The organism is Mycolicibacterium pyrenivorans, from assembly GCF_025821625.1.
Taxonomy (GTDB): Bacteria; Actinomycetota; Actinomycetes; order Mycobacteriales; family Mycobacteriaceae; genus Mycobacterium; species Mycobacterium pyrenivorans.
Window position 1 is genome coordinate 1 of the sequence record NZ_JACKSH010000277.1, and the last position, 54,872, is coordinate 54,872.

General features: G+C 69.3%; 45 protein-coding genes and 2 pseudogenes. 9 read left to right on the top strand and 38 right to left on the bottom strand.

Translation table 11 applies throughout. From position 1 onward, the window contains the following. Positions 1-131: 131 nt before the first annotated feature. Entirely contained in the window at positions 132-302 is a 171-nt protein-coding gene (locus H7I57_RS30225) for a hypothetical protein (protein ID WP_264028224.1), read from the top strand. Positions 303-306: 4 nt separating this feature from the next. Here H7I57_RS30225 and whiA read toward each other — a convergent pair whose 3' ends face one another. Genes whiA through uvrC form a run of 4 tightly spaced genes read right to left on the bottom strand, consistent with a single transcriptional unit; the run spans position 307 to position 5,426 of the window. Continuing rightward, positions 307-1,284 carry a DNA-binding protein WhiA gene (gene whiA / locus H7I57_RS30230; RefSeq protein ID WP_264028332.1) on the bottom strand — a complete coding sequence of 326 codons (978 nt, stop codon included), beginning with the start codon at positions 1,282-1,284 and terminating at the stop codon, positions 307-309. Then, complete coding sequence (locus H7I57_RS30235) at positions 1,281-2,315, bottom strand: gluconeogenesis factor YvcK family protein (RefSeq protein WP_264028225.1); 1,035 nt, start codon at positions 2,313-2,315, stop codon at positions 1,281-1,283. The genes whiA and H7I57_RS30235 overlap by 4 nt, the downstream gene beginning before the upstream one ends. Positions 2,316-2,340: 25 nt before the next feature. Then, positions 2,341-3,261: an RNase adapter RapZ gene (rapZ, locus tag H7I57_RS30240; protein WP_264028333.1), complete on the bottom strand. Its 921-nt coding sequence runs from the start codon at positions 3,259-3,261 to the stop codon at positions 2,341-2,343. Positions 3,262-3,272: 11 nt separating this feature from the next. Beyond that, complete coding sequence (gene uvrC / locus H7I57_RS30245) at positions 3,273-5,426, bottom strand: excinuclease ABC subunit UvrC (protein WP_264028226.1); 2,154 nt, start codon at positions 5,424-5,426, stop codon at positions 3,273-3,275. A gap of 52 nt (positions 5,427-5,478) precedes the next feature. Between uvrC and H7I57_RS30250 the strand changes: the two genes are divergently transcribed. Continuing rightward, positions 5,479-7,416, top strand: a complete 1,938-nt coding sequence (locus H7I57_RS30250) for a gamma-glutamyltransferase family protein (RefSeq protein WP_264028227.1) — start codon at positions 5,479-5,481, stop codon at positions 7,414-7,416. Here H7I57_RS30250 and H7I57_RS30255 read toward each other — a convergent pair. From H7I57_RS30255 to H7I57_RS30270, 4 genes are all read right to left on the bottom strand, one after another. Next, complete coding sequence (locus H7I57_RS30255) at positions 7,397-7,870, bottom strand: PH domain-containing protein (protein ID WP_264028229.1); 474 nt, start codon at positions 7,868-7,870, stop codon at positions 7,397-7,399. The genes H7I57_RS30250 and H7I57_RS30255 overlap by 20 nt on opposite strands. Continuing rightward, on the bottom strand, positions 7,867-8,343 hold the full coding sequence (gene ribH, locus H7I57_RS30260) for a 6,7-dimethyl-8-ribityllumazine synthase (protein WP_264028230.1): 477 nt from the start codon (positions 8,341-8,343) through the stop codon (positions 7,867-7,869). The genes H7I57_RS30255 and ribH overlap by 4 nt, the downstream gene beginning before the upstream one ends. After that, entirely contained in the window at positions 8,340-9,611 is a 1,272-nt protein-coding gene (locus tag H7I57_RS30265) for a bifunctional 3,4-dihydroxy-2-butanone-4-phosphate synthase/GTP cyclohydrolase II (RefSeq protein WP_264028231.1), read from the bottom strand. Before H7I57_RS30265 ends, ribH begins: the two co-directional genes overlap by 4 nt. 158 nt (positions 9,612-9,769) lie before the next feature. Further along, complete coding sequence (locus H7I57_RS30270; protein ID WP_264028232.1) at positions 9,770-10,381, bottom strand: riboflavin synthase; 612 nt, start codon at positions 10,379-10,381, stop codon at positions 9,770-9,772. 153 nt (positions 10,382-10,534) lie between these two features. Between H7I57_RS30270 and H7I57_RS30275 the strand changes: the two genes are divergently transcribed. After that, on the top strand, positions 10,535-11,239 hold the full coding sequence (locus H7I57_RS30275) for an LppX_LprAFG lipoprotein (RefSeq protein WP_264028234.1): 705 nt from the start codon (positions 10,535-10,537) through the stop codon (positions 11,237-11,239). Then, positions 11,239-12,819, top strand: coding sequence for an MFS transporter (locus H7I57_RS30280; protein ID WP_264028235.1), 1,581 nt, complete (start codon positions 11,239-11,241; stop codon positions 12,817-12,819). The genes H7I57_RS30275 and H7I57_RS30280 overlap by 1 nt, the downstream gene beginning before the upstream one ends. Here the strand turns inward: H7I57_RS30280 and H7I57_RS30285 are convergent. The 9 genes from H7I57_RS30285 to H7I57_RS30325 all read right to left on the bottom strand — a co-directional run bounded on the left by H7I57_RS30285 (position 12,786) and on the right by H7I57_RS30325 (position 22,424). Further along, complete coding sequence (locus H7I57_RS30285; RefSeq protein WP_264028236.1) at positions 12,786-12,938, bottom strand: hypothetical protein; 153 nt, start codon at positions 12,936-12,938, stop codon at positions 12,786-12,788. The two genes, H7I57_RS30280 and H7I57_RS30285, sit on opposite strands and share 34 nt — an antisense overlap. A gap of 235 nt (positions 12,939-13,173) precedes the next feature. Beyond that, the gene (gene ribD / locus H7I57_RS30290; RefSeq protein WP_264028237.1) at positions 13,174-14,175 is read right to left on the bottom strand and encodes a bifunctional diaminohydroxyphosphoribosylaminopyrimidine deaminase/5-amino-6-(5-phosphoribosylamino)uracil reductase RibD; all 1,002 of its coding nucleotides are present in this window, start codon (positions 14,173-14,175) and stop codon (positions 13,174-13,176) included. Further along, positions 14,172-14,870 carry a ribulose-phosphate 3-epimerase gene (gene rpe, locus H7I57_RS30295; RefSeq protein ID WP_264028238.1) on the bottom strand — a complete coding sequence of 233 codons (699 nt, stop codon included), beginning with the start codon at positions 14,868-14,870 and terminating at the stop codon, positions 14,172-14,174. The genes ribD and rpe overlap by 4 nt, the downstream gene beginning before the upstream one ends. A gap of 5 nt (positions 14,871-14,875) precedes the next feature. Next, positions 14,876-16,261, bottom strand: a complete 1,386-nt coding sequence (locus tag H7I57_RS30300; RefSeq protein ID WP_264028239.1) for an RsmB/NOP family class I SAM-dependent RNA methyltransferase — start codon at positions 16,259-16,261, stop codon at positions 14,876-14,878. Continuing rightward, entirely contained in the window at positions 16,258-17,190 is a 933-nt protein-coding gene (fmt, locus tag H7I57_RS30305; RefSeq protein ID WP_264028240.1) for a methionyl-tRNA formyltransferase, read from the bottom strand. Before fmt ends, H7I57_RS30300 begins: the two co-directional genes overlap by 4 nt. 29 nt (positions 17,191-17,219) lie before the next feature. Then, entirely contained in the window at positions 17,220-17,756 is a 537-nt protein-coding gene (locus H7I57_RS30310; protein ID WP_264028241.1) for a LemA family protein, read from the bottom strand. Then, the gene (locus H7I57_RS30315) at positions 17,750-19,633 is read right to left on the bottom strand and encodes a DUF2207 domain-containing protein (RefSeq protein ID WP_264028242.1); all 1,884 of its coding nucleotides are present in this window, start codon (positions 19,631-19,633) and stop codon (positions 17,750-17,752) included. The genes H7I57_RS30310 and H7I57_RS30315 overlap by 7 nt, the downstream gene beginning before the upstream one ends. Before the next feature lie 26 nt (positions 19,634-19,659). Continuing rightward, a complete protein-coding gene (locus tag H7I57_RS30320) occupies positions 19,660-21,615 on the bottom strand; it encodes a primosomal protein N' (protein WP_264028334.1) in 1,956 nt (651 codons plus the stop codon). A 50-nt stretch (positions 21,616-21,665) separates the two neighbouring features. Continuing rightward, complete coding sequence (locus H7I57_RS30325) at positions 21,666-22,424, bottom strand: lysoplasmalogenase (RefSeq protein WP_264028243.1); 759 nt, start codon at positions 22,422-22,424, stop codon at positions 21,666-21,668. Between the two features lie 108 nt (positions 22,425-22,532). On the opposite strand from H7I57_RS30325, the gene H7I57_RS30330 reads away from it, so the two are divergent. Continuing rightward, positions 22,533-23,795: a hypothetical protein gene (locus tag H7I57_RS30330; RefSeq protein ID WP_264028244.1), complete on the top strand. Its 1,263-nt coding sequence runs from the start codon at positions 22,533-22,535 to the stop codon at positions 23,793-23,795. Positions 23,796-23,810: 15 nt separating this feature from the next. Here the strand turns inward: H7I57_RS30330 and H7I57_RS30335 are convergent, their stop codons facing one another. The 6 genes and pseudogenes from H7I57_RS30335 to H7I57_RS30360 all read right to left on the bottom strand — a co-directional run bounded on the left by H7I57_RS30335 (position 23,811) and on the right by H7I57_RS30360 (position 30,295). Beyond that, positions 23,811-26,006, bottom strand: a complete 2,196-nt coding sequence (locus tag H7I57_RS30335; RefSeq protein ID WP_264028245.1) for a hypothetical protein — start codon at positions 26,004-26,006, stop codon at positions 23,811-23,813. Next, the gene (locus tag H7I57_RS30340) at positions 26,003-27,241 is read right to left on the bottom strand and encodes a glycosyltransferase family 2 protein (protein ID WP_264028335.1); all 1,239 of its coding nucleotides are present in this window, start codon (positions 27,239-27,241) and stop codon (positions 26,003-26,005) included. Before H7I57_RS30340 ends, H7I57_RS30335 begins: the two co-directional genes overlap by 4 nt. A 29-nt stretch (positions 27,242-27,270) precedes the next feature. Next, positions 27,271-28,092 (bottom strand): glycoside hydrolase family 16 protein, encoded by an 822-nt coding sequence (locus tag H7I57_RS30345; protein WP_372510493.1) that lies wholly within the window; start codon positions 28,090-28,092, stop codon positions 27,271-27,273. Next, positions 28,089-28,751: an RlpA-like double-psi beta-barrel domain-containing protein gene (locus H7I57_RS30350; RefSeq protein ID WP_264028246.1), complete on the bottom strand. Its 663-nt coding sequence runs from the start codon at positions 28,749-28,751 to the stop codon at positions 28,089-28,091. The genes H7I57_RS30345 and H7I57_RS30350 overlap by 4 nt, the downstream gene beginning before the upstream one ends. Continuing rightward, complete coding sequence (locus H7I57_RS30355) at positions 28,748-29,713, bottom strand: glycosyltransferase family 2 protein (RefSeq protein ID WP_264028247.1); 966 nt, start codon at positions 29,711-29,713, stop codon at positions 28,748-28,750. The genes H7I57_RS30350 and H7I57_RS30355 overlap by 4 nt, the downstream gene beginning before the upstream one ends. Continuing rightward, positions 29,710-30,295 (bottom strand): annotated as a pseudogene (locus H7I57_RS30360) (glycosyltransferase family 2 protein). The gene H7I57_RS30355 and the pseudogene H7I57_RS30360 overlap by 4 nt, the downstream one beginning before the upstream one ends. Before the next feature lie 273 nt (positions 30,296-30,568). On the opposite strand from H7I57_RS30360, the gene H7I57_RS30365 reads away from it, so the two are divergent. After that, entirely contained in the window at positions 30,569-34,471 is a 3,903-nt protein-coding gene (locus tag H7I57_RS30365; RefSeq protein WP_264028248.1) for an alpha/beta fold hydrolase, read from the top strand. Here H7I57_RS30365 and H7I57_RS30370 read toward each other — a convergent pair. Then, entirely contained in the window at positions 34,423-35,442 is a 1,020-nt protein-coding gene (locus H7I57_RS30370) for an endonuclease/exonuclease/phosphatase family protein (protein ID WP_264028249.1), read from the bottom strand. The two genes, H7I57_RS30365 and H7I57_RS30370, sit on opposite strands and share 49 nt — an antisense overlap. A gap of 31 nt (positions 35,443-35,473) precedes the next feature. Beyond that, positions 35,474-36,346, bottom strand: a complete 873-nt coding sequence (locus H7I57_RS30375) for a sugar phosphate isomerase/epimerase family protein (protein WP_264028250.1) — start codon at positions 36,344-36,346, stop codon at positions 35,474-35,476. Positions 36,347-36,462: 116 nt separating this feature from the next. On the opposite strand from H7I57_RS30375, the gene H7I57_RS30380 reads away from it, so the two are divergent. Continuing rightward, positions 36,463-37,377: an alpha/beta hydrolase gene (locus H7I57_RS30380; protein WP_264028251.1), complete on the top strand. Its 915-nt coding sequence runs from the start codon at positions 36,463-36,465 to the stop codon at positions 37,375-37,377. 2 nt (positions 37,378-37,379) lie between these two features. Here the strand turns inward: H7I57_RS30380 and H7I57_RS30385 are convergent, their stop codons facing one another. From H7I57_RS30385 to pyrR, 13 genes are all read right to left on the bottom strand, one after another. Further along, positions 37,380-38,957 carry a threonine/serine exporter family protein gene (locus H7I57_RS30385; protein ID WP_264028252.1) on the bottom strand — a complete coding sequence of 526 codons (1,578 nt, stop codon included), beginning with the start codon at positions 38,955-38,957 and terminating at the stop codon, positions 37,380-37,382. Positions 38,958-39,011: 54 nt separating this feature from the next. Beyond that, a complete protein-coding gene (gene metK, locus H7I57_RS30390) occupies positions 39,012-40,220 on the bottom strand; it encodes a methionine adenosyltransferase (RefSeq protein WP_264028253.1) in 1,209 nt (402 codons plus the stop codon). A gap of 177 nt (positions 40,221-40,397) precedes the next feature. After that, complete coding sequence (coaBC, locus tag H7I57_RS30395; RefSeq protein ID WP_264028254.1) at positions 40,398-41,645, bottom strand: bifunctional phosphopantothenoylcysteine decarboxylase/phosphopantothenate--cysteine ligase CoaBC; 1,248 nt, start codon at positions 41,643-41,645, stop codon at positions 40,398-40,400. Between the two features lie 12 nt (positions 41,646-41,657). Beyond that, a complete protein-coding gene (gene rpoZ / locus H7I57_RS30400; protein WP_264028256.1) occupies positions 41,658-41,975 on the bottom strand; it encodes a DNA-directed RNA polymerase subunit omega in 318 nt (105 codons plus the stop codon). 68 nt (positions 41,976-42,043) lie between these two features. Beyond that, on the bottom strand, positions 42,044-42,652 hold the full coding sequence (gmk, locus tag H7I57_RS30405) for a guanylate kinase (RefSeq protein WP_264028257.1): 609 nt from the start codon (positions 42,650-42,652) through the stop codon (positions 42,044-42,046). Positions 42,653-42,660: 8 nt separating this feature from the next. Beyond that, a complete protein-coding gene (mihF, locus tag H7I57_RS30410; RefSeq protein ID WP_048631544.1) occupies positions 42,661-42,981 on the bottom strand; it encodes an integration host factor, actinobacterial type in 321 nt (106 codons plus the stop codon). A gap of 397 nt (positions 42,982-43,378) precedes the next feature. Beyond that, complete coding sequence (gene pyrF / locus H7I57_RS30415; RefSeq protein WP_264028258.1) at positions 43,379-44,215, bottom strand: orotidine-5'-phosphate decarboxylase; 837 nt, start codon at positions 44,213-44,215, stop codon at positions 43,379-43,381. A gap of 2 nt (positions 44,216-44,217) precedes the next feature. After that, on the bottom strand, positions 44,218-47,583 hold the full coding sequence (carB, locus tag H7I57_RS30420) for a carbamoyl-phosphate synthase large subunit (protein WP_264028259.1): 3,366 nt from the start codon (positions 47,581-47,583) through the stop codon (positions 44,218-44,220). 92 nt (positions 47,584-47,675) lie between these two features. After that, a complete protein-coding gene (carA, locus tag H7I57_RS30425) occupies positions 47,676-48,800 on the bottom strand; it encodes a glutamine-hydrolyzing carbamoyl-phosphate synthase small subunit (protein WP_264028260.1) in 1,125 nt (374 codons plus the stop codon). Further along, positions 48,797-49,300: a PH-like domain-containing protein gene (locus H7I57_RS30430; protein ID WP_264028261.1), complete on the bottom strand. Its 504-nt coding sequence runs from the start codon at positions 49,298-49,300 to the stop codon at positions 48,797-48,799. The genes carA and H7I57_RS30430 overlap by 4 nt, the downstream gene beginning before the upstream one ends. After that, positions 49,297-50,589: a dihydroorotase gene (locus H7I57_RS30435; protein WP_264028262.1), complete on the bottom strand. Its 1,293-nt coding sequence runs from the start codon at positions 50,587-50,589 to the stop codon at positions 49,297-49,299. Before H7I57_RS30435 ends, H7I57_RS30430 begins: the two co-directional genes overlap by 4 nt. Further along, entirely contained in the window at positions 50,586-51,557 is a 972-nt protein-coding gene (locus H7I57_RS30440; protein WP_264028263.1) for an aspartate carbamoyltransferase catalytic subunit, read from the bottom strand. Before H7I57_RS30440 ends, H7I57_RS30435 begins: the two co-directional genes overlap by 4 nt. Then, complete coding sequence (gene pyrR / locus H7I57_RS30445) at positions 51,554-52,150, bottom strand: bifunctional pyr operon transcriptional regulator/uracil phosphoribosyltransferase PyrR (RefSeq protein WP_264028265.1); 597 nt, start codon at positions 52,148-52,150, stop codon at positions 51,554-51,556. The genes H7I57_RS30440 and pyrR overlap by 4 nt, the downstream gene beginning before the upstream one ends. 149 nt (positions 52,151-52,299) lie before the next feature. Here pyrR and H7I57_RS30450 point away from each other — a divergent pair, with 149 nt between their 5' ends. Next, positions 52,300-53,505 (top strand): serine hydrolase domain-containing protein, encoded by a 1,206-nt coding sequence (locus H7I57_RS30450; RefSeq protein ID WP_264028266.1) that lies wholly within the window; start codon positions 52,300-52,302, stop codon positions 53,503-53,505. A gap of 36 nt (positions 53,506-53,541) precedes the next feature. Next, positions 53,542-54,872, top strand: a pseudogene (locus H7I57_RS33920) (13E12 repeat family protein); the annotation flags it as partial.

Below are 54,872 nucleotides of genomic sequence, written 5' to 3' on the forward strand. Positions count from 1 at the left end.
TGGCTGAATGTGATCCTAGAGAAATCTCATTCTTTCACCACGACAGGGCATTTCGCTGTTACAACCCGCCTCCCATCCCTACCTCATCGGTGAATCCAGGCTAAGGCCTCCTCCCGTACACGCGGCATTTCATGCAGGGCCCGAACGTCACGACCATCGTCCTGCAGGCCCGCTACCCCAGACTGCTCGTGGGCCACCTCAACATCGTCACGAGCCCACACACCTGGACCACCGTGCTCGACGCGCAGGCGGGCAACCCCGCCGCGAATCCGGCCCGGATCCTGACCGGTGCCGCCGCCTGAGGACCTAGGCGTCTTCGAGCAGGTCCGGCGTGACAGCCGACTCGGTGTCGGGGATGCCGTCCTGCTTGGCCTTGCGGTCGGCCATCGACAGCAGTCGTCGAATCCGTCCTGCCACAGCATCTTTGGTCATCGGCGGTTCGGCAAGCCGACCGAGCTCCTCCAGCGAGGCCTGCCGGTGGGCCACCCGCAGGCTGCCCGCCGCCGCGAGATGGTCCGGCACCGTGTCGCCGAGGATCTCCAGCGCCCGTTCCACCCGCGCGGCTGCGGCCACGGCCGCGCGCGCCGACCTCCGCAGATTGGCGTCGTCGAAGTTGGCGAGCCGGTTCGCCGTGGCGCGGACCTCGCGACGCATGCGCCGCTCCTCCCACGTCAGCCGGGTGTCCTGCGCACCCATCCGGGTGAGCAGCGCCCCGATCGCCTCGCCGTCTCGAACCACGACCCGGTCGCTGCCGCGCACCTCGCGGGCCTTCGCACCGACTCCCAACCGCCGGGCGGCACCCACGAGCGCCAGCGCGGCCTCGGGACCGGGGCAGCTGACCTCCAGCGCCGACGACCGTCCCGGCTCGGTGAGCGACCCGTGCGCCAGAAACGCTCCGCGCCATGCGGCTTCGGCGTCGGCGACACTGCCACCGACGACCTGCGCCGGCAGGCCGCGCACCGGCCGGCCCCGAAGGTCGAGCAGGCCTGTCTGGCGCGCCAGCGCCTCACCGTCCTTGGCCACCCGGACCACGTACCGCGTGCTCTTGCGGATGCCACTGGCCGACAGCACGTGCACGACCGCGTTGTAGCCGTACAGGTCATAGATGTCCTTGCGCAGCCGGCGCGCGATGATGCCCAGATCGACCTCGGCCTCGACGACCACCCGCCCGGCCACGATGTGCAGCCCGCCGGCGAAACGCAGCAACGACGCCACCTCGGCACGGCGTGCGCTCACCGAGTTGACCGTCAACCGGCTGAGCTCATCCTTGACCTCGGCTGTCATCGCCACGGGTCGTCACCTCTCGGTCCGTTCACTGTCGGTGTGGGCACAGTCGGCTCCTGAATCGCCTGGGCTGTGCCGGTTGACGCCATGCCGCGCTTGCAAACCCCCTCCAGCGCCGCGGCCAATCTCGCCGGGTCATGTAAAGGTGTACCAGGTCTGGAAACGTCGGCAAACTCAACGTGGGCGTCGAGGATTCGGGCGGTGCGGCGCAGCTGGTCCCGCTCCCGGTCGCTCGGCACCCTGCTCGAATCGACGATGATGTCGTGCACCGTGAAGTCCGGCGCATGCTGGGCCAGCACGTGGATGTGACGCTCCACGGAGAAGCCCGCCGTCTCCCCCGGCTCGGCCACCAGGTTGAGCACCAGCGCGCGGCGGGCGGTGGTCGCCTGCAGCGCCACCGCCAGCTGCGGGACCAGGACGTGCGGGATCACGCTGGTGAACCAGGAGCCCGGCCCGAGCACGACGAGGTCGGCGTTCATGATCGCGTCAACCGCCTGGTGGGTCGCCGGCGGGTCGCCGGGCAGCAGTCGCACCCGGCGGACCTTGCCGACGGTGGTGGCGATCGCGACCTGGCCGCGGATCGCGCGGCTGACCCGTGGGTCGGACTCCAGGCCGACGACGTCGGCCTCGATCCCGAGACCGACCGGACACATCGGCAGCACCCGGCCCTTGACGCCGAGGACGCGACCCAGCTCGTCGAGCGCGGCCACCGGGTCGGCGAGCACCTCGTTCAACCCGGCGAGGATGAGGTTGCCGATCGGATGACCCGCCAGGGCTCCGCTGCCGCCGAACCGGTGCTGGATGATCGTCGCCCACAATCGCCCTTGCGGGCTGTCGGAAGCCAACGCCGCCAACGCCATTCGGAGGTCACCGGGGGGCACCACATCCAGCTCGCTGCGCAGCCGGCCCGACGACCCGCCGTCGTCGGCGACGGTGACCACGGCGGTGACGTGCGGGGTGAGGCGGCGCGCCGCCGACAGCGTCGCGTACAGCCCGTGACCTCCGCCGAGCGCGACGATGCGAGGACTCATCTGTCCTCCTCGCGTGCGGGGAAACTCATTCGCGACCCAGATCCCGGTGCAGCACCCGCACCGTCAACGTGGAACCGTCCTGCAGCCGAGCCGCCAGCGCCTCGGCCATCGCCACGCTGCGGTGTTTGCCGCCGGTACAGCCGATGGCAACGGTCATGTAGCGCTTCCCCTCCCGCCGGTATCCGTCGATCACGACGTCCAACAGCTGATGGTAGGAGTCGAGGAACTCGGTGGCGCCCGGTTGGCCGAGGACGTAATCCCGGACCCCGGGGTGCTGGCCGCTGTGGGGGCGCAGATCGTCGACCCAGTGGGGATTGGGCAGGAACCGGACATCCATCACCGTGTCGGCGTCCATCGGCAGCCCGTACTTGTACCCGAAGGACTCGACGGTGACGCTGGTATCCGCGATCGCCTCGCCACCGAAGGCGCGTTCGATGCTCTCCCGCAGCGCGGGCACCGACAGGGCCGAGGTGTCGATCACCAGGTCGGCATTGGCGCGGACCGGCGCCAGGATCGCGCGTTCGGCGGCGATGCCTTCGGCGAGAGTCTGGTTGCCCTGCAACGGATGACTGCGGCGGTTCTGCTCGTAGCGGCGCACCAGGATGTCGTCGGACGCCTCCAGGAAGAGCACCTGCGGCGCGATGCCCCTGGTCGCCAGATCGGTGCGCACCCACTCCAGGTCACCGGTGAAGCCCCGGGACCGCACGTCCATCACCACCGCGAGCTGGGTGATCCGTGAACCCGCGGCAAGTCCCAGTTCGACCATCCGGGCGATCAGTTCAGGCGGCAGGTTGTCGGCGACGTACCAGCCGAGATCCTCGAGCACCTTGGCCGCGGTGCCCCTACCTGCGCCGGACAGCCCCGTGACGAGCACGACGTCGATGCCGGATTCGAGGTGTCCCTCATCGCCGGCGCCGCCGGCACCCCCACCAAGTTCCTCGCGCATTCCCTGCTCTGTCATCCCGTTTCTCTGCTCTGATCATTGCCGATAACCGGGGCGGGCGCTTCCGAATCGACTTCGGAGTCGCCGACCACTGCGCCCAGGGCCTCCAGGACGGCGCGTGCGGTCGCGGTCCCGATGCCGGGCACCGCGGTGATCTCCTCGACGCTGGCCTGTTTCAGCCTGGCCACCGACCCGAAGTGGGTGACCAGGGCCTTGCGGCGATGCTCACCCAGTCCCCGCACCGAATCCAGCGCGGAGGCGGTCATCCGCTTGGACCGCTTGCTGCGGTGGTAGGTGATCGCGAACCGGTGGGCTTCGTCACGGACCCGCTGCAGCAGGTAGAGCCCGTCGCTGTTGCGCGCCATGATCACGGGATCCGGGTCGGACGGCACCCACACCTCCTCGAGCCTCTTGGCCAGCCCGATCACCGCGACATCGGAGATACCCAACTCGTCGAGGACCGCGGCCGCGGCGTTGACCTGGGGAGCGCCGCCGTCGACGACGAAGAGGTTGGGCGGGTACGCGAACCTGGCCGGACGAGCGCTTGCGCGAGGACCATGTTCCGGACGAGCGCTTGCGCGAGGACCATGTTCCGGACGAGCGCTTGTGCGAGGACCATGTTCCGGACGAGCGCTTGCGCGAGGACCATGTTCGGGCCGCCCCGCATCCGATTGATCGGCCGCGTCCGGTTCGGGCGCATCGACGGGGGGCTCGGTGTCGCGCAGGTGGCGGTGGAACCTCCTGCGGGTCACCTCCGCGATCGAGGCGACGTCGTCGGACCGGCCCTCTCCTGCGGCGTCCCTGATCGCGTAATGCCGATAGTCGGACTTTCGGGGCAGCCCGTCCTCGAACACCACAAGCGACGCCACCACGTCGGTGCCCTGCACGTGGCTGATGTCCACACACTCGATGCGCAGCGGCGCGTTCCCGAGGCCCAACGCATCCTGAATACTCTGCAGCGCAGCGCTTCTCGCGGTGAAGTCGCCGGCTCGTTTCAGCTTGTGCTGAGCCAGGGCATCCTGGGCGTTGCGCCTGACCGTCTCAGCGAGCGCGCGCTTGTCCCCGCGCTGCGGCACCCGCAGCGCCACCCGCGAGCCCCGCAGCCCGCACAGCCAGGTCTCGAGTTGGTCGGCGTTGTCGGGAAGCACCGGGACCAGCACCTGGCGCGGCACCGGATTGGTCGCCTCATCTATTCCGGCGGCGCCCGCACCGCTCAGCTCGGCCTGATCCCCGTAGAACTGCGTCACGAACTGCTCGACCAGGTATTCCTGTGTGGATTCGCCTGGCTCGCCGGACTTTTCGATGACCCACCCCCGCTGACCGCGAACGCGCCCGCCTCGGACGTGGAACACCTGCACGGCGGCTTCCAGGTCGTCGTCGGCGAAGGCGACGACGTCGGCGTCGGTTCCGTCACCGAACACCACGGTCTGCTTCTCCAGGGCACGCTTGAGTGCACCGATGTCGTCGCGGAGCCTCGCGGCCCGCTCGAAGTCCAGGTCGGCGGCCGCTGCGTTCATCTGGCGTTCCATGTCGCGGACCAGTCGATCAGTCTTGCCCGCGAGGAAATCACAGAAGTCGAGCACGATGCGCCGGTGCTCCTCGGCACTGACCCGACCGATACACGGCGCCGCACACTTGTCGATGTAGCCGAGCAGGCACGGGCGATCGATCTGCTTGTGCCGCTTGAACACTCCGCCCGAGCAGGTGCGTGCCGGGAACACCCGGGTCAACAGATCCAGGGTTTCGCGGATCGCCCAGGCGTGCGAGTACGGCCCGAAGTAACGGACCCCTTTGCGGCGCGGGCCGCGGTAGACCATCAGCCGCGGGTACTCCTCGTTGAGCGTGACGGCCAAAACCGGATAGGACTTGTCGTCCCGGTAGCGGATGTTGAACCGCGGATCGAACTCCTTGATCCAGTTGTACTCGAGCTGGAGCGCCTCGACTTCGGTGTTGACGACCGTCCACTCGACTCCGGCGGCCGTCCGCACCATCTGCCGTGTCCGTGGCGCCAGGCCGGCGAGGTCGGCGAAGTAGGAGTTGAGCCTGCTGCGCAGGCTCTTGGCCTTGCCGACGTAGATGACCCTGCCGTGGGGATCCCGAAACCGGTACACACCAGGTTCGACGGGAATCGACCCCGGAGCGGGTCGGTACGTCGCTGGATCGGGCACGGACCCAGGTTACTGCGGTGTCCTGACGGGCCGGATCGACTACCGTCGGGTGATGCGGTTCCTGTCTCGGCGATGGGTGCTGTCCCCGCTGATGGGGATGGTTCTGGTGCTCGCCGGTTGCGGTGGCGACCAGAATGGCGCGCCCGCCGCGGCAGGCCCGTGCGAGATCGTCACCAACGGAACGCCCGCACCCGAGCCGGGGATGACGTCGGAGTCCAGAGACATCTCGGCGGCGCCCGAGAGCGCAACCGGCTACCGCACCGACATGACGGCCGTGCGCACGACGCGGTTCGCGGTGGCCACCGCCAACCCGCTCGCGACCCAGGCCGCGTGCGAGGTGCTGCGTGACGGCGGGACGGCAGCGGACGCACTGGTCACCGCACAAGCGGTCCTCGGCCTGGTCGAGCCGCAATCCTCGGGACTCGGCGGTGGCGGGTTCCTGCTCTACCACGACGCCGCCTCCGGGTCGGTGCAGGCCTACGACGGCCGGGAGGTCGCCCCCGCTGCGGCGACCGAGAACTATCTGCGCTGGATTTCCGCGTCCGACAGGACCGCGCCGAAGCCCGACGCCCGCGCCTCGGGCCGCTCCATCGGGGTGCCCGGCATCGTGCGGATGCTCTCCGACGTCCACACCGAGCACGGCAAGGCGTCGTGGCGGGACCTGCTGGCCCCCGCCGTCGACCTCGCCGACGGCGGGTTCGACATCAGCCCGCGGCTTGCCGCGGCCATCGGCGATGCCGCACCGCAGCTGCGGCTCGACGAGAACGCCGCCGCGTACTTCCTGGAACCGGACGGCTCCCCGAAGACCGCGCGCACCGTGCTCACCAACCCGGCGTATGCGAAGACGTTGGGCGCCATCGCATCCGACCCCGATTCGTTCTACGAGGGCGACACGGCCCGCAACATCGTCGCCGCAGCGGCCGACCCCTCTGGCGGCCGCACCCCGAGCCTGATGACCGTGGAGGATCTGGCGAGCTACACGGTGTCGGCGCGCGATCCGCTGTGCACGGATTACCGCGGCAAGGAGATATGTGGCATGCCGCCGCCGTCGTCGGGCGGTCTCGCGGTGGCCGCCACGCTCGGCATGCTCGAGCACTTCCCGATGGACGAGCACAAGCCCGCCGACATCGACCTCAACGGCGGGCGCCCCTCGGTGATGGGTGTGCACCTCATCTCCGAAGCCGAGCGGCTCGCCTACGCCGACCGCGACCGCTACGTCGCTGACACCGACTTCGTGCCACTGCCCGGCGGCTCCCCCGACACGCTGCTGGGCAGCGACTACCTGGCGGGCCGCGCGGCGTTGATCTCACCGGACCGCACGATGGGCACCGCGAAACCGGGCGAGTTCGGGCCGCCCGCCGCGCCGGTGCCGCTACCGCCGGAGCACGGCACGAGCCACGTGAGCGTGGTCGACGAGCAGGGCAACGCGGCGTCGCTGACGACGACGATCGAGTCGGCGTTCGGTTCGTTCCACATGGTCGACGGCTTCCTGCTGAACAATCAGCTGACCGATTTCGCGGCCGACCCCGTCGGCCCGGACGGGGTGCCGGTCACCAACCGGGTGGCGCCCGGCAAGCGCCCGCGCAGCACGATGGCGCCGACGCTGATCTTCGACGTCGGCGCGCCCGGATCCCGCGGGCCGCTGTACGCCGTCACCGGCTCACCCGGCGGATCGACGATCATCCAGTTCGTCGTCAAAACCGTTGTGGGGATGCTCGACTGGGGACTGGATCCCCAGCAAGCGGTGTCCATGGTCGACTTCGGCGCTGCCAACTCCCCCAAGACGAACGTGGGCGGTGAACATCCGGTGATCGACAGCACCGACGACGGTGACCATGACCCGCTGGTGCAGGGGTTACGCCGCCTCGGGCACCAGGTCGACATCGCCGATCAGTCCAGTGGGCTGTCCGCCATCGTGCGGGCCGAACCCGGCTGGGTGGGTGGTGCCGATCCCCGCCGCGAAGGTGCGGTCACGGGTGACGTGAGTTGATGCCGGGCTGGTAGCGCTTCATCGCGGCACGCACCCGGTCCATCGACTCGACCGCACGGCCCTTGTCGACGGCCTGGATCGCCATCACCGGGACGTACTCGTCGTCGGGCAGATCGAGCCGCGCCCAGCGCGCACCCTGGTGAAACGACACACCCACGACGTCGGACCAGGGAAACAGTCGGTAGCCGAACAGGTTTCGCACCGCGACCCCAGACGGCCCGACCCGCAGCCGCGGCCGCGCGAACAGACACACGAACCCCGCGAAGACCGCTCCCAGCATCGCGATGGCCACCTGGTCGGCGGTGCGGAAGATCACGCCCGTCGAGGACACCTTGAGCAGCGCGCCCACCACGACGTGCGCAGCCAGGATCAGCGCCGCCGCGCCGTAGGCGAAGAACGGCGTCAGGAACGGCTTGACCTGAACGTCCCAGCTGTCCCGGTCATTTCCGCTCATGATCTCAGCTGACGCAGGGTGAGCGCGGTCGACAGCGCCGCAGCGGCCGCCTGAGCGCCCTTGTCCTCGGCCGACGTGGGCAGCCCGGCCCGGTCCAGGGCCTGATGTTCGGTGTTGGTGGTGAGCACGCCGTTCGCGACGGGTGTGGACGCGTCCAGCGACACCCGGGTCAACCCCTGGGTGACGGCCTCGCACACGTAGTCGAAATGCGGTGTCTCACCGCGAATCACCACCCCGAGCGCCACGACGGCGTCGTGGGTCGCCGCCAGCGCCTGCGCCACCACCGGGATCTCGATGGCGCCGAGTACCCGCACGACGGTGGGGTCCGCGACTCCTGCGTCTGCCGCAGTTTTTCTCGCACCTTCCAGCAGTGCATCACAGATCGTCTCGTGCCAGGTGCTGGCCACGATGCCCAGTCTGATGTCCGAGGCATCGATCGCGGGCAACTCGGGCACGCCCGCCGCGGGACTCATACCGCGCCGCCGAACTCGCCCGGGAGCGCCTCGTCGTAATCCTCGAGTCCGACGAGGTCGTGGCCCATGCGGTCGCGTTTGGTCATCAGGTACCGGATGTTCTCGGCGTTGGCGCGCACCGGCAGCGGTACGCGCTCGATGATGTGCAGGCCGTACCCGTCGAGGCCGACCCTCTTGGCCGGGTTGTTGGTCAGCAGCCGCATCGACCGCACGCCCAGATCGACGAGGATCTGCGCCCCGATGCCGTAGTCGCGGGCGTCGGCGGGCAGGCCCAGCTTGAGGTTGGCGTCGACGGTGTCGTCACCGGCGTCCTGGAGTTGATAGGCCTGCAGCTTGTGCATCAACCCGATACCCCGCCCCTCGTGGCCGCGCATGTAGAGCACCACGCCGCGGCCCTCCCTGGCCACCATCGCCAGCGCGGCGTCGAGTTGCGGGCCGCAGTCACACCGGCGGGAACCGAACACGTCGCCGGTCAGGCATTCGGAGTGGACCCGCACCAGTACGTCATGGCCGTCGCCGTGCGGGCCCGCGATGTCGCCGCGGACCAACGCGACATGCTCGACCTCGTCATAGATGCTGGTGTAGCCGACGGCCCGGAACTCGCCGTGACGGGTCGGGATGCGGGCCTCCGCGATGCGCTCGATGTGCTTTTCGTGCTTGCGCCGCCACTCGATCAGGTCGGCGATCGAGATCAGCGCCAGATTGTGATCGTCGGCGAACACCCGCAGCTCGTCGGTCTGCGCCATCGCGCCTTCGTCCTTCTGGCTGACGATCTCGCAGATCGTCCCCGCGGGCCGCAGCCCGGCCAGCCGGGCAAGGTCGACGGCAGCTTCGGTGTGCCCTGGACGACGCAGCACGCCACCGTCCTTGGCGCGCAGCGGCACCACGTGCCCCGGTTTGGTGAAATCGTTGACGGTGCTGGACGGATCGGCGAGCAACCGCATCGTGGTGGCGCGGTCGGACGCTGAAATACCGGTCCCCACACCGACTTTCGCATCGACGGTGACGGTGTAGGCGGTTCCGTGCTTGTCCTGGTTCACCGCGTACATCGGCAGCAGGCCCAGCCGGTCGCAGATGTCCCCGTCGAGTGGCACGCACAGGTAGCCCGACGTGTAGCGGACCATGAACGCGACCAGTTCGGGAGTGGCCTTCTCGGCGGCGAAGATCAGGTCACCTTCGTTCTCGCGATCCTCATCGTCGATGACGACGACGGCCTTGCCTGCGGCGATGTCAGCCACCGCGCGCTCGACCGAATCCAGCCTCGTCATCTTCACCACCCTTGCCGGTTCCGGCTCGCCGGAACCCAGGAACACCTACAGGCCGTCCCTGCTGGGACTGCCTCTCAGTATGAACCACGCAGGGACATGAGTTATTGCCCGCCGGTTCCGCGGGCACAACCATGAGGTGGTCGGGACCACGATGACCGCTACCCGCTGGTGGGACCGTCTTTCTGGGCCAGCAGCCGCTCAACATACTTGGCGATGACGTCGACCTCGAGGTTCACGTGGGCGCCGACCTCGGCGCGGCCCAGCGTGGTCAGGTCCAGGGTGGTCGGAATCAAGGACACCTCGAACCAGTCGTGTCCCAGGCCGGAGACGGTCAGCGACACCCCGTCGACGGTGATGGACCCCTTGTGCACGACGTATCGGGACAACGCCGCGGGGAGCGCGATGCGCACCACGGTCCAGTGTTCCGAGGGGGTCCGGGAGATGACGTGGCCGGTGCCGTCCACGTGGCCCTGGACGATGTGGCCGCCGAGACGGCTCTGCAGCGCCGCGGCGCGCTCCAGGTTCACCCAGGCTCCGACGTCGACACCCCGCAGGCTCGACCGGTTCAGTGTCTCGTCCATCACATCGGCGGAGAACGAGCCGTCGGCGAGGACGTCGACGACGGTCAGGCACACACCGTTGACCGCGATGGAGTCACCGTGTCCGGCGTCCGAGGTGACGATCGGCCCACGGATGAGCAGACGGGCGGCGTCGCCGAGGTCCTCCCTGCCGACGACTTCGCCCAGCTCTTCGACGATTCCGGTGAACACGCTGCCCAGCCTAGAGCGTCTGGTGCCCGAAGTTCGCGGCCGCGGGCAGCCCTGTTCGAGACGGACTGAAATCGCAGATCAGCAGCGATGTTGTCACTTCGGCGCAGGCACCGGGCAGCACGTCCACACCGCTGTACCCACTACGATGCAGGCATGCAGACCCGCCTTCTGGCGATCTTCGCCGCCCTTTTCGCCGTCATCGCCCTCGTTGCAGGGTGCTCCGGTTCGTCGTCCGAGGATTCCGCCAAGGAACTCCCCGACCCCGCCACCCTGTTGAAAGAGTCGAGCGGGACCACCAAGGCCCAGACCAGCGCGCACCTCAAGCTCTCGGTGCAGGGCCAGATCGCCGAACTGCCCGTCGAATCCCTCGAGGGTGAGCTGACCCAGACGCCCGCGGTCGCCGCCAAGGGCACCGCCGACATCGTCTTCCTCGGTCAGCGCCTCCAGGGTGTCGACTTCGTGGTCTCCGACGGAGACCTCTACGCCGCGATCACGGCGGGGGGCAGCCTGTCGAATTTCGGGCCCGCGTCCGACATCTACGACGTGGCGGCCATCCTGAACCCCGATGTCGGGCTCGCCAACGTGCTGGCCGACTTCTCCGACGCCAAGGCCGACGGCCGCGAGACCGTCGAGGGCGTGGACACCGTGCGGATCACGGGCAACGTCACCGCCGACGCCGTCAACAAGATCTCCCCGCAGATCGCGGCGACCGGACCGGTCCCCGGCACCGCCTGGATCGCCGAGGACGGCGACCACGAACTGATGCAGGCCCGGTTGGAGCCCAGCCCCGGTAACAGCGTGACGATGACGCTGTCGAATTGGGGCGAGCCGGTCAGCGTCGACAAACCAGCGGTGTGATGCACGGCTCACCCGTGGCCACCACCTCGACGTCTTCGTCGACGAACCGCCGCATCGCGATCAGCGCGGGCAGCCTCGCGGTGGTGCTCGGCGCGCTCGACACCTACGTCGTCGTCACGATCATGACCGACATCATGCGTGACGTCGGCATCGGCGTGAATCAGATCCAGCGGGTCACCCCGATCATCACCGGATATCTGCTGGGCTACATCGCGGCGATGCCGCTGTTGGGGCGGGCGTCGGACCGATTCGGCAGAAAGACGCTGATCCAGGTCAGCCTGGCCGGCTTCGCGCTCGGTTCGGTGATCACAGCGATGTCGACCGACCTCACCGTGCTGGTCATCGGCCGCGTCGTCCAGGGCACGGCCAGCGGGGCGCTGCTGCCGGTGACCCTGGCCCTGGCGGCCGACCTGTGGGCGGCGCGCAACCGCGCGGCGGTGCTCGGCGGTGTCGGTGCCGCTCAGGAACTCGGCAGCGTGCTCGGCCCGATCTACGGCATCGCGCTGGTGTGGCTGTTCGGCCACTGGCAGGCCGTGTTCTGGGTCAACGTGCCGCTGGCGGTGATCGCGATGGCGATGATCCACTTCAGCCTGCCCGGCCGGGAGAAGACCGATGATCCGCAGAAGGTCGACGTCGTCGGTGGCCTGCTGCTGGCCGTCGCCCTCGGCCTCGCCGTGATCGGGCTGTACAACCCGAAGCCCGACGGCAAGGAGGTGTTGCCCAGCTGGGGTGCGCCGGTGCTGATCGCCGCGGGCGTGGCGACCATCGCGTTCTTCGTCTGGGAGAAGTTCGCGCGCACCCGGCTGCTGGAGCCGGCGGGGGTGCACTTCAGGCCGTTCCTTGCCGCGTTGGGCGCGTCGTTGGCCGCAGGCGCGGCGCTGATGGTGACGCTGGTCAACGTGGAGCTGTTCGGGCAGGGCGTCCTCGGCCAGGACCAGAACGAGGCCGCTTTCCTGCTGTTGCGCTTCCTGGTGGCGCTGCCGGTCGGGGCCCTGCTCGGCGGGTGGCTGGCCACCCGGATCGGCGACCGGATCGTCGCGTTCGCCGGCCTGCTGATCGCCGCCGCGGGCTATCTGCTGATCTCGAAATGGCCCGTCGACCTCCTTGCGGCGCGCCACGACCTCGGCCTGTTCAGCCTGCCGACACTGGACACCGACCTGGCGATCGCGGGCCTCGGCCTCGGCCTGGTGATCGGTCCGCTGACCTCGGCGACGCTGCGGGTGGTGCCGGCCGCCCAGCACGGCATCGCGTCGGCGGCCGTCGTGGTGGCGCGGATGATCGGCATGCTCATCGGCATCGCGGCGCTCAGCGCCTGGGGCCTGTACCGGTTCAACCAGCACCTGGCCAGCCTGCCCGCCAACACGGGCGGAAACACGCTCGCCGAGCGATTGACGGCCGAAGCAGGGAGGGTCCGCGAAGCCTACGTCCTGCAGTACGGCGAGATCTTTTCGATCACCGCGATCGTGTGTGTCGTGGGCGCGGTGCTCGGCCTACTGATCAGTGCGCGCGACGAGCACGCCGAGGAACCCGACGCGGTCGGCGACCCTCAGCAGCGCTCGAGTCCGCGGCCCATCAGCTGAGGCTTGTCGACCGGTCCGGAATCGCTGGAGGTCAGTCCCCGCCAGGCGTCCCGGATGACGGCCTTGATGCTGCGCGGGTCGACCGGACTGATGCTGAGCCAGTCCTGCAGTGCAGTCATGCTCGTTGTCCTTTGTTCGTGCTCACCATGCGCAACTCGTCGGTGAAAGCGCGATATTCCCGCCGGAGTCAGAATCCGGCACTGCACCGAGTGTACCGAGAGGGGGGCCCGCGACCGCTCCTCCGCGCGCCGAACGCGACGTGTGAAGCCGGACACAGGGATCCGAGAGTGAACAGCACGGGCTCGATTGGGAAACGATTGGATAACAAGCGAAGAACGCTCGCGCCTCGGCGGGTCAGGCGGGCTTGAGGCTGAGCAGCACGTCCGGTCCGAGGGCGTCGGTTCCGTCGAAGCGCCATCGCTGGGCGTGCGCGATGCTCAGCACCCCCACGTCATCGACGGCGGTGATGGGCCCACCCAGCAGAATCGGCGCGACGTAGGCGAGGATCCGGTCGATCGCACCGGCACGAAGGAATGCGCCCGCCAGTGTCGGACCACCCTCCAGCAGGACGTCGGTGCGGTCCGACAACGCCTTGATGACCTCATGGGGATCACGGGTGCGGATCACCATGGTCCGCGAATCGTCGTTGAGAACTCGTGCGTCCGGTGAGATCTCGCGCTGACCTACGACCACCCGCAACGGCTGGTTCTCCGCGAGGCTGCCGTCGGGCAGGCGGGCGGTCAGCGCCGGGTCGTCGACGAAGATGGTGCCCGTGCCGACCACGATCGCGTCCGCCGCCGCACGTCGGCGATGCACGTCGGCACGGGCGGCCTCGCTCGTGATCCACTGGCTCGTTCCGTCCGCGGCTGCGCTGCGACCGTCGACGCTGGTGGCGAATTTCCAAGTCACGTGCGGTAATCCGGTCCGTTGCTTGTGCAGCCACTCGCGCAGCGGCCCGCTGCCGACAGCGTCGGCCAACACGCCGGCGGTAACATCGACGCCCGCCTCGGCCAGGCGCGTCGCGCCACCGGCCGCCGCCGGGTTGGGATCGGAAACGGCGTAGACGACCGAAGAAACCTGGGCTGCGACAAGCGCATCCACGCACGGCGGGGTGCGGCCGAAGTGGTTGCACGGTTCCAGTGTGACGACCGCGGTGCCGCCGACCGCCCGCCCGCCTGCCCGGCGCAGTGCCAGTACCTCGGCATGGGGACCGCCGGCCGGCGAGGTGGCGCCGACTCCGGCCACCTCCCCGTCTCGATCCAGGATGACCGCGCCCACAGGCGGATTCGGGTACGTTCGCCCCTTGACCCGGTCGGCCTGCTCGATGGCCGCCCGCATCGCGGCGTCGGGATTCATAGCGTCAGATGTTTGGAAGCGTCCGCGGCCCGCCGTCGCAGCGCCGCCACGGCCGCAGCGGGGTCCTCGGCGCTGTAGACGGCCGAACCGGCAACGAAGCAGTCGACGCCCGCCACGGCCGCCTGTTCGATCGTGTCGTCGTTGATGCCGCCGTCGATCTCGACGACGATCGTCAGCTCACCCGAATCGACGAGGCGGCGCAGGGTTCCGACCTTCGGCAGCACCTCCGGGATGAACTTCTGACCGCCGAAACCCGGTTCCACGGACATGATCAACACGGTGTCGAAGTCCCGCAGGATCTCCAGATAGGGCTCCACCGGCGTACCCGGCTTGATCGCCAGGCCCGCCTTGGCTCCGGCGGCGCGGATGTCGCGGGCCACCTCCACGGGACGGTCCGTGGCCTCCGCGTGGAACGTCACGTTGTAGGCGCCCGCCTCCGCGTACGGCGGTGCCCAACGCTCCGGAGCGTCGATCATCAGATGACAGTCCATCGGAATGTCGGTGACCTTCAGCAGCGCTTCCACGACCGGAAGACCCATCGTCAGGTTGGGCACGAAATGGTTGTCCATGACGTCGACGTGCAACCAGTCGGCGCCGCGTACCGCTTCGGCCTCGTCACCCAGCCGGGCGAAATCCGCGGCCAGAATCGACGGGGCTATCAGCGGGGTCGGACCATGTCCCGGCGCGTCACGCATGGGCGTCAGCCTACTTGCAGAGCCGCCGCGAACATCGCGTCGGTGCCGTGCCGGTGCGGCCACAGCTGGACGTAGGGCCCCGGACCGAGCCCTTCGGCCGGGGCGAACAGCGGCCGGGCGTCGAGAGCCTCCACCGGGTGCCTGCGCAGGGCGTCGGCAACCACCCCGACCGTCTCCACCAGGTGGGGCGAGCACGTCGCGTACAACACCACACCCCCGGGCCTGGTGAGCCGGATCGCGGATGCCAGCAGCTCGCGCTGCAGCTTCGCCAGCTGTGGCACGTCACCGGGCTGGCGGCGCCACCGCGCCTCCGGGCGACGGCGCAGGGCGCCGAGGCCCGTGCACGGTGCGTCGACGAGCACCCGGTCGAAGCCCGGCTCCAGCCCCGACTCACGGCCGTCGACGCGCACCACCTCGACCGGGAGACCCCTGGTGTTCTCCTCGACGAGATCGGCTCGCCGGGGCGCGGGCTCCACCGCGGTGACGGTGAGACCGTCGACGCCGGCGGCCTGGCCGATCGCGGCCAGCAGCGCGGTCTTACCCCCGGGTCCCGCGCACAGATCCAGCCATCGTCCACCGTCGTCCCCGCGCAGCGGCGCCAGCGTCACCGCCCGCGCCACGAGCTGGCTGCCCTCGTCCTGCACCAGCGCCACGCCGTCGCGCACCGATGCGAGCAATCCGGGATCGCCGCCGGCCAGATACACCGCGTACGGCGACAACCTGCCCACCGTGCCGTGCACCTGCTCGGCCAGCTCAGCGGCGGACAATGCGGTCGGCCTGGCGGCGAGGTGGACATCGGGACGGGCATCGTCGCTGGCCAGCAGCGCGGACAGCTCCCCCGCATCCGCCCCGAGCGCGTCCGCGAAGGCCTGCGCGATCCATCGCGGATGCGCGTGCACGAACGCCTGATGCCCGACCGGGTCGGTCGACGCGGGCGGGGCGAGTTCCTCGAGCCAGTCCGCTTCGTCGCGGCCGGCGATCTTGCGGAGCACACCGTTGACGAAACCGGCTCGTGCAGTGTCGAATTCGAGGCCGGCCTGCTCCACCGTCGTCGAAACCGCCGCGTGCTGGCCCACCCGGGTACGCAGCAGCTGGTAGGTGCCGAGCCGGAGTAGATCCAGCAACACCGGGTCGATCTTGTCGATGGTACGGCCCGCGGCATCGGCGATGACGGCGTCGAGCAGCCCCCGCGTGCGGCAGGTGCCGTAGGTCAGCTCCGTCGCGAAAGCCGCGTCGCGGCCGTGGATCCCGCGCTCGCGCAGGATCGCCGGCAGCGCCAGGTTGGCGTACGCGTCACGCTCGGAGACCGCCCGCAGGACGTCGAACGCCGCCCGCCGGGCGGGGTCGAGTTCCTTGCGTCTGGGTGGACGTCGTTTGCCGGGCCGGGTCATCGCGCGAGGTCGCTCTCGGCCAGCCGAGCGCCACGCGCCCAGTCGGCGGCCACCATCGGTTTCTTGCCCGGCGGCTGGATCCGGTCGAGCAGCACCGGATGTGATCCGGTGCCCACGCGGACACCGTCGCGGGTGATACGGATCTCACCCGGCTCCAGGGCTTCCGGCGACTCGGCATCGACGGTGACCGGGCCGAGTTTGCACCGCAGATCGCCGATGACCGTCCACGCCCCCGGCGCAGGAGTGACGGCGCGGATCCGTCGCTCGACCACATGCGCGGGCAGATCCCACCGGATCCTGGCCTCGTCGACGGTGATCTTCGGCGCGACGGTGACGCCGTCGGCCGGTTGCGGCACCGCGGTCAGGATGCCGTCGGCGATGCCGTCGAGAGTCGATTCCAGCAGTGCCGCACCCGACACCGAGAGCCGCCCCAGCAGGTCACCCGCGGTGTCGGCCGGGCGGATCGTCTCGGTGACCACCCCGTACACCGGTCCCGAATCCAGGCTGCGTTCGATCAGAAACGTCGTCGCGCCGGTCACCGAATCGCCCGCCGCGATGGCCGCCTGCACCGGAGCCGCGCCCCGCCACGCCGGCAGCAGGGAGAAGTGCAGGTTCACCCAGCCGTGGGCGGGCACCGCGAGCAACCCGTCCCCCAGCAGCGCCCCGTACGCGACGACCGCGCAGCAGTCCGGCGCCAACTCCGCCAACTCGGCGACGAACTCGGCGGAGTTCGGGCGGGAGGGTCGCAGCACCGGTACGCCGTTGTCCAGCGCGAGCTGTGCCACCGGTGACGGTGCGGGACGCCCGCGGCGACCCGCGGCGGCGTCCGGCCGGGTGAGCACCGCGATCACCTCGTGCCTGCTCGAGTCGAGGAGCCGACGCAACGACGGCAGTGCCGGCTCGGGGGTGCCGGCGAAGACAATGCGCACCGAGCCAGTGTAGGGACGCGGTCACCGTGTCATCGAGGTGTCTGGTAGTACTCCCGCTCGGACACCCCGGCCAGCGGGGCGACGTACATCCACGGGATCGTGCTGAGCGACCGATTCAACGTCGCCACCGCGTCGTTGTAGTACTGCCTGGCGAAGGCCAGTTTGTTCTCGGTGTCGGCCAGGTTCTCCTGAAGGTTCAGGAAGTTGGTCGAGGAGTTGAGCGCGGGATAGCTCTGTCCCAGCGCCAGCAGCGGCGCCAGCGCGGTGTCGAGATCCTTCTCGGCGGCGCTTCGCTGCGCGACGGACTTGCCGGTCGTCGCCGCCGCAAGTGCCGCGCGGGCGTTGGTCAGATGGTCCATGATGCCCTTCTCGTGCGCGGCGAACGTCTGCACGGTGTGTACCAGGCTGGGGATCAGCGAGGCCCGCCGCGTGAGCTCGACGTCGATGCCGGAGAGCGCCTCGGCGACCCGGACGTCGGCGGTGCGAATCTTGTTGTAGCCGGTGACGAATCCGATCAGGACGAGGACCGCCAGGATCAGCACGACGATCAGCAGGAATTTCACCACGATCCACCTCCTCCTCCGCCGCCTCCGCCACCGCCGCCGCCACCGCCACCGCTGCTGCTGCCGCCGCTCGATGACGACTGCGAGGCGGTGTAGGCACCGATCGAGGACGACAGGGCCGACTCGAAACTGTCGAAGTCCGGACCCCCTGAGCCTGCGAAGAAGCCGGTCGCCCCCGTCGTCGACGACGTGCTGTACCAATCCGGCTGGGGTGCAACGGAACCGGTGTATGCCTCGTACTTCTTCGCCCACAGGGCGGCGGCGCCTGCGGCGACCGCGAACGGGACGTAGGCGCTGTATAGGTCTTTTCTCGCCCCGAAGTCGAAGCGGGCCTCCGCAGAGTCGGTGGCCAACATGCGGTGGAAACCGCCTGCGCGCGACCACAGCTCGCGGCCGGCGGCGGTGCGGCGGGTGCCGACCCCAGCGTTCCACGACCCCGCCGAGAGAATGAAGAACGCCGCGAACGGCAGTGCCCACATGGTGCTGGGGAATCCCCACCGGAAGAACGAGCAGATCATCAGGACGAAGGCGACCGCGTTGGCCACGCGGACCCAGAGTTCCTTGTTGCGCTTGACCATCAGTCCGCCGTCGATGGACCATTTCTCGACGGCCTTGGTCATGTCGGTCTTCGCCTTGCTGAGTCTTTCACCGGATTTGACCGTCTTCTTGGCTTCGAACACGGCGCCGGACTTCGTCACCTTCAGCCGCTTGGCGACCGCGAGCCCGACCGGGTCCATGGCCGCCCACTGGCGCGTGTCACCGATACCGCGGACGTTCCACTGCTTGTCACCGACCTGCTGCAGGGTGATGAGTCTGCGTTCGGCCAGATGGAACAGCGTTGCGGTCAGGCCGTTCTTGGGCACCGCCTCGGTGCGGATGTACTCGGTCTGAACCGGCCCCAGCCCCAGCGGCGGCGCGTACTGCAGCGGGAAGCCCGGCGACCGCTCGAGGGTCATCCGGTACCACAGCAGCCCGCCGAGCCCGAAGATCGCGGTCAGCGCGACCATCCAGATCACGCCGCCGACAGACTGCCCCAGGACCGCATCCCAGGCGTGCGGCCAGGGCAGGTTCTGCCGCGCCGGGGCCGGGACGTCCACACCGGCGCGCAGCGTGACCGGGGTGCGGGGCGGAAGCGCGGTTGCCGACAGGGTCACCGTATTGCCGCGGATGGTCAGGTCGTCGCAGGCACGACCGACGCCGAGACCGACCGAACACTGCGCGACGCCGACCGCGGTGGGCAGGGTGACGGTGATGTCGGCCCGGTCGATGCGGTTGTTCCAGGACGGGGCGATGACGTTCCAGAAGAAGACCGACGGCGGAGCCGTCGATGAGGGCTCGGACGGCGGAGCCGTCGATGAGGGCTCGGACGGCGGAGCCGTCGATGAGGGCTCGGTGCTGCCGGTGGTTTCCGCGAACTGCTTGTCGGCGCCGGTGTCACCGGGGTCGAGGACGCCGGCGATGGTGTACCGGATCTCGAAGACGTGGGTGCCGGCACCGAGGGTGCGATCCGGATCGCCGATCTTGGCCACCCGGAACCGCTGACGGTCCTCCCACAACATCTGGTAGGGCACCGGGTCGCCGTCGAGCAGCACCGAGTTCACCAGCGGCCGCTGGCGCACTCGCGGGTCGTTCTGGTTGGCGACGTCCCAATAGCGGAAGATGCCGTGGCGCCCGCTGGGAAACTCCGTGGTGATGGTTTCGACGGCGGTCATGTCTCCAGCGGTGTCCACCGTCATGTCGACGTCGTAGTCGGTGATCACCACCGGGTCGTAGACGTCCGAGGCGCCGGAGGAGTCGGTTCCGCCCTGGAACACAACGGGCCACAGCAACCCAAAACCGATGAGGAACAACGGGATCAGCCACCTGAGCAGACGTCCCATGCGACCTCCTGTCGGTTTTGTCAAGATCACCCTATGTGCAATGGGTCGATCTGCACACGAACCGGATCCTGATCGTGGCGTGCGCTCTGGATCGCGGTGGCTTTGCGCAGCGCCGCGGCCATGGCCAGCCCGCCCTCGCGGGGGACCCGCACCAGCATCCTGCTGACCGGCAGTTCGGCGGCGACGCCGGGGGGCCGTCGTGCCCCGACCGGCAGGTCCGCCGGTCCGATCCGTTCACCGGCCTGCGGTAGCTCCGCGGCGTCCAGCAGCGCCGCCACGGCGGCCGGCGTGCCGTCCACCGCCGCGATGTGCACCGCCGGAGGCAGGCCGACCTCCTCGCGGGAGTCCAACTCGGCCTGGGCATGTCCTATCGGATCCCACCTGACGAGTGCCTGCACGGTGGGTATCGCGGATTCCGCGACCACCACGACGAGGCCGCCCTCGGCGCGGCTGCGCACCAGCGCGGCCGCCGCCATCCAGCGCCGCAGCGTGTCCTCGGCGGCGCGCAGATCCTGCCTTCCCAGCAACGCCCAGCCGTCGAGCAGCAACGCGGCGCCGTAGCCGCCATCTGCGGCGGGCTCGACGCCGGGAGTCGAGACGACGACGGCGGGGCGGTGCGGCACGGAGTCCACGACGCTGTCGCCACCCGAGGTGATCACCGGCTTCCCGGGGAACGCCCGGCCCAGCTCCTCGGCGGTGCGGCGGGCACCGACCACCACTGCGCGCACCGCGTCCGAACCGCACCGCGCGCAGCGCGGCGCCAACTCCTCACGACCGCACCACCGGCACTCCACGTGCGGGGCATCGCGGCCGGGCAGCGACATCGGACCCGTGCAATGCCTGCACCTGGCGATGGCTCGGCACCGTCCGCACGCGAGTGCGGGCACATACCCGCGCCGGGGTACCTGAACGAGCACCGGTGAGCCGGCGGCGAGCGCGGTGCGCGCCGCGTCGAGGGCGACCGAGGGCAGCCTCGCGGTGCGGGCGGCCGGATCACGTTCCTGTGCGTAGGCGCTGTCCTCCAGCGCAACCACACGCGGCGCCCTCGCCCGCAGTGTCTGCCGCGATGCCGCCAGATCGTGTGCCCAGCCGCTGCGCACCAGCGCCTGGGCTTCGGCGGTGCGCGCGAAGCCACCGATCAGCGCTGCGCAGCGCACCTGGTGGGCGCGCAGCATCGCCACCTCACGGGCGTGCGGATAGGGAGCTCGCGGCTCGGCCAGCGAATCGTCGCCGTCGTCCCACAACAGCACCAGCCCCAATTCGGCCACGGGTGCGAAAACCGCGCTGCGCGTGCCGATCACCAGCCGCGCATCACCCCGCAACACCGACAGCCACCGGCGGTAGCGCTCGGCCGGACCCAGACCCGCCGACAACGCGACCACCCTGGACTGCTCCACCTCGGCCAACGCCGCGGCGTGGAGCCGGTCCACGTCGCGCTGATCGGGCACCACCATCAGGACGCCGCGACCCGCGTTCACCGTCACCGCAGCGCATTCGACCAGCCGCTGCGGCCACGACTCCCCCGGTAACGCCTGCCAGACGGCCCGCGCCGCGCGTCCGTCCCCCAGCGCCGCGATGAACTGCGGACCGCCGGTGTAGGAGGACCATCCCGACGTGTCGATGCCGTCGGCGGGAGGTGCTTCGAGTGCCTCGAGCTGCGGTGGCGGCTTCTTCTCGACGTTGGCGTGCCGGGGCGGGACGGCCAGACGCAGCACGTCGGCGCGGGTGCCTGCATACCGTGCGGCGACCGCGTCGGCCAGCCGACGCACGTCGTGGGTTAGCACCCGTTCGGCCGACACGACCTTGTCGAGCCACCGGAGTTGGCCGACATGGTCTGTGTCCGAACGTCTTTCGAGAACGAAGGCGTCGACCAGTCTGCCGTGGAACCGAACCCGGACACGCACCCCCGGCTGGGCGTCGTCGGACTGGTCCGTCGACACCAGATAGTCGAACTCTCGGTCCAGGTGCGGCACCGTGAGCATCGGCAGCACGCGAGCGACCGGCTCGTGTTCGGCCGCGTGCCTGGTGGCTGTCACTCCGCTGGTCTAGCAGACGGCTCCGACGACCGCCCGGACAGGAATCCGGCCGTGATCAGCAGCAGCGAGGTCGCATACACCCACCAGATCGGCACCGCCAGCGCTTCGGCGTTCTCCGGCGGCAGTGCGAACCTGCCGATGCCGATCATCGCGTCGGAGATCGCGAAGCACACCGCGCCGGCCGCGGTCCACGGTGTCGGGAGGTCGGCGAGCAACGCGGCACCCACCATGGCGCCGAGCACCGCGATGTACAGCGTGACCGGCACGGCCATGCCCTCGGCGACGAGCCGGGGCCAGAACCACACCAGCAGCGCGACACAGGCGGCCGCCATGATCGTCACACCCGCGACGCGGCCGGGCGAGGACGCCGCCAGTGGGAGCAGTGCCGCCAGAAAACACAGATGGGCGATCAGGAATGCCGCGAGCCCGAGTACGAACGACGGTTCCCACCAGGGCATCGCGAGCAGGAAGTCACCCATTGCCGAGAACAGCAGCGCACCCGTCAGCCAGCGGCGCTCCCGCGCGATGGGGTGGGTGAGCGCCGCGCCGGCAAGCAACACGGCGGCGAGCGCCTTCACGGCGGGCTGCAGCGCGAACTGGCCGGTCAACTCGGCGCCCGCAGGGAGACGGGCGGCCGTGACGATCAGGAACAGGCCGTACCCGGCCGCGACCGCCGCCGCCGCCTGCCACAACCCACGTCCGCGGAATCCGGCGGCCGCAGCGCCTCGCTCGGTCGTCCACCGATTGCTGACCATCCTCAGAAGGTACTAAACGGGTTTGCGGCGGCAGCGCGATTACCTTGTCCCCCTTTGCCAGAATCGCCGCGAACAGCTGGTTTGCGCTCTGATAGGTTCTGAAGGTTAATGGCCTCACCTCCGCGTCGCAGGAAACCGGACACCGTTCGGGTTGCGACGCTCGACGTGCAGCACAGCAACCGGCGCTCGGCGGTCATCGTCGGCCCCGTACAGATGCCGTCCACCGAGCAACTCACCGCCCGCTTCGCGGCACTGGCAGCGGTCGGCCCGCTGACGCGGGTGGGGTTACAGCCGTCGACGCGGCAGACGCGGTGGCGCTACGCACCGGAGGACGTCCGCGATGCCGTGTCCGCCACGGACATGCCGGCGGGTGCCGACCCGATCACCCTGCTGACGACGCTGCGGCGGGGCCAGGGCGCAGGGATCCGCGTTCTCGACGCCGGGGACTACCTGGCCATCGACTTCAGTCACGGTCTCGGCGAGATACCGTTGCTGCACACCGTCATCGACGTGTTGTTCGGCAACCTGGATCCGGCGGATCGGAGTGTCTGGGAGCCCTACCGGCAGTCAGTCCCGCCGCTGCTGCGGGCCGGTGTGCGGACACTCGGCCGGGGTCCCCACCGGTTGCTGCCGTTGTGGCGCCAGCATCGCCACAACGTCGGAAACCCCCCTCGACCACAGGACCGGGACATCGTCGACATCGCACCGTCCCCTGCCACCCGCGTCGCGAAGATACCGGCGACCGAGGTCGCCGAGCTACGGGCTCAGCGGGATCATAAGATGCCCGGCGTCAGCCTGTTCGCCGTTCACACCCACGCCCTCCACGAGGCCTTCGCCGCCGCCGGGTTCGACGTCGATCCCATTGTCACCCTGCCTTTCGACGTGCGCCGCTACCTTCCGAAGCGCCACCAGACGCTCGCCTCGTTCACCGCCGGACTGGATTTCGAGCTCGACAGCCAGGCGGGACCGGACGGGCTGCACGCGCAGATGGCGGCGGCCAACGCGATGGCGCGGCCGGTGGCCAACCTGATCGCGGGCACCCTCAAGACCCGCGCCGCGATCCGTTCCGGGCAGGCCGCCGAGTGGGCCGTCCCCGCCCGACGGCGGTTACGGCTGCTGCACTCCAGCATCGGCAACATCCCGCGATCGGGTCAGTGGCCCTTCACCGACCCCGCCGAGGCCCGCGTCCTGGTCGCCAGTGACCCGACCGGACCCTGCGGGGTGACTGTCACGACCTCCACGGTCATGGGCGCACTCTGGCTCACCGCGGAGTTCCACGACTCGGTGTTCGACGCCACGCAGATCGGCCGCGCGCTCGACTCCGTCGCGGATCAGGCCCGCTCACTCGTCGGTGCCTCGTCGCGGCGCTGACCGACCCCGGCCCGCTCACCGCTCACCGCCGTGGTTGTGCGGCGCCCAGTACTCGTTGACGCTGCGGAAGACCGCGGTTTCGCCGTGTTCGTGGACCAACGTCCACTTCGGTGACCGCCGGATCGCATCCTGCACGAGCCCGACAGCATCCGGCCGGAAGTCACCGTAGTAGCGAATCGCCTTGTTCGACTGTTCGCTGAAGATCACGTACGCCGTGTAGACGCCGTCGGTCACGTCGTCGTTGAGCGTCCTCAGGTCGTCCTCGCTCGGGAACGTCGCCTTCAGTTGCGGCAGATTGGGATCTCGGCCGTCCCACAGGTCGTAGCTGACCGGCTCGTCGTAGTAGGGGTTGAACCGCGTCAGTTCGGCATAGTCGGCATTGACCCGCGACGGCATACCGCCCAATCTGAGCATCACGAATCTGGTGCGGATATCCGCGTCCCTGGTGAGCGTCTCCATCAGATCGACCTGTGCGCGCGTCTCGAAGATCAAGGGCCACAACGCGACATAGCCGTGTAACCCGGCGACCGCCACACCGGTCAGCCCGATCACCGCCACTGCCCTTGCGAGTACCCGGCGTACGCCGCCACCGACCCCGTCCATCGCCGCGACCACCGCCGGGGCGATCAGGATCGCACAACCCAGAAGTGAGTACAGGTACACCCGGAAGATCGCCTCACCGCCGTAGCTCTGTCCGAGGAGCAGACCGAACGAACTGAAGGCGACGATGCCGAGCGCCAACACCGGGCGCTTCCGTCGCCGCGACCAGACAGCACAGGCGAAGGCGGTGAGCACCACCAGGATGGACAGCACCCGCACCACCGCGGAGGTGAAGTCCTTGGCGGGCAGTCCGGAGGTCAGGATGTTGCTCGTGGCATTGCTCAACGGGCTGCCGCCGGACAGCAACCCGTAGGGCAGCACCGCCTCCAGGTTCAGCACGAGATAGGCGGCCGCGATCGCCGCCATGACCAGCGCGACCCATCGCGGTCTGGCCGCCTTGAGGGCGCAGAGCAGGCAGGCCGCGCCCACCGCCCAGAACGGTGTCAGCTGGTGGGTGGGCACGGTCGCAGCGAACACCCCGATCGCCAGCACCCCGCAGGCAGGGCTGCGCGGCGACGCCAACAGCAGCACCAGCATGCCGAACACCAGGACCACCGACCACGCCTGCGGCGAGAAGTAGTCCTGCCCAACCCAGTTCGTGATCTCGGCGATGAACGCGGCGGTGACCGCGGTCCGTCGGGAACGCCCGATGACACGTGCGGCGCTGTACACCGCGAGGGCGATCAGGACGTGCATCACCGGTGCGAAAACGTGCGCGACGGTGATCGCGGGAATCCCGGTCACCTCGCAGAACCACGCCCAGGTGACGAAGAAGGCGGACCACTGGGCATAGATGTCGGTGCCGTCGGGCGCGATCCGCCCGTGCACCATGATGTAGTCGACGACGGCGAGGTGCTTGTAGGTCCAGTCGTAGAGCGGAACCTCGGTCGCCACGACCGTCGTCACCCGGGCCACGGTGATCGCCGCACCGACCGCGACGGCGGCGGGAAGCAACTGGCGGCCGCGCACCGCGACCAGCAGCGCCGAGGAGCACAGCACGATGCACACCGCCAGCAGCGGACCCGTGCCGGAGAACAAGAGGCCGTAGTAGCTGGCGTCCACCCCGGGAAGGCCGGGCACCGCCGCCACCCAGACCGCGATCGCGAGCCCACTCAGCAGCAGCGAGAGATTCTGCCGGACAAAGGATCTGCGTGCCGGTCCGACAACGGTGCGCCGGCGCCACTGCCGACCGGCGGCCATCACGGTGTTTCCGGTGCGGTAGTACCAGAATGCGCTGCTGGCTGCGACGGCAACCACCTCGACCCAGAGGATGTCGGGGGGCCTCCACCGATAGGACCACATCGCGACGATGGCCACGAGCGTGATGATCGCCGCGCCCAGCACCGGTACCGATGAGGGCAGGGCCGGTCGCGGAATGCGCACCCAGGTCAACACCGCCGCGCCGGGCCCGATGGCCATGAACACCGCGAGGCACACCGCACGCATCGTGCTCGGCAGGTCCATCAGGGCGATCGCGCCCACCGCCGCACCCACGGCGGCGAGGTCTGCCAATCGGAACTGCCCGGCGGGCAGCCGGTGCCACATCGGCGGTGGGGTCGACATCCTCGACGGTTTCCCGGCGTCGACGATCGGCTCGAGCGTCGCGGTCACCGGTGACCCGCCGATACGCCGCCAGTGCGTTGCCGTCTGCCCAGCCACAGTGCCCGCGGACCGCCGAGCACGGCCAGCACCTCTCTACGTCCCACCCACGACGGCACGTCCTCGCCGAAATCGGTGGGCGAAGTCATGATCGCGCCGTACTCCACGCCGGCGCGCAGTGACGACCGGAACTGGCGTCGAATCACCTCGGCGGCCAACCGCCGGTGTGACCGGTCCAGTGCCACCTTCGTCAGCCACGCGCCCAGACCCAGGCCGTAGCCGCGAGCCTGGGCGAGCAACGCCTCGGTGTCGCTGCGGTGCCGGTGCCAGACGATCGCCGACGGTTCGGTGACCAGTGCATCGCCGGCGGTGAGCACCCTGAAGAACAGGTCGAGGTCTTCGCCTCCCTGCGCGGCCGTGCCTGCGCCCAGGGCTTCGTCGAAACCTCCGAGTTCCAGAACGCGGTCGCGCCGGACCGCGAAGTTGGCGCCGGTGCCGAAGCGTCCCACCTGGAACGGGAACAGTGGCCGATCCGCCGGAGGTTCGGCCATGCTGAACACCCGGGGCCGTAGCGATCCTGACCAGGAGACCCGCTGGTCGAAATACGCCTGCGCGGCAGTGCGCAATTCACCGCTCGGCACGATTCCGGACACACACGACACCGTGGGCGCACGGCCGAAGCCACGGGCGATGCCGCGCAGCCAGTGGCGATCGACGACGACGTCGTCGTCGGTGAAGGCCACCATCTCGTGGCGAGCTGCACGCAGACCGGCGTTCCTCGCCGTCGACAGGCCCGCAACGGGCTCCGCCACGCGGCGCACCCGGGCGGCATCGAACCGTCCGACGACCCGCGCGGTGGCATCGGTGCGCGCCGCGTTGTCCACCACCACCACCTCGTAGTCCGGGTAGTCGAGCGACAGAATCGATTCCAGTGCGTCGGCCAGTTGATCCGGCCGGTCGCGGGTGCACACCACCACCGACATCGGCGGCACCGCACGAAGCTGCTCGGGCTCGTCGGGCCGGGTCGCGGCCGACACGTTGACACGCACCCGGCCGTCGACGATGGGGACTTCGACGAAGGCGATGGGCCGCAGCCGATGCCGCACCAGGACCCGCGCGTGCCGATAGTGCTGCGCATGTCGGGCGACGAACTCCACATCGCCGTCGGGGTGAGGCTGGGCCCGGTCGAGGTCGAGCATTCCGATCCAGCGGGCGCCGGGCCAGGTCGGGTGCGCCTGGGGCGGCATGGCCGGATCGATGACGGTGATTGGCGGCGTCACAGCGCCACCACCCTCACCGAGTCCACCAGCATCGTCGACGGACTCGGCGTCGAGGCGTCCGGAGGGCCGGGCCAGTTTCCGCCGACCGCGAGGTTCAGCAACAGGAAGAACGGCGCGTCGAAAACCCACCGGCTGTCGGGCGCCAGGTCGGCCGGCGTTGCCGTGAACAACGTCACGTCGTCGATTCCGGTGACGATGCGGCCGGGGCTCCGCTCGACCCAGTAGGTGTGGAACTCGCCGACCAGTGGGAAGGGCGCAGGCCCGGCCGCCGAAACCTCCTGGCCCCGTGCCGATCCCCGCCTGGGCGCGTGGATGCCGGTGTGGAACTCGGTGGCGTCGTTGAGGGTCTCGATGACGTCGATCTCGCCGGCCGCGGGCCACCCGACCCGGTCGATGTCGCTGCCGAGCAGCCAGAACGCCGAGTGAAGACCGGTGCCCGCGGGTAACGCGATGCGCGCCTCGGCGCGGCCCGAGACGAACTCCATGGTCCCCCTGGTGGTGATCCGGGCGGATGTGATCCGGTCCAGGTCGTCACCTTGCGCGGTGATCGCAAGACGGCCCGCGCCGTCGAGGCTGACGTTGGCCGGGTCGTCGGTGTAGACCTGCAGTTCGTTGTTGCCCCAGCCGCCGCCACCGGTGTCGTACCGCCATTGCGACGACGGTGGGGCGCCCGCCGGGCCGTCGAACTCGTCGAGCAAGAGCACCCGGGGTCCGGTCGGATCGGCGCGTCCGATCGTCGTCGCGCACCCGCACAGCGCGACGGCACAGGTCAACGCAGCAGCGCGACGAAGAAGGGCACACAGACGTCGGTTCCTCACCGCAGATCCTCGACGAGTTGCCTGGCGTCGACGGAGGCGGCGGGGGTGGCCCGCAGCCGCGAGGTGCACAGGGCGATGACGGCCACCAGAATTCCGTAGATCGCCATCCGCTGCGCCCCGCCCGACCCGAAGATGGTGTGCCCGCCCATGAACGTCAGGTATCCGACGAGGCTGACCACCCCGGCGACCACGGCCACGCCGCGTCGCTCGGCCGACAGTGCGGACGTCGATCCCATCGCGATGAACAGCACGCTGACCGACCCCAACGTCATGAACGCCACGATCGCGGTGAGGTTCCAGGAGTAGTCGACCTGCTGGGTGATGACGCCGGACGCCGCCAAACCGATTCCCGCGGAAAGCAACAGGATCGCGGGCCCGCGTTCGGCGACACGCTGTGCGAGCATGCTCGCCGCGACGAACACGATCGCCAGGCCGGTTGACACCAGTCCGACGTTCATCACGCGGTAGAGATCACTGCACGGCCAGTTGCCCGCCGGCCCGCAGAACGCGGTACCCAGCGGGCCGATCAGGTCCTCGCGGTATCCGTAGTGGCCGCGCCACGTCGCCGAGACGACCCACTCGGCCGCGAAATACCCCAGCGTCACCAGGGAGGCCCACCCCGTGACCCGGGCATTGTGCAGCGCGCGAACGATTCTCACTGTCGAGCGCTCCTCCGTCGCCGCGTCGTCTCGACCAGCCCCGCCAGATAGCCGGCCGCCGTCACCAGCAGACCCGCGGCCAGCGCGAGCATCCGTGCGGGCCGGCGCCTGGCGCGCCAGAGGCCCGAGGGCAGCGTCCTCGTCGTGTAGGTGCGTTCGCTCTCCAGCGATGACCGCTGCCCGCAGAGACCTGTCAGGATCGCCTTGCTCCGCCCCTCGTGGAAGCAGCGTCGGACGAAGTAGGCCACCGTCGTCCGGTCCCGCGGCACCGAATGTGACACCGCGAACGCGGTCTGGCGGACGATGCGGGCCTGCGGGTCGCGACGACTCAGCTCGATCCCCATCATCGTCTCCTCACAGCCCGTCGGCAGGGCGCCGACGCGGCCGAGGCGGTCGGAGAAGCCGCCGATGGCGGTCAGCTCCGCTCGCCGCACGGCCATCGCCGCCCCGATCGGGTTGCGGATCGCCGCGCCGTCGGGGGGCAGTCCGCGGTAGTCGCACCCCACCACCCAGCCGAATTCCGCAGGAAACCAACCGGGTTCGGATCCGTCGTGCCAAGCCGGATGGACCGCACCGCCCAGTGCGGCGACCAACGGGTCGGCGAACGCGGTCCGCACTGCGTCCAGCGCCGCCGGGCGCAGCACGGCGTCGTCGTCGAGAAACACCAGGACCTCTCCGGAGGCCGCCAGCAGCCCGGTGTTCCGCGCACCGGACAGGCCGCGCCGAAACGCGTTCTGCAGGAACGTCACCCGGCTGCCATAGGCAGCGGCGAGAACACGGAACAGCTGTTCATTGCCGTCGACGACGACAATCAGCTCGTCGCGGCCGCGGGTCTGCGCGAGCGCGGCGTCCACGGCGGCACCCAGCCGCTGCCTGCGCTCCCACGTGTAACAGCAGATGACCACGCTGATCGAGATGGCGGGTGCCACCGGGTCGGCCGGCCGAGGGGGTTGCTTGGTCACGGTGACCAGCCGGCGGCGGCGACCGAACGGATCGCCCGGTGCTCGCGTCGCTCTCGGCGGATGGTCCGCAACACGCGCAGGCCGTCGGTGACCGCGTTGAGGTTGCTGCGCCCGTAGATCCGTTTCCCCTCGAAACTGCCCACCTCCCGGATCAGCCATCCACCCCGGGCGGCGCGCACATTGATCACGGTCTCGATCTCGAAGCCGTCACCCGGTGGCCGCACGGAAGCCGCAGGCCAGCGCATTGCCCTTGCCGGCCCTGGTCTGCTCGATGACCGTCGCGTTCGGCCACAGTCCGCGCGCGACATCGGCGGTGCCGTCCTGCGACCCCCCGTCGATCACGATGATCTCGTCGACGGGCGGCATCCGCTTTGCGACGTAGGGCAGGTTGCGCGCCTCGTTGCGGGTCGGGAGCACCACGCTGACCGTGGGCCTGGCGGTGTGATCGGTCTTCGCCGCCGCGGCCGCGCCATCGCCCGCCGCTTCGGAAGATTTGCTGGGGCGTTGCCGATGGATATCTCGTAAAAAGTTGCTGATATTTGCCCCACGCCGCACGTCTGATTCCGGCACGATGTCAGTCAAGACGTGGAACTCCTTGTCTAGATGTTTCTTTCAGCGCCCTATGCAGTAGCGCGGGTGACGTTCAGGGGATAGCCGGCACATATTTCGCCTTAACCATGAGGGACCCTAGCGAAACAGGGTGAAGCCCGGGAGGCTACGTGCCGCGGTTATGACCAGCGTCACAACTTTGGATAGCCTAACCATTCTTTGGTGGCTTTAGTATCCTCACGCAAGCAGTCACCACCGCCCCGCTCGACCGAATGCGCCGGCCGCTCCCGCTAGGAATCCTCTTCCATGCCGACCTCAGGCAGCCTCGACACCCTGCGCACCCGGGAAACCGCCTCTTCGGCTGGGGAACCCACACGCTCGGCCCTCGGTCGGCGCCTGCAGGGCAATGCCCTCGGCGTCGACATCGCGGCCGTGATGACGTCGAGCGCGGCCACGGGCGTGCTCGGATTCGTGTTCTGGACGGTGGCGGCGCGGGGTTATGACACCGCCGAGGTGGGCCGCGCGTCGGCCATCATCTCCTCGGCGACGCTCATCGCGATCCTGGCGAACTTCAGTCTCGGCAGCCTCTACGAACGATTCCTGCCGCTGGCGGGCGCGCGCGCCCAGCGGCTGGTGCGGGCGGGCACCGCGTTCGTCGCCTGCGCGGCACTGCTGTTCGGAACGGTGTTCGCGCTGGTCGGTCCGCGGGCACTGTTCCCGGATGGCCTCGAGGCCGTGCTGTTCCCGTTGTTCGTCGCCGTTCTCGCGATCTATGCGCTGCAGGACCAGGTTCTCATCGGGCTGGGGCGCGCGCGCACCATCGCCACGAAGAACATCGGGCAGTCGACCGCGAAGCTGATCGCGGTGGCCGCGCTCATCCCGCTGGCGACCGGCTCGGCCATCGTCTGGTCGTGGGTGGCGCCCGCCGCGGTCATCACCGCGATCATCGCGATCGTCGTCATCAGGCGCGAGACGGCGCGCCGCGAAGGCTTGTCCGGCCTGCCTCCGAGGCGCGAGCTGGTCCAGTTCTTCGCCAGCTCCTACGCCATCAACGCCGTCGGCGTGATCGTGCCGCTGCTGGTGCCGTTGATCGTCGTCGCCCGGCTGGGCACCGAGATGAACGCGTACTTCTCGATGTGCTGGCTGGTGGTGAACACCCTCGGGGTCCTGATCGGAGCCACCGCCGCCCCGTTCATCGCCACCGCGTCCACACCTGGGGCCGACCTGCGTTCGTGCACAGTGCGATTCGTCCTGCTCTGCGGGGGCGCAGCGCTGACCGGTTGTGTGACGCTGCTGGTGGCCGCCCCGATGATCCTCAGCATCCTGGGACCGCACTACGCGGAGCACGGCACGATGCTCATCCGCGTCATGGCCTTCACGCTGCCGTCGGTCGCGTTGATGACGATCTACACCGCGCTGGCGCGGCTGCAGCGCCGGCTCCGTCTGGCGGTCACCGCACAGATCCTGCTGGGGATCGTCGTTGTCACCGGCGTCATCGCGACGACCCCGCACTGGGGCATCGACGCCGTCGGCTACACCTACCTCGCCGCCGAGATGGTCTGCACGCTGATCGTCGCGGGGCCGACGGTCGTGCTGCTGCGCAGGGTGGCGCGCATGCCCCGCGGCGGCAGCCTGGAAATCGAGGCGAAGGTCCACGTACGTCCGGACCTCTCCGTGGAGCGGCCGGTCGAGCATCGCTGCGTCGCCGACCGTTTCTCCGAGGTGGTCCGGTCCCGCGCCGAGCACGTCGCACTGCGCACCGAGAACGGCTCGGTCACCTACGGCGAACTCGGCCGCACCGCGGCGAACTGGACGGCGGCCCTGCGTAACCGCGCAGCACCCGACTCGCCGCTGGCCCTCATCGGCGGCCTCGACACGGACACCGCTGCGGTGATCCTCGGCAGCTTCGCCGCCGGAGCGCCCCTGGTCCCCCTCGACACCGGGCTGCCCCACGACCGGGTGCGACACATTCTCGACGCCCTCGCCGAACAGGAATACCACCTCGACCTCGTCGTCGTCGACGACCGGCACCACCCGTTGGTGGACGGGCTCGCCGGACGGCAGGTGGTGTGGACGGCCGACCGGCCGCACGGTCCGTTCGCGACCTACGGGCAGCCACCGAGCGTCGGGGTCCGGACGGTCACCAGCATCCAGTTCACGTCCGGTTCGTCCGGCGAACCGAAAGCGGTACTGCACACCAACGGAACGTGGCTGGCGGACTGGGTGCTCCATCGCGACCGGTTCGGCATCACCGAGGGCCGCAGGGTCGCGCTCTGCATGCCGGTGAGTTTCGCGGCCGGTCTCAACGTACTCATCGGTTGCCTGCTGTCGGGCGCCGAGGTCATCGCGATCGAGCCGCGCGACTGCACCCCCGAGGCGGCACTGGACAGACTCGCCGAGGCCGACATCGTCATGTGCACACCGTCGTTCCTCCAGTCGCTGACCGACGCCGTGGACGGAAACCCGCTGGATCGGGTCCAGCGAATCATCACCACCGGAGAGCCGCTGTACGGCAACGTCATCCGGCGGGGACGGGAACTGGCGCCGAATGCTGTGCTGACCAACTGGGCCGGTTCGTCGGAGACCCTCGGAATCGCGCACTTCGACGTCTGGCCGACCGACGACATCCCCGCGGGCGTCGTGCCCGCGGGCATTCCGGTACCGCACAAGAGGCTCGCGGTCGACGACCAGGGGCGGCTGACCGTGACCTCGCCGTACCTGGCCGCCGGCTACCTGAAGCCGCAGAGGGCGACCACGGTGTTCGTCGACAACGCCGATGGAACAACGACATTCGTGACCAACGATCGCGCCCGCATCACCGGCGACGGCGTGCTGGTGGTTCTCGGCCGCATGGATGCCGCGGTCAAGATCCGTGGCTACCTGGTCGAGCCGGCAGAAGTCGAGGCTGCGCTGCTGGAGTGCCCGGGGATCCGCGAGGCGCTCGTCGTCGCGGATCAGGTTTCCGGGACCCCGGTGCTGACCGCCTACGTCGCGCCCGCGCCCGGGACCCGCACGCCGGCCGTCGCCGAAGTGCGCGCGCAACTGCACACCCGCCTGCCCGCCTGGATGGTGCCCACCCACGTCGTGATGCTGGAAACCCTCCCGCGCAACGAACGCGGCAAGGTCGACCGCCACGTGCTCCCCGCGCCGGTGCGCGGCCCCATCGAAGATCCCCGACCCGGACTCGAGACCGAGATCGCCGACTGCTGGGCCGGTGTGCTCCGATTGGACCGGGTCGGCCGCGACGAGAACTTCTACGCCCTTGGCGGCGATTCACTCAACGTGCAGCAGATGATCACCGTCGTCGGCGCACGGCACGGCGTCGTGCTGGCCGCCTCCGATCTCGCCGGCGCCCCCACCGTGGCGCAGTTCGCCAAACTCGTCGGCGCACGCGGCATCGGCGGCCCGCGTACCCGGCGTCACGCCGTCGCCCCGACCACCGTCCTGTTGCGCCCACCCACCGAATCGACACGGCAAACGGTGTTCTGTTTCGCCGGGGCGGGCGCCTCGGCCCTCTCCTTCGCGCCGTTCGCGCACCGCGCCAGCGGTGACACTGCCGTCGTCGCATTCCAGGCACACGGACTGGAGAACCGGGCCTTGCCCGACTGGACCATCGGCCGCGCCGCCCGCAGGCACCTCCACGACCTGTTGGCACTGCAGCCGCAGGGGCCCTACACCGTGGTCGGGCATTCCCTCGGCGCCTTCATCGCGATGGATGTCGCCAACCGGCTGACGGCGATGGGCCACACCGTCGAGCTGGTCACGATGCTCGACCCGTTCCTGCCGCCGAGGACGGTCCGCAAGGCTCGCAGGTCACTGCGGGGCGTGCGGTCGACCCTGCTCGAGCAATCCCCTGTGGATCGCTCGGTGCTGTGGCGGCACCGACTCTGGTTGCCGGTGGCCGGGATCGTCGACGGCACGCTCGGACAGAAGGTCGAAGCGCTGCGGGAGGTCGGAGTACGGGTTGGCCGGCTGCACCGTCCGCGGCCCTACGACGGGCGAACCCTGTTGGTACTCAGTAGCTTCAACCTCGACGACGAGTGCGTGTGGCCCCTGGTGCTCACCGGCGATCTGACGGTGCAGAGGATTCACTGCGACCACGACTCGGTGGTTCGGGAACCACACGTCGGCCGTGTCGTCGCCCTCATCGGCGAGCAGGCTCAGCGGTCTGCGGACTCTGCCAGCAGTACGTCACCCATCACGCCGTGATGATCCGAGCCGGGGAGACCGACCCGATCGAACGACACCGGCGTGGTTCCGCGCGTCAGGATGCGGTCGATGGCCAACACGGCCGGGTACCAGCTGTCCGCCGGGTACGTCGCGACGATGCCGGACCCGAGGAACTCGGCGGCGTCGACGAGGGCCACGCCGTCGCGACCGCCAGCGCGCAGCAGGTTGCGGTACCGCTCGTGGTCGTAGGTGGAGTTGAAATCGGCACCGACGAGCAGCGGTCGCCGGTCCGCAGCGAGGATCGCGCCGATGCGGTCGAGTTCGAGCGCCCACCGCCAGGCCGGCTCCGGATAGGGCGGCAACGGATGCAGGGCATAGAGGGCGACGGGTTCGGCCCCGGGCACGTGCACGGCAGCGCGCAGATTGTTGTGCTGCAGGCCGGGCAACTCCTCGGTGCCGCTGAGCGGGTACCGGGAGTAAATGCCCTCTCCCCCACCGCCTTCCCGCGGGCGTAGATACGAGAACGGCAACACCTGGTCGAGGCCGGCGGACGCCAACCGCCGCACCGCGGTCCCGGTCAATTCGGCGACGGTGAGCAGGTCCACCCGGTCGCTGCGGACTCGACCGACCAACGCCCGCGCGTCGGCTTCGCCGAGCCGGATGTTCGCCTGCAGGAGCCTGACCTTCGGTGCGTGCACCGCCGCGGAGACCGGCTCACCGAGGTAGAGGGGCAGTTGCGCGGCCACCCCGACAAGCGAGACGAGCAGCGCCGCCACCGCCCCCGCCCGGAATCGTGCGGCGACGAGCAACCCCGCCGACACCGCCGCGGTTACCCCGAAAAGTGGGCTGAACGACGCCAGCAACGTGACCGCCGTGCTGACGGGGCCGAAGAAGTGCACCGCCACCCCGACACCGGAGAGGATCGCCGCGGCCAGTCCGACGAGGCCGAGCATCGTGCGCAGGGGCTTGTGCGCCGTCTCAGCCGAAGTGCGTGCGGGTCCGTCGATCACGAGCCGGGTACATCGGCTTGTCCAGACCGGATCACGCAGACAACGGTAGTCGACCGGCGTCGGCGAGCGAGACGACGCCGCGGGCCGCCCGCAACGCGGCTCGGGCCCGCACTCCGGCAGGTGCCCGCCACTGGACCGGCGCCTCGACGCTGACCGGCACGCACGGCAGCGCCTGGAGCATGGCCACGATGTCGATACATCCCTCACCCGGAAGCAGGCGTGCGTTGCGTCCCTGATGGCGCAATTCGTCCAGCGACGTCGGGCGGGGGAAGACGCCGTCGCAGATCTGCACGTAGCGGATCCATTCCCGGGGCAGCGCCCCGAGATCGTCGAGGGTCGCCTGCGTGCGGTCGTAATGGAGGGCGTCGACCAGCATCCCCGCCTCCCGGCCGTCGCAGCGCCGCAGGATCGACGTCGCCTCGCCGAGGTCACGGACGTCGGTCCACGGCATCGGCTCGAGGTTGGGCACCAGACCGAAATCCCTTGCGAACCGGCCGAGTTCGGCGAAATTGTCGGCCAGTCGCGAGTGGTCGGTGTCGTTGCCGGTCACCAGAACCTGGGTGGCGCCGAGGTAGGCGCCGGTCTCCAGGAAGGGACCGAAGTCGTCGCGCACGACAGTGTCCGGCCGGAGCCGCAGGACTTCGATGTCGAGCACGGACAGGCCGGTGTCGTCCAGGCGGCTACGGGTCTCACGGATCATCGGTGTGTCCCCGATGGTCGGACGCAGCGGCTCCTCGTCGGTGGCGCGCACCAGACGCAACCCGACGCCGTCGTAGCCCGCACCGGCTGCGCAGGCAACGAGTTCCGGCGGACTGAGCTCCAGCACCGTCAACGGCGCGAGGGAGATGGGCCGTGCAGATTGCCGACCGGCCGCCGCCACCGAACGACGTCGCAGAATCCTCAACGCAGGTCCTCATTTCTCGAACGGGGTTGGCCCATTCTCGCCCGAAACCCCACGGTCTCGGGGGGCTACGTGCGCCCCCGCCGACCACGCGGGCCGTGGTGCGTACGGTGTGTGCCATGTCCCTTGACGGCGTGCTGCAGAAGGTGCTCGAGGCGGTTCCGTTTCAGCTGACGACCGACGGCGGCCCCGAGGAGGCCCGCAGGCGCTTCGCCGAACTCCCCCGCACGCCGATGCATCCCGATGTGACAGCGCAGGACCGCAGCATCGACGGCCCGGACGGACCGATCGCGGTCCGCGTCTACCGTCCGCCGTCGCAGAGGTCCGCGCTGCCTGCGGTGATCTACATCCACGGCGGCGGATGGTCGGTGGGCGACCTGGACACCTACGACGAGGTGGCGCGCCTGCACGCGGCGGTCGCCGAGGCGGTGGTGGTGTCGGTCGACTACCGGCTGGCACCCGAGCACCCGTTTCCCGCTGCCGTCGACGATGTGTGGGCAGCCACGCAGTGGGTGGTGCGCCATGCCGATCAGCTCGGCGCCGACCCCGACCGCGTGGCCGTGGCCGGTGACTCCGCCGGGGGCAACCTCGCCGCCGTGATGGCACAGCTGGCCCGCGACGCCGGGATGGGTCTGCGGTTCCAGCTGCTCTGGTATCCGTCGACGACATTCGACACCTCGCTGCCCTCGTTCACCGAGAACGCCGCCGCGCCGATCCTGTCGCTGCAGGCATGTAAGGGCTTCTCCCGGTGGTACGTCGGAGACACCGACCTGTCCGCGCCACCGCCGACCCTGGTGCCCGCCCGCGGCGACCTGACGGGGCTGCCCCCTGCCTACATCGCGGTCGCCGGACACGATCCGCTGCGCGACGACGGGATCCGGTACGCCGAACTGCTCACCGAAGCCGGGACGCCGGTGGAACTGCACAATGCCGACTCGCTGGTGCACGGCTACGTCGCGTACGCCGGTGTGGTGCCTGCCGCCACCGAGGCCACCGAACGCGGAGTGACCGCCTTGAGGGCCGCGCTGATGTGAGGCTAGCCGCCCGCGCCGTTCCCCGGCGGCGGGCGCTCTCCGTTGTCGGCGTCCTCGCCCAGCGCCGGCTCCAGCGCGACGCTTCGCCCTCGCGCGACACCGGCGGTCGGGGGCGCCGTGGCCTCCGCTGACCGCAGATGCACCACCGCGCCCACCGCGCGGCGGAGACCGGGGGGCCCCTCGACGCGCAGGAATTCACCGATCCGGCCGGCCCGGTAGCGCAGCGGCGAGCCGAGGAACTCGCCCAGCACCACCCCGCTGCCGAGGGCCAGCGCCACCGCGGCCGCCGCGACCAACTGTCGCAGACCGTCGCCGACGTCCTCGTCGGACGCCAGGTAGAACACCGCCCGGAACACCGCGAGGCCGGGCAGCATCGGCATGATGCCGGCGGTCGCGGTCACCAGTGCGGGCGCCTGCCGCCGGATCGAGATCAGCGTCGCCAGGACCCCGACCCCCACCGCGGCGATCCCGCTGGCGACCACCTGGCCGAAACCCGCTCGGCTCAAGGCCAGCAGTACTGACTCAGCCACCCCGGCGGTGATCCCGGCGATGACAACCGACCGCAGCGGCGCGTAACTCGCCACGGTCAGCGACGCGCCCGCCAGCGCCGCACCGACCACCGCAAGGGAGATCGTCAGCGGCCGGTTCGGAATGATGAAGGTCTCGGTCGCATCGACGTGCAATTCGATTGTCACCCCTAGGATCTCGGCGACCTGGAGACCGGCCAGGATACCGACGACGATCCCCGCGGTCAGGAACACGGCCTCACCGAGCCGGGTGACGGCGGTGAGCATGTATCCGGTCACGGCGTCCTGCATCGCGCCGACCAGCGTCATGCCCGCAAGCAGCATCACGATCCCGGTGGCCACCAGCGCGGTCGGCCCCTGACCGGCGAAGTAGTAGGCCGCGACCGCCACCAGGGTCGCGATCATCGCCCCGACCACGTGCTGGAAGAAGAACGGGGTCCCGATCCGGTTCAACAGCCGACCGGCCCGGTCGATCATCGCTGCGGTGACGGCAGCCAGGACACACGTCAGCCAGTTGCCTCCGAAGAGCATCGCGATGCCCAGAGCGAAGCCCGCCCACCCGGCTGTCGCCACCCAGCGCGGGTACGGGTGCGGCCGCTCGGCGACCTCGTCCATCGCCGCGTGCGCCTCGTCGACCGTGACGCCACCGGAGGTGATCCGGCCGACCAACCGGTCGAGTTCGGCGACCCTGGTGTAGTCGGTCGACCGGGCCTGCACAGAGCGCACGATGGTGACGGGCGGGCTGTCCGCGGTCGGCGGCGCCGACACGAACACAGTGGTGACGAAGATGTCGACGACGCAGTCGGTGAGCCGGTAGGCCCGTGCCACGTCCTGTGCGGTGGCGACCACGTCCGCGGTACCCGAACCGGAGGACAGCATCACCTCGGCGAGCCGGATGGTCAGGTCGAGAACCTTGCGGGTGTGCAGATCACCCAGGGTGTTCTGGGTGCGGCTGCGCTGCCCGGCCAGCGGCGCCGGATCACGCCGCCCCCGAAGCGCGTTCTGCAGCCCACGGCCGAGCCGAGCCCTGCTATTCGATCGTTCTCGCGCCATCGCCCAGCAGGATACTGGCGGTCTGTCGCAGCCCGGAAGTGCCGCCCGGCTGGGTTAGACCGCGGCCTTGAGCTCGTCGACCTTGTTGACCTGCTCCCACGGCAGCTCGATGTCGGTGCGGCCGAAGTGCCCGTAGGCGGCGGTCGGCGCATAGATCGGGCGCAACAGGTCCAGGTCGCGGATGATGGCACCCGGCCGCAGGTCGAATACCTCGCCGATCGCCTTCTCGATCTTCAGCGGGTCCACGGTCTCCGAGCCGAACGTCTCCACGAACAGGCCGACCGGCGCCGCTTTGCCGATCGCGTAGGCGACCTGCACCTCGACGCGCTGCGCCAGGCCCGCGGCGACGACGTTCTTGGCCACCCAGCGCATCGCGTACGCCGCCGAGCGGTCCACCTTGGACGGATCCTTGCCGGAGAACGCGCCGCCGCCGTGGCGGGCCCACCCGCCGTAGGTGTCGACGATGATCTTGCGACCGGTCAGGCCGGCGTCACCCATCGGGCCGCCGAGCACGAACTTGCCGGTCGGGTTGACGAGAAGCCGCGGCGAGGAGGTGTCCAGCGTCGCGTGGCCCAACTCGGTGAGCACCGCGTCGATGACGTGTTGCTTGATGTCCGGGGACAACTGGCTTTCGAGGTCGATGCCGTCGGCGTGCTGGGTGGAGAGCACCACCGTGTCCAGCCGGACCGGCGTGGTGCCGTCGTACTGGACGGTGACCTGGGTCTTGCCGTCCGGGCGCAGGTAGTCGAGCGTGCCGTTCTTGCGGACCTCGGTGAGCTTGCGCGACAGCCGGTGCGCCAGCGCGATCGGCAGCGGCATCAGTTCCGGGGTGTCGGCGATGGCGTAGCCGAACATCAGGCCCTGGTCGCCGGCGCCCTGGGAGTCCAGCGGATCCGCGGCGCCCTCGACACGGGTCTCGTGTGCGGTGTCGACGCCCTGGGCGATGTCGGGTGACTGTGCGCCGATGCCGATGTTGACACCGCAGGTGAGGCCGTCGAAGCCCTTGTCGGAGTGGTCGTAGCCGATCTCGAGGATGCGCTCACGAACGGTGTTGGTGATGTCGGCGAACGCGCTCTTGGCGGTCGTCGTCACCTCACCGACGACGTGCACCTGTCCCGTCGTCACCAGCGTCTCCACCGCGACGCGCGATTTGGGATCGTCGGCCAGCAAGGCGTCCAACACCGAGTCGCTGATGGCGTCGCAGATCTTGTCTGGGTGCCCCTCGGTCACCGACTCACTGGTAAACAGCCGAGCTTCACTCACGTCGATCCCTTCCACTCAAGCCTCTTGAGATAGTTAGTTAGTCTACTTATACATGGCGCGATGGTCCCGCCCCTTGCAGCTACATCGCGTTGTCTCTTGCACCCAAGCGGTTGCCTGCGCTGCACGCAACCTTTACGCGCAGGGCAACCCCCGCCGGGAGGAGCACGGCACGGCGGCCTACCCGCCGCCGCTGTGCAGGAACGCCACGATCGCGTCCACAATACGGCTGGCGATCAGAGTCTTCGAACCGTGCTCCAGCGCCGACTCGGTTCCGGCGGCGGTGAGTAGCCAGCCGTCGTTGTGATCGACCTCGAAGGCGCGGTTGTCGCCGACGGCGTTGACCACGAGCAAATCGCAGCCCTTGCGTTTGAGTTTGGCGCGGGCATGGAACAACACGTCGCCGTTCTCGTCGCCGGTCTCGGCGGCGAATCCCACGATGGCCCTCATGTTGGGTAACTGACCCTCGGTGCGGGCGCGAACCGAGCCGGCGAGGACGTCGTCGTTGCGGACCAACTCGATCGCGGGATCACCCGCGGCGTCCGGGCCCTTCTTGATCTTGCTGGTCGCCTGGTGGGCGGGCCGGAAGTCTGCGACTGCGGCGGCCATGACCAGGACGTTCGCGCCGGGTGCGTGCTTGGAGACGGCGTCGCGCAGCTGGGCGGCCGATCCGGCGTGGACGACGTCGACGCCGGCGGGGTCGATGAGGCCCGCGGTGTTGCCCGCGATCAGCGTCACCTCGGCGCCGCGCTGGGCCATCACGCGGGCCATCGCGTATCCCTGCTTTCCTGAGCTGCGGTTACCGATGAACCGGACGGGATCGATCGGTTCGCGGGTGCCACCTGCGGTCACGAGAATCTTGACCCCCGCCAGGTCGTACGGGAGCGCGTCACCGCGGTCGAGGAGCAGTTGTGCGAGGGTGCTGATCTCTTCGGCCTCGGGCAATCGACCGGGGCCGGTGTCGGCGCCGGTCAACCGGCCGGACGCCGGCTCCATCACGACCGCGCCGCGGCGGCGCAGGGTGGCGACATTGTCGACGGTCGCCGGGTGCAACCACATCTCGGTGTGCATCGCCGGGGCGAACAGCACCGGACAGCGTGCCGTCAGCAGCGTCGCGGTGAGCAGGTCATCGGCTCGGCCCGCGACTGCCCGGGCCAGCAGGTCCGCGGTGGCCGGCGCGACGACCACAAGGTCGGCGGTCTGGCCGATGCGCACGTGCGGCACCTCGTGGACGTCCTCGAACACCCCGGTGTGCACCGGATTGCCCGACAGCGCCTCGAAGGTGGCGGCACCGATGAACCGCAGTGCCGATTCGGTGGGGACGACGCGGACCGAATGTCCGGCCTCGGTGAGCTGACGGACGACCGTGGCCGCCTTGTAGGCGGCGATGCCACCGGCGACGCCGACGATGATCCGCTTGCGCTCCATGAGAGCGGAGGCCTAGCCCTCACCCTCGGTGTGCTCGAGCAGGTCGCCGTGGATCTCGCGCATCGCGATCGACAGCGGCTTCTCCTGCAGGCCGGGCTCGACCAGCGGGCCGACGTACTCGAGGATCCCGTCACCGAGCTGGTTGTAGTAATCGTTGATCTGACGTGCGCGTTTGGCGGCGTAGATCACCAGCGCGTACTTGCTCGACGCGCGATCCAACAACTCGTCGATGGGCGGGTTGGTGATGCCCAACGGCGTGTCGTAGGCGCTGGCGGCAGTCGGGTCGATGTCGACGGCTGCCAGCCGCGTGTCGGCGTGCGGGGTGCTCACGTAAAAGGTCTCCTGGCGGTTCCGGTTGGTACGAATCTGTTGCGAAAATCTGAAGTGCCGGGCAGCGATCAGGGTTGATCTCGCGGCACCTGCCTGTGGGCCACCAGCAAGGATACCAATTCCGCGCACGCAGACTCCAATTGACTGTTGACGACGACCTTGTCGAAGTCACCTTGGGCGGCCAATTCCGCCCTGGCGGTCTGCAACCTTCGGGCCATCGCTTCCGGGGACTCGGTGCCGCGGCCCGACAGGCGGCTCTCCAGCGCCTCCCAGTTCGGAGGGGCGAGGAACACGGTGATCGCCTCGGGCATCGCCTGCTTGACGGCTCGCGCTCCTGCGAGATCGACCTCGATCAGGACCGGGTGGCCGGCAGCGGCGGCCACCCGCACCGGAGCCGCGGGCGTCCCGGAACGGTGCAGACCTCCGTGGATCTCGGCCCATTCCAGCAGGGCACCCTGATCGATGAGCCGCTGGAACTGCTTCTCCGTCACAAAGGTGTAGTCCACGCCGTCCACTTCGCCGGGACGCGGCGCGCGAGTGGTCACCGACACACTGAAGTGCAGGTCAGGGATCCGCTCTCGGAGGCACCGGACGACGGTCGACTTGCCGACGGCAGATGGGCCGGACAGCACCACGACCGAAGCCGTGAGGCGGTCCGGCCCTCTACCTTCGCTCACAACCTCTCTTAAGAGGTGAAGTCGAACTTTTCCAGCAGGGCCTTGCGCTGACGATCGCCGAGGCCGCGCAGGCGGCGGGTCGGTGCGATCTCCAGCTCGGTCATGATCTCCTGAGCCTTGACCTTGCCGACCTTGGGCAGGGCCTCCAGCAGTGCGGAGACCTTCATCTTGCCCAAGACCTCGTCGGTCTCGGCGTCCTTGAGAACCTGCTTGAGGTTGGTGCCGCCGCGCTTGAGTCGATCCTTGAGCTCGGCACGTGCTCGACGTGCGGCAGCAGCCTTCTCCAACGCTGCCGCGCGCTGTTCGTCGGTCAACTGGGGAAGGGCCACGGGTTCCTCCGTCTCGTCACCATCATCTGATTTTGTCTCGGCTGGTCCAGAACCAGCCAGCGTGCACGACCGTACCCACGCAGGCTGACGAAAGCTAACCCCACCCCCCCTGTTACCGGGTCAAAAGCCCAGCGTGTAGGGCGCTACTCGGCGGTCACCTGGGTCGCGCCCGAACGTCGCCACGCAGCAGCGGCAACCGCAAGAACGGCTAAACGCCCTGCATATCAAGGGTATTCGCCGGTCCTCGGCGAAAATCAAGCCTCGCCGGCGCCGTCTCTGGCCGGCGCAGGACCCTGCTGAGCCCGACAAACAGAGAAATTTTGCCTGGTCACCGCGCCTCGGGCGTGTCGCGGCGACCGCTGCAGGGCCTGGCGCGGTCGCTCGACCCCGAAGACGGTCACACCAATCCCTGGTTGAGGTAGCCGACGGCCTCGCGCATCCGCTCGGCCGCTTCACGCAGGGAGGCGAGGTCCGGCCCGGCCCGCAGCACCTCGCGCGACACCGCCGGCAGCAACTGCCCCGGCAGCGCCCCTCCCAGGCCGGCGAGCGCCTCGGGCCGCCCACCCTGGGCGCCCACACCCGGGACGAGCACCGGCCCGTTGAGGGCGCTGACGTCGGGCGGGTCGCTCAGCGTCGCGCCGACGACGACACCGACCGAGCCGGGCCGCCCGGTGCCGTTGACCGCGGCCGCCGCGTCGACGATCGACTGGCCCACCGTGCGTCCGCCGGCCTCCCCTGCCCCGATGGCGCGCTGCACCGACGCGCCCTCGGGGTTGGACGTCGCGGCCAGCACGAAGACACCGCGGTCGTTCTGCTGCGCCTTGTCCAGCAGCGGCTGCAGCGACCCGAAGCCCAGATACGGCGAGGCGGTCACGGCGTCCGAAGCCAGTGGCGAGTCCCCTGCCCAGGCGTCGGCGTAGGCGGCCATCGTCGAGCCGATGTCTCCGCGTTTGGCGTCGGCGAGCACCAGCACCCCCGCTTCGCGCAGCGCGGCGATGGTGCGTTCGAGCACCGCATACCCCGCCGACCCGTACGCCTCGAAGAACGCCACCTGAGGCTTGACGACGGCGAAGTCCGCGAACGCCGCCACGCAGGCGTCGCTGAACCGGGCCAGGCCGTCGGCGTCGAGGCTCAACCCCCACGCACTCAGCAGGCCGGGGTGCGGATCGATGCCCAGGCACAGCGGGCCCCGCTGCACCATCGCACTGGACAGGCGGTCACCGAACCCGCCCATCGTCAGGAGCCCAACGTGCTGTGCAGCTCCTGCAGCGACATCACGCCGATGTCGCCGCGGATGCCCGCCTCGATGCCCTGCACCGCCGCCGAAGCGCCCTGCACAGTGGTCACGCAGGGGATGTTCATCGACACCGCGGCCGATCGGATCTCGTAGCCGTCGATGCGGGGTCCGGAGTTGCCGTACGGGGTGTTGATCACCATGTCGATCTCACCCGCCCGGATCGCGTCCACCGCCGACAGTGCGGGCCTGTCCGGACTGGGAGACTCGAAGTGTTTGCGCACCTCGTCGCACGGAATCCCGTTGCGCCGCAACATCTCCGCCGTCCCCTCAGTGGCCAGCACGCGGAAGCCCAGATCGGCGAGGCGCTTGACGGGGAACACCAGCGAGCGTTTGTCGCGGTTGGCCACCGAGACGAACACGGTGCCCTGCGCAGGCAGCGAACCGTAGGCGGCGGTCTGGCTCTTGGCGAACGCGCTGCCGAAGTCGCGGTCGATGCCCATCACCTCGCCGGTGGACTTCATCTCGGGCCCGAGCAGCGAGTCGATCTGCGTGCCGTCGGCCTTGCGGAACCGGTGGAACGGCAGCACGGCCTCCTTGACCGCGACCGGGGCATTGCGTGCGGTGGTGCCACCGTCACCGGTGCGTGCCAGCACCCCTTCCTCGCGAAGCTCGGCGATGGTGGCGCCCAGCATGATCCGCGCGCACGCTTTCGCCAGTGGGACTGCCGTGGCTTTGGACACGAACGGCACGGTGCGACTGGCCCGCGGGTTGGCCTCCAGGACGTAGAGCACGTCGTCCTTGAGCGCGTACTGCACGTTGAGCAGTCCGACCACTCCGACTCCGAACGCGATGGCTTCGGTCGCCCGGCGCACCGCCTCGATGTCGCTGCGGCCCAACGTGACCGGCGGCAGCGCGCACGCCGAGTCCCCGGAGTGGATGCCGGCTTCCTCGATGTGCTCCATCACGCCGCCGATGTACACCTCGCTGCCATCGCAGAGGGCATCCACGTCGATCTCGATCGCGTCCTCGAGGAAACGGTCGACCATCACCGGGTGCTCGGGAGACAGTTCGGTGGCCCGGGTGATGTAGCCCTCGAGGGTTTCGTCGTCGTACACGATCTCCATGCCGCGCCCGCCGAGGACGTAGGACGGCCGCACCAGGACCGGGTAGCCGATGTCGGCGGCGATCTTGCGAGCCTGGTCGAAGCTGGTCGCCATGCCGAACTTCGGGGCGGGCAGACCTGCGTTGGTCAGCACCTCCCCGAACCGGCCGCGGTCCTCGGCCAGGTCGATGGCCTCGGGTTTGGTGCCGACGATCGGTACCCCGGCCTTCTCCAGCCGTTCGGCCAGGCCCAGCGGGGTCTGACCACCGAGCTGAACGATGACGCCGACGACGCCTGGCCCACCTCTGCCGGATTCCTGCTCGGCGTAGTAGATCTCCAGGACGTCCTCGAACGTCAACGGTTCGAAGTACAGCCGGTCGGCGGTGTCGTAGTCGGTGGACACCGTCTCGGGGTTGCAGTTGATCATCACCGTCTCGAACCCGGCATCACCCCATTCGCTCCTCACGTCCGCGGCACTCAGCGTGGTCGCGGCGTGCACACAGCTGTAGTCGAACTCGATCCCCTGCCCGATGCGGTTGGGCCCGGATCCGAGGATCAGCACCTTCGGCCGTTCGGCCTGGGGCGCGACCTCGGTCTCGGCGGCGGGATCCAGCTCGTAGCTGCTGTAGTGGTAGGGGGTCTTGGCCTCGAACTCGGCCGCGCAGGTGTCCACCGTCTTGAACACCGGGTGGATCCCCAGCCGCTGCCGCAGCGACCGAACGCCCATCTCGCCGGCCAATTCCGGCCGCAGCGCGGCGATCTGGCGGTCGGACAGGCCGTGGTGCTTGCTGCGGCGCAGCAACTCGGCTTCCAGGACCGGCGCGTCGATCACCTCGGTGCGCAGCTCGATCAGCCCGGCGATCTGCTCGACGAACCACGGGTCGACCCCGGAGGCCTTCGCCACGTCCTCGACGGTGCCGCCGAGCCGCAGCGCGTACTCGATGTCGTAGAGCCGGCCGTCGGTGGGTGTGTGCAGCCGCTCGAGCACCTCGGTGAGGTCACCCTCGGGGTCCGGCCCGGTCCAGAAGCCGGCCCGCTTGGTCTCCAGAGAACGCATCACCTTGCCGAGCGCCTCGATGAAGTTGCGGCCCAACGACATCGCCTCGCCGACCGATTTCATGGTGGTGGTCAACGTGGTGTCGGCGCCGGGGAACTTCTCGAACGCGAACCGAGGGGCCTTGACCACCACGTAGTCGAGTGTCGGCTCGAAGCAGGCGGGCGTCTCCTTGGTGATGTCGTTGACGATCTCGTCGAGCGTGTAGCCGATCGCCAGCTTGGCGGCGATCTTGGCGATCGGGAACCCGGTCGCCTTCGACGCCAGCGCGCTGGACCGCGAGACGCGGGGGTTCATCTCGATGACGATCAGCCTGCCGTCGGACGGGTTGACCGCGAACTGGATGTTGCAGCCGCCGGTGTCCACGCCGACCTCGCGCAGGATGTCGATGCCCAGCGTGCGCATCGTCTGGTACTCGCGATCGGTCAGCGTCATCGCCGGCGCGACGGTCACCGAGTCACCGGTGTGCACGCCCATCGGGTCGACGTTCTCGATCGAGCAGACCACCACGACGTTGTCGCGGCCGTCGCGCATCAGTTCGAGTTCGTATTCCTTCCATCCGTAGATGGATTCCTCGATCAGGACGTTGGCCGAGGGGGAGGCAGCGAGGCCCTCGCCTGCCATCCGCTCGACCTCCTCGGCCGAGTAGGCCATGCCGGAACCGAGACCGCCCATCGTGAAGCTCGGTCGCACCACCACGGGCAGGCCGAGGTCGGCGACCGTCTCCCGGACCTCATCCATCGTGAAACAGACTCGGCTGCGCGCCGATTCGCCACCGACCTTGCTGACGATGTCCTTGAACTTCTGCCGATCCTCGCCCCGCTGGATGGCCTCGAAGTCGGCGCCGATCAGCTCGACGCCGTACCTGTCGAGGGCGCCGTTCTCGTAGAGTTTGACCGCGGTGTTCAGTGCGGTCTGCCCGCCGAGCGTCGCCAACAGGGCGTCGATCTTGTTGCCCCGCTCGGCCTGCTGGGCGAAGATCTTCTCCACGAACGCCGCCGTGATGGGCTCGACATAGGTGTGATCGGCGAACTCCGGATCGGTCATGATCGTGGCCGGGTTGGAGTTGACCAGGCTGACTTGAAGGCCTTCGGCCCGCAGCACGCGGCACGCCTGGGTGCCCGAGTAGTCGAACTCGCAGGCCTGTCCGATGACGATCGGGCCGGACCCGATGACCAGAACGTGGTTGAGGTCTGTGCGACGCGGCATCTAGTCACTCCTACTGATCGCCGGAATTGCATTCCAACAGAGAAAGTGCGAGAAGACGCCTGCTGGAATGCAATTTCGGCGCGGTTCGGGCATCATTTCTCTCCCGCCATCAGGTCGACGAACTGATCGAACAGGTACTCGGCGTCGCGGGGACCAGCGGCCGCCTCGGGGTGATACTGCACCGAGAACGCCCGACCGCTGACCAGCTTGATCCCCTCGACCACACCGTCGTTGGCGCAGGTGTGGCTCACCATCGCGCGCCCGAACGGCGTATCGAACTCCTCGCCGGCCTCCCCCTCGAGGGCGAAGCCGTGATTCTGGGCGGTGATCGCCACCCGGCCCGTGGCGTGGTCCATCACCGGGATGTTGATGCCGCGGTGCCCGAACGTCATCTTGTAGGTGGAGCGGCCCAGCGCACGGCCGAGGATCTGGTTGCCGAAGCAGATGCCGAACAGCGGGATTCCGGCGCCGAGCACCTCCCGGGTCACCGCCACCACGTGGTCGGCGGTGGCCGGATCCCCCGGGCCGTTGGACAGGAACACCCCGTCCGGGTGCAGTCCGGCGATCTCGCCGAAGCTGACCGAGGACGGCAGCACATGCGTGCGGACACCGCGCTTGGTGAAGTTGCGCGGGGTGTTGGTCTTGATACCGAGATCGAGGGCGGCGACGGTGAACCTGTGCGGCCCTTCGGGTTCGACGACATAGCTGCCGTGGGTGCTGACCTCGCCCGCCAGGTCCGCACCGAGCATCGCCGCCTGGCCGCGCACCCGGGAAACCAGTTCCTCGGCACCGGCCAGTGCGTCGCCACTGAACACGCCCGCCTTCATCGAACCGCGACTACGCAGGTGGCGCACCACCGCACGGGTGTCGATGCCCGCGATGCCGACGATCCCCTGGCGGATCAGTTCGTCTTCGAGCGTTCCGGTGGCGCGCCAGTTCGACGCCCGCGGTGAGGGATCGCGCACGGCGTAACCGGCCACCCAGATCTTGTCGCCGCGGCTCTCGCCGTCCTCGAGATTCCACCCGGTGTTGCCGATCTGCGGCGCCGTCGCCACCACGATCTGGCGGTGATAGCTGGGATCGGTCAGCGTCTCCTGGTAGCCCGACATGCCGGTGGAGAACACGGCCTCGCCCAGCGTCTCACCGACCGCCCCGAACTCCGTCCCGGTGAAGATGCGTCCGTCTTCGAGCACCAGGAGAGCTTTGCGTGCGGTCATGCGACCTCCTCCGGAAGCCATTTTGAGTAGTCACGGCGGTCGTCGGCGCGAAATCCGGTGTCGATCTCCGCGCCGGAGGGCAGCCGCCAGCGGATCGCCAGGATGCCCTCGTGCGTGATCACCTTGCCCGCCAGGTTCTTCTCGCATCGGATGTCGACGATCGCGTCGTCGGGTATCCAGATCGGTCCGGCGCCCGTGCGCTGCAACATGATTCCTTCCGGGTAGCGGCTCAGGACGGCCTTGGCGCGGTACCCGAGATCGCCCGCGGCGACCCGGTCGTTCCAATGCGGAGCCAGGGTGCTGCCGACGTAGAGGCCCTTGGTCGCGGGGACGATCACCGGGCCGACGATGTCGGGCAGCGGCGGCAGCGTGCCGACGATCTCGGCTTGCCAGCGCGCGCGGCGCCGCCACCCGCGCATCATCGCCTGGATCAGCACCGCGATCAGCACCACCAGCAGCGCGGCCATGACCAGCGACGTCACCAGCGTCGGGGTGTTCACGGACGCACCTTTCCATCGCGGGCGGTGAGCCTGCCGCGCAGCATCGTCGCCGTGACCACCGCAGGCAGTTCCATGTCCTCGTACGGCGTGTTGTCCGACCGACTTGCCAGCGCGGGGCCGGTGACCGTCCACGTGGCGTCGGGATCGACCACGGTCAGGTTCGCCGGTTCCCCCACCTCCAACGGCCTGCCCTGATCGGGCAATCCGACGATGCGGGCGGGGCCCTCACTCATCACGCGGGCGACGTCGCGCCACGTCAGAAGGCCGGGCGTGACCATCGTCTCGACGACCACCGACAGCGCCGTCTGCAACCCCAGCATGCCGGGGCGGGCGTTGGCGAACTCGCACATCTTCTCGTGCTCGGCATGGGGTGCGTGATCGGTGGCCACGCAGTCGATGACGCCGTCGGCGAGAGCCTGGCGCAGCGCGACCGCGTCGTCGGCCTCGCGCAACGGAGGGTTCACCCGGTTGCGGCCGTCGTAGGTGTGGAGCCTGGTGTCGTCGAGCAGCAGATGATGCGGCGTGACCTCCGCGGTGATCGAAATGCCCTGCTCCTTGGCCCATCTCAGGAGTTCGACAGTGCCCGCGGTGGAGGCGTGGCAGATGTGCACGCGGGCGCCGGCGTCCCGGGCCAGCAGTGCGTCGCGGACTACGATCGACTCCTCGGCGGCGCGCGGCCAGCCCGTCAGCCCGAGCTTGGCGGCGTTCGGCCCTTCGTGTGCGACGGCGCCGACGGTCAGGCGGGGCTCTTCGGCGTGCTGGGCGATCAGCACCCCGAGGCCGGTCGCATACTCCAGCGCGCGGCGCATCACCAGCGGGTCGTCCACGCACACACCGTCGTCGGAGAACATCCGGACCTGCCCGACGCCGGCGGCCATCAGCCCCATCTCGGTCAGTTGCTTGCCGCCCAGGCCGACGGTGACCGCGCCGACCGGGTGCACGTCGACGAGGCCGACCTGCTGGCCGCGGTGCCACACGTGGTCGGTGACCACCGCGCTGTCAGCGACCGGATCGGTGTTGGCCATCGCGAACACGGCCGTGTATCCGCCGAGAGCGGCTGCGGCCGAACCGGTTTCGATGTCCTCGGCATACTCACGGCCGGGCTCACGAAGGTGGGTGTGCAGGTCGACGAACCCCGGCAGCAGGATCTGGCCGTCGGCATCGATGATGTCCGCGCCGTCGGGTGCGCGGACGTCGGTGCCGATGGCCGCGATCTGGCCGTTGTCGACCAGCACGTCGACGGCTTTGCCCTCGCCATAGAGCCGGACACCCTTGATGAGAACGGTCATGCGCTGATCGCCTCTCCCCCGCGAGCGGGAGGTGCCCCCAGCTCGGACCCGACGAGCAGGTGGAACAGCACCGCCATCCGAACATGCACGCCGTTGGAAACCTGTTGCAGCACCGCGGATTGCGGTGAGTCCGCGACCGAGTGGGCGATCTCCATGCCGCGCAGCATCGGGCCGGGGTGCAGCACCACCGCGTGTTCGGCCAGCATCGCCTGGCGTTTCTCGGACAGTCCGTATCGCACCGAGTACTCCCGCGAGGACGGGAAGAATCCGCCGTTCATCCGCTCGGCCTGCACGCGCAGCATCAGCACGGCATCGGCCAGCGGGAGTTCGGCGTCGATGTCGTGGCTGATCGTCACCGGCCACCCGCCGACACCGATCGGCAGCAGCGTCGGCGGTGCGACGAGCACCACCTCAGCGCCGAGCGTGTGCAGCAGCGCGACGTTGGACCGGGCCACCCGGCTGTGCAGGACGTCGCCGACGATCACCACGCGCTTGCCCTCGACGGAGCCGAGCCGCTGTCTGATCGTCAACGCGTCCAGCAGGGCCTGCGTCGGGTGTTCGTGCGTGCCGTCGCCGGCGTTGATGACCGACGGCCCGCCGTGCTCGTCGAGCGTCCATGCGGCCAGCTGCTGGGCGGCGCCGGAAGCCGGATGCCGCACGATCAGCGCGTCGGCCCCTGCGGCGCGCAGGGTCAGCGCGGTGTCGCGCAGCGACTCTCCCTTGGCCACAGAGGATCCCGACGCACTGACGTTGATGACGTCGGCGCTCATCCACTTGCCTGCCACCTCGAACGACACCCGGGTGCGGGTGGAGTTCTCGTAGAACATCGTGATGATGGTGCGCCCTCGCAGCGTGGGCAGCTTCTTGACCTCGCGGCCCAGCAGCGCCTCCCGGAAGTGGTCGGCGTTGTCGAGGATCGCGGTGGCGTCGTCACGGCTCAGGTCGGCCGCAGCCAGCAGATGTTTCACCTTGGAGGCCCTCCGTACGGTGCGATCCGGACCCCGTCGTGCCCGTCGTCCTCGGTCAACCGAACCTTGACGTTCTCGGCGCGCGAGGTCGGCACGTTCTTGCCGACGTAGTCGGCGCGGATCGGCAACTCCCGGTGCCCGCGGTCCACCAGCACGGCCAACTGCACCGCCCGCGGACGGCCGAGATCACGCAGCGCGTCCAGCGCCGAGCGCACCGATCGGCCGGAGTACAGGACGTCGTCGACGAGGATGACCAGCGCACCGTCGATGCCGCCGTCGGGAATCGAGGTCTCCGCGAGCGCGCGCTGTGGCTTGCTCATCAGGTCGTCGCGGTAGAGCGTGATGTCCAGAGCACCATGCGCGACTTGTGCGCCGCTGAACTCGGCGATGTTGCGGGCAAGGCGGGTGGCGAGGGTGACCCCGCGGGTCGGGATGCCCAGGAGGACCACTCGGGGAGCGTCGGGACCGTCGAGCGCGGTCTTCTCGATGATCTGGTGAGCGATGCGAGCAATCGTGCGGTTGACGTCCGCTGCGGACATCAGTTCCCGGTCCTGACTACCGGCGTCAGGATCAGCGCTGTCGGGCGAGCCCACGAGTGAGCAGGACCTCCTTCTCCGCCTCACGGGACGGATCGTTAAAGGATGTCGAAAAACTGCGGGGAGCTTAGCACCTACTCCTCGAGGACTCCGACCGGCGGGCACTCGGTTCACCGACCGAGGAACCGCTGACCTAATCTGGCGCGATGAACCTCGACCGCAACAAGGCGTCCATCGTCGAAGCGATCGACGCCGGACTGTTGGCCGGAGCGGTGACGCTGGTCTGGCGATCAGGTGAGGTGCTCCAGGTCAACGAGCTGGGGTACCGGGATGTCGAGGCGCAGCTGCCGATGCAGCGCGACACCATCTTCCGTATCGCCTCGATGACCAAACCCGTGACCGTGGCAGCGGCGATGTCACTGATAGAGGAGGGCAAGCTCACACTCTCCGATCGGGTCGCGACGTGGCTGCCCGAACTGGCGGACATGCGGGTGCTGGTGGATCTCCGCGGTCCGCTGGACCGCACGGTTCCTGCGCAGCGCCACATCACGGTCGAGGATCTGATGACGCACCGCAGTGGGTTGGCCTACATGTTCTCGGTGCTCGGCCCCCTGTCGGAGGCCTACCGCAAGCTGCCCACCCGCCAGGATCAGGACCGGTGGCTCTCCGAGCTCGCCGAGCTCCCCCTCGTTCATCAGCCGGGTGAACGCCTGACATACAGCCACGCCACCGACGTCCTGGGCATCCTGCTGTCGCGCATCGAGGGCAGGCCGTTGAGCGACGTGCTCAAGGACCGGGTGTTGGGGCCATTGGGCATGTCGGACACCGGGTTTCACGTCGGGGCCACCGGCAGGCGCCGGGCCGCGACGATGTACCAGCTCGACAGCGACAACAAGCTGCGTCACGACGTGATGGGCCCCGCCCCCATCATGGATCCGCCGTTCTGTACAGGTGGGGCCGGACTGTGGTCGACGGTGGACGACTATCTGCGCTTCGCCCGCATGCTGCTCGCGGGGGGCACGCTCGACGGCGTCCGGGTGCTGTCGGAGGAGTCGGTGCAGTGGATGCGCACCGACCGACTGACAGAGGAGCAGAAGCGTCAGGACTTCCTGGGCGCGCCGTTCTGGGTCGGGCGTGGCTTCGGCCTGAACCTTTCGGTGGTGACCGACCCGGCGAGGTCCCGCCAGCTTTACGGACCCGGCGGTCTCGGAACGTTCTCCTGGCCCGGCGCCTACGGCACGTGGTGGCAGGCCGACCCGTCGGCAGACGTGATCCTGGTCTACCTCATCCAGAACATGCCCAGCCTGTCCGTCGACGCGGCCGCCGCCGTCGCCGGCAACACGTCGTTGGCGAAACTGCAGAGCGCGCAGCCCAAGTTCGTTCGGCGCACCTACGAGGCGCTGGAGGCGTAGCCGCGAGTTGTCGGGGCTGTGTTCTAGCCTGGGTTCATGTTCGAAAGTTTGTTCGATATTGATCCGGGGGCGGGTGAGGCTGACCTGCGGTCCGCGGTGGAACGTTTCGAACAGCTGAAGTGTGTGGCGGCGGCGGCCCAAGCGCGGGTGACGGCGTTGTGGGCTGCTAAACGCCGCGCTGCCGAGGAGGCCGCCGGGGTTCCGGCCCGCAAACGTGGCATGGGGTTGGCGTCGGAGGTGGCGTTGGCCCGCCATGACGCCCCGACGTGCGGGAACCGGCACCTCGGGTTCGCCCAGGCGCTGGTGCACGAGATGCCCCACACCCTGGCCGCGCTCGAGTCGGGGGTGCTCTCGGAGTGGCGGGCCACCCTGATCGTCAAACAATCAGCCTGCCTGAGCGTCGAGCATCGCCGCGCGTTGGACGCCGAACTGTGCGCTGAGGTCACGGAGTTGGCGGGCTGGGGTAACGACCGGGTCGAGGCCGAAGCCAAGAGGATCGCCGCCCGCCTCGACGCCGCCGCGGTGGTGGCCCGCTCAGCCAAAGCCGCCGCCGATCGTGGGTGTGGACAACGACCGGGTCGAGGCCGAAGCCAAGAGGATCGCCGCCCGCCTCGACGCCGCCGCGGTGGTGGCCCGCTCAGCCAAAGCCGCCGCCGATCGTGGGTGTGGATCCGCCCGGCCCCCGACACCATGACCTACGTGACCATCCTGTTGCCGGTGCAGCAGGGGGTGGCGGTGTTCGCCGCACTCAAACGCGAAGCCGACGTGAGCTGTGACGGGCGCTCCCGGGGGCAGGTGATGGCCGACACCGCCTACCAACGCCTCGTTCGCCGCACTCAAACGCGAAGCCGACGTGAGCTGTGACGGGCGCTCCCGGGGGCAGGTGATGGCCGACACCGCCTACCAACGCCTCACCGGCCGCCCGGCCGAACAACCCGTGCCGGTGGCGCTGAACCTGGTGATGGCCGACACCACCCTGGCCGGCGACGATCACGAACCGGCCTGGCTGGCCGGCTTCGGACCCATCCCGGCGGGGTTCGCCCGCCGACTCACCGGTGACGCCGTCGCCGACAAGGCGGTGAAGGCCACGCTGCGGCGGCTCTACCGCCACCCGAACTCCGGGCAACTGGTGGCCATGGAATCCCGGGCGAGGATTTTCCCGAAAGCGNTGGCCGCCTTCCTCCGGTTGCGCGATCAGCGGTGCCGGACCCCGTTCTGCAACGCCCCGATCCGGCACTGCGACCACGCCACCCCCGACCGCGACGGCGGGCCGACCAGCGCACTCAACGGGTTGGGTGATTGCGAAGCCTGCAACTACACCAAAGAAGCCCCCGGCTGGACCGTCACCACCACCGACACCGACGGCG

What these genes read in the sequence shown, in the direction of transcription:
- H7I57_RS30225 (WP_264028224.1), top strand. Translation starts at nt 132, where the DNA reads ATGCAGGGCCCGAACGTCACGACCATCGTCCTGCAGGCCCGCTACCCC.
- whiA (WP_264028332.1), bottom strand. Translation starts at nt 1,284, where the DNA reads ATGACAGCCGAGGTCAAGGATGAGCTCAGCCGGTTGACGGTCAACTCG.
- H7I57_RS30235 (WP_264028225.1), bottom strand. Translation starts at nt 2,315, where the DNA reads ATGAGTCCTCGCATCGTCGCGCTCGGCGGAGGTCACGGGCTGTACGCG.
- rapZ (WP_264028333.1), bottom strand. Translation starts at nt 3,261, where the DNA reads ATGCGCGAGGAACTTGGTGGGGGTGCCGGCGGCGCCGGCGATGAGGGA.
- H7I57_RS30250 (WP_264028227.1), top strand. Translation starts at nt 5,479, where the DNA reads ATGCGGTTCCTGTCTCGGCGATGGGTGCTGTCCCCGCTGATGGGGATG.
- H7I57_RS30255 (WP_264028229.1), bottom strand. Translation starts at nt 7,870, where the DNA reads ATGAGCGGAAATGACCGGGACAGCTGGGACGTTCAGGTCAAGCCGTTC.
- ribH (WP_264028230.1), bottom strand. Translation starts at nt 8,343, where the DNA reads ATGAGTCCCGCGGCGGGCGTGCCCGAGTTGCCCGCGATCGATGCCTCG.
- H7I57_RS30265 (WP_264028231.1), bottom strand. Translation starts at nt 9,611, where the DNA reads ATGACGAGGCTGGATTCGGTCGAGCGCGCGGTGGCTGACATCGCCGCA.
- H7I57_RS30275 (WP_264028234.1), top strand. Translation starts at nt 10,535, where the DNA reads ATGCAGACCCGCCTTCTGGCGATCTTCGCCGCCCTTTTCGCCGTCATC.
- H7I57_RS30280 (WP_264028235.1), top strand. Translation starts at nt 11,239, where the DNA reads ATGCACGGCTCACCCGTGGCCACCACCTCGACGTCTTCGTCGACGAAC.
- H7I57_RS30285 (WP_264028236.1), bottom strand. Translation starts at nt 12,938, where the DNA reads ATGACTGCACTGCAGGACTGGCTCAGCATCAGTCCGGTCGACCCGCGC.
- ribD (WP_264028237.1), bottom strand. Translation starts at nt 14,175, where the DNA reads ATGAATCCCGACGCCGCGATGCGGGCGGCCATCGAGCAGGCCGACCGG.
- rpe (WP_264028238.1), bottom strand. Translation starts at nt 14,870, where the DNA reads ATGCGTGACGCGCCGGGACATGGTCCGACCCCGCTGATAGCCCCGTCG.
- H7I57_RS30300 (WP_264028239.1), bottom strand. Translation starts at nt 16,261, where the DNA reads ATGACCCGGCCCGGCAAACGACGTCCACCCAGACGCAAGGAACTCGAC.
- H7I57_RS30315 (WP_264028242.1), bottom strand. Translation starts at nt 19,633, where the DNA reads ATGGGACGTCTGCTCAGGTGGCTGATCCCGTTGTTCCTCATCGGTTTT.
- H7I57_RS30320 (WP_264028334.1), bottom strand. Translation starts at nt 21,615, where the DNA reads ATGCTCACGGTGCCGCACCTGGACCGAGAGTTCGACTATCTGGTGTCG.
- H7I57_RS30325 (WP_264028243.1), bottom strand. Translation starts at nt 22,424, where the DNA reads ATGGTCAGCAATCGGTGGACGACCGAGCGAGGCGCTGCGGCCGCCGGA.
- H7I57_RS30330 (WP_264028244.1), top strand. Translation starts at nt 22,533, where the DNA reads ATGGCCTCACCTCCGCGTCGCAGGAAACCGGACACCGTTCGGGTTGCG.
- H7I57_RS30340 (WP_264028335.1), bottom strand. Translation starts at nt 27,241, where the DNA reads ATGCCGCCCCAGGCGCACCCGACCTGGCCCGGCGCCCGCTGGATCGGA.
- H7I57_RS30365 (WP_264028248.1), top strand. Translation starts at nt 30,569, where the DNA reads ATGCCGACCTCAGGCAGCCTCGACACCCTGCGCACCCGGGAAACCGCC.
- H7I57_RS30380 (WP_264028251.1), top strand. Translation starts at nt 36,463, where the DNA reads ATGTCCCTTGACGGCGTGCTGCAGAAGGTGCTCGAGGCGGTTCCGTTT.
- H7I57_RS30385 (WP_264028252.1), bottom strand. Translation starts at nt 38,957, where the DNA reads ATGGCGCGAGAACGATCGAATAGCAGGGCTCGGCTCGGCCGTGGGCTG.
- coaBC (WP_264028254.1), bottom strand. Translation starts at nt 41,645, where the DNA reads ATGGAGCGCAAGCGGATCATCGTCGGCGTCGCCGGTGGCATCGCCGCC.
- pyrF (WP_264028258.1), bottom strand. Translation starts at nt 44,215, where the DNA reads ATGGGCGGGTTCGGTGACCGCCTGTCCAGTGCGATGGTGCAGCGGGGC.
- carB (WP_264028259.1), bottom strand. Translation starts at nt 47,583, where the DNA reads ATGCCGCGTCGCACAGACCTCAACCACGTTCTGGTCATCGGGTCCGGC.
- carA (WP_264028260.1), bottom strand. Translation starts at nt 48,800, where the DNA reads ATGACCGCACGCAAAGCTCTCCTGGTGCTCGAAGACGGACGCATCTTC.
- H7I57_RS30435 (WP_264028262.1), bottom strand. Translation starts at nt 50,589, where the DNA reads ATGACCGTTCTCATCAAGGGTGTCCGGCTCTATGGCGAGGGCAAAGCC.
- H7I57_RS30450 (WP_264028266.1), top strand. Translation starts at nt 52,300, where the DNA reads ATGAACCTCGACCGCAACAAGGCGTCCATCGTCGAAGCGATCGACGCC.